This window comes from Shewanella indica (genome assembly GCF_002836975.1).
GTDB classification, from domain to species: domain Bacteria; phylum Pseudomonadota; class Gammaproteobacteria; order Enterobacterales; family Shewanellaceae; genus Shewanella; species Shewanella indica.
On record NZ_NIJK01000006.1, the window covers coordinates 1 to 57,671 of the forward strand.

Here is a 57,671-nt window from a genome sequence, read left to right on the forward strand (position 1 = left end):
TCCATCCATTTTGAAGGACGACTGGATGCTCACATCGATCTGTGATTTTTAACGTGACACAGAATTTTGAACACCCTCTATTCTTCCGAGGAGTCAAGCTTCTGACTGTGGCCATATTGCTGGTGCAGATCAAAAATCTGCGACCATTGCCTTCCTTAACTAGTAATACCGCAACAATATTGTGTGAACTATATAATCTATTCACTTGAGTTATCTTTTTTTCGTTTATTTCCAATAGTTCAATATGAGTCGCTGCCGTTAGCCAAGGTTTAGGTATACAATTGCCGGCTTTCTTGCCTCAAAGGGCGTGTTGTAGGAAATGCTTATATATGTCGGTTGTATTGCCTAAAAAGTTTCGTTATGACATTAACGGACTAAGAGCTTGGGCTGTTGTTGCAGTTATTTTATTTCATTTTAAGGTACTAGGATTTGCTGGAGGGTTTGTAGGAGTCGATATTTTTTTTGTTATTTCGGGTCTGTTAATGACAAAAATAATAGTGACAGGCTTAGAAAGTAACCGTTTCTCCTATAGCCGTTTTATGTTTGCAAGAGCCAAACGAATTTTTCCCGTATTGGCCGTATTATGTTTAGCATTATTGGTTTTCGGTTGGTTTTGGTTGTCAACGATCGATTATCAAAAATTAGGTACTCATATTGTTGGTGCGGCTTTATTCATTTCTAATCATAAGCTTTACAGTGAGGCCGGTTATTTCGATGCGGCATCTTATGAAAAATGGTTGCTTCACTCTTGGTCGCTGTCAGTTGAGTGGCAGTTTTATTTATTGTTGCCACTGGTGTTGATGTTGGCTTGGCGCTGGCGCGGTAAACAAGCTGTATTACTCTCTTTGTTAGCTATTGCGCTGGTTTCCTTTATGTTGTCTGTGTATGCCGTGGAGACTAACCCTAGTGCGGCATTCTATCTTTTACCTTTTAGGGCATGGGAGATGGTAACAGGTGGACTTATTTGGTGGGTGATGAGACATAAGCAACTGGGACAGATGGCCAGTAAAGTCATAGAGTTGCTCGGGTTTACGTTAATTCTAATGGCTATCTTCGGTTTTAATGATGCAACGCCATGGCCTGGAGGATATGCTTTAGTGCCGGTGCTTGGGGCCGTGTTGGTGTTAGCTGCCAACCGTCAAGAGTCTCCTTTGACTGCTAATCCACTTATCGCACGTGTGGGATTGATTTCTTATTCACTTTATTTATGGCACTGGCCTATTGTCGTGTTTCTTGCTTATGCGGGGGAGCAAAATAATCCTACTTGGATTGTTGCTGGTATCTTGCTTACGTTTGCATTAGGAGAACTATCGTATCGATTTATTGAAACTCGCTCTAGTTATTACCTAGGTCAACTTAGTTTTAAAAAGGCTGCATGGGTATTATTTTGCGTTTTATTATTGGTTGAGTTATTAGCAGTAGCCGCACGACATTTAGAGGTTGAAGGACGGTTACCTAAAAAAGTTGAAAAAGCAAGTCAAGGGTCATTTGACCGTAACCCTAGATTAAATGAATGTCTTCTTGGACCTGGACGAGATATTCCCGAATCTAGCTGTATACATGGCACAGGAAAAGTACAAGCTGTGGTTGTTGGCGATAGCCATGCCAATGCAGTGATATCGAGTGTGGTATTAGCTGCTGAAGAAAAAGGAAGTGTTGTGGAGATGACCTATAATGGCTGCTCAACCCTAATTGGAGCCAAGAGTCATATACCTAAATCACAATGTGATCTGTTTAATCAACATGTGCTTGATACCTTATCTACCACCAGTGATATACCTGTAATTTTAATTTCTCGATTAACCGGTAGTGTTTTTGGTTATAACGAACGGCACAAATTCCAAAATAGACCAGTGATCTACTTTGGTGATAATCCTGAACAGACTAGTGACGAGGTATATAAAGACTTTATGATGAAACAGATCGAAACTGTGTGTCAATTAAGTCAATATCGCCCGGTATACCTGGTTCGTCCGTTGCCTGAAATGGATGTTGATGTACCAACTACTGTTTATCGTAATTTAATGTTTAACAATGGGTTACAGGATGTTTTTATTACTGAGCAAGATTATATGCAACGTCATACCCTTATTTGGCAAGCACAGGATAAAGCTGCGGCCGCTTGTGGTGCTAAAGTGCTTAATCCATTGCCTTACCTTTGCGTTAATGGGCGTTGTATGGGAAGTAAGGATGGGCGTTCTCTGTATTATGATACTAACCATTTGAGTGAATATGGGAATAAGTTTTTAACACCCATGTTTAAACCTTTGTTTCAATAGTAAGACTAATTTTCGCATTGTTCGTAGTATACAGGTAGCGCTCATATGAGCTTGGGGGATTACATCAAATAGATGTAATCCCCTTTTTGATATAATAAGGGAACTGTTCGGCATTAGAGGCTTGCAGTATTTTTTAAACTAATCAGTTAGTGAACTATCGAACTATCCAGATCAACTATCGCTTCATACTGACTAATATAAACTTTGCCTTTGAAGTGTTCAAAGAAATCCGACTTTTTAATATTGTCCATGACCGGGCCTTTAACTTCTGATAAGTGTAGTTGAATATCGGAATCTTTCAGGCGGTCGTGAATTAACGTTAAGCTTTCCAGCGCACTGGCATCGACTGTGTTTACCCCGGATAACATCAATACCAGATGTTGGGTTTTAGGATACTGTTGCAAATATTCCATTATCTGATCTTCCAGATAACGAGCATTGGCAAAATATAAGCTTTCGTCAATCCGCAGGCTGAGTACCGTTTTACTTTGGATTACATTAAAACGAAGAATATTGCGAAAATGTTGGCTTCCCTCGATTAAACCAACCACTGCAATATGTGGCCGACTGGTGCGCCATAGAAATAGCGCTAGAGATGTAGCCAATCCTGCTAATACGCCAATCTCAACATTAAATGCCAGTACACCGATAATGGTGAGAAACATGGCGATGGCATCACTCTTTGCACTTTTCCAGGTATGGATAATGGCTCTCACATCAATCAGTGCCGATACAGCAACGATAATGGTTGCCGCTAACACCGCATGTGGCAAATAGGTAAACAGCGGGGTGAAATAAAGCACGGTAATGCCGATTCCAATTGCGGTAAATGTTCCCGCCATTGGCGTTTCAGCGCCAGCATCATAATTGACTACTGAGCGCGACAGACCACCTGTAACCGGGAATCCCCCATTAATAGCTGATGCGATGTTGGCACCACTTAAGGCAATCAGCTCCTGATTTGGCTCAATTCTCTGGCGACGTTTCGCCGCTAATGTTTGCCCAACTGAAGCTGACTCGACGAAACCGATAATACTCAGCAGAATCGAAGCCGGAAGCAGGTCTTCGATTAGTGCGAGATCGAGCGATGGCAGTGAAAAACTAGGCAAACCGCTTGGGATCTGGCCGACTACGCTGACGCCTTTTTTGTCCAGATCAAACAGGGCCACTAACACAATACTCAATATCATCACTATCACAGGAGCCAGTTTGATTGCATGACTTGCCAGTTCTGATGAAAGTCCTAGTTTGATCAAATTGGGTTTGAGGCTTTTGCGTGCATAGATAAGGGCAATCAAACTGAACGCCCCAATCATCAGGGTATAGAGATTAGTTTGGGGTAACGCAAGAATAAGATTGGTCAAGCGCTGCAGCACATTTTCCCCATGCAGTGACACGCCAAAAATATGTTTAAGCTGACCAATAGAGATAAGAATACCAGAAGCAGTCATAAAGCCAGAAAGCACCGGATGGCTTAAAAATGTGGTCAGAAATCCCAGTCTTAGTACCGACATTAGCAATAGCACTATACCGGAAAGAAATGCCAAGGTTGCAGCGGCGGTGATATAACCCTGGCTACCAGTTTCAAACAGCGGAGCAATGGCTTCTGCGGTCATTAGCGAGATCACCGCTACCGGGCCCACGGCCAGTGTTTTACTGGTGCCAAGCATTGTATAAATGATCAGCGGCAGGATACTGGCGTACAGACCAACAATGGGGGGCAGACCAGCAACCATCGCGTATGCAAGGCTTTGTGGGATAAGCATCAAAGTCACGATAATAGCAGCTAAGCTATCTTTTGTGGCGTCATGACGCGAATAATCAGGCAACCAAGATGATATCGGCAACCATTTCAACCAGGAATTTTTCATGCTTTGGCTATCCTAAGCAATGTGTGAATTCGGTTAATCGGGTTGCTTAACCCAACTAAGATCAAAACCCATTTCGGTAGCTTGGGCAATACGCCGATCAAATGAACCCAGTTCCGTGCAGCTCATCGACCAGAGTGCGCTGCAACGTGTTCCTGTGCGACAGAAAGCAAAAATAGGTTTAGGGGCGTGTACAAAGAACTGACTAAACTGCTTCCCCTGATCCTGAGTAATATTTCCGGAAATAACCGGTAAGTGAAAATAGGTCATACCATGTTCTTTAGCCAGTCGTTCAATTTCTCTATTCAAGGGCTGATTATTTTCTTCTCCGTCTGGACGGTTATTGATGATCGACTTAAACCCCATTGATGCCAGACGTGGTATGTCGCTGGGTAAAATTTGTGGTGAAACGGTAATTGATTCCGTTAAATAGATTGGTATTAGCATAATCGCAACTCAGTTTCAGACTTTATTCAATGGTATTTTCAGATAGCGCACACCATTATCTTCTTCCGGTGGTAACTCTCCGGCACGCATATTGACCTGAACCGAAGGAAAAATCAGGGTTGGCATATTCAGTGTGGCATCACGTCCTCTGCGCATCTCAACAAATTGCTGCTCAGAAATATTCTGTTTGACGTGAATATTGTATAGGCGTTCATCACCAATCGTAGTTTCAAACAGGTACTCTTCGCGATTTGGTGCTTTGTAGTCATGACACATAAAGACGCGTGTTTCATCAGGCAGAGCGAACAATTTCTGAATTGAGCGATAGAGGGTTGCTGCATCTCCTCCGGGGAAATCGCAACGGGCGGTGCCGTAATCGGGCATAAATAAAGTGTCGCCAACAAATACGCAGTTACCAATCACATAAGCCATACAGGCAGGAGTGTGGCCTGGAGTATGAATTGCGTGCGCTTCAATATTACCAAGAGTAAAAGTCTCTTGATCGGCAAACAAATGATCAAACTGACTGCCGTCCATCGCGAAATCACTACCGGCATTAAATAGCTTGCCGAACGTATCTTGTATCACAGTGATTTTTTCACCAATACCCAGTTCGCCACCAAGTTTCTGCTTGATATAGGGGGCCGCACTTAGATGATCAGCATGAACATGAGTTTCAAGAATCCACTCGACCTTTAAGCCACTTTTCGTTACAAACTCAATCAGTTTATCTGCTGTTTCGTAAGAAGTCCTGCCTGAAGCGGGGTCGTAGTCTAGTACCGAATCGATAACGGCACATTGCTGGCTGTTTGGATCTACGACTATATAGCTGTAGGTGAAGGTTTTTGGATCGAAAAATTCGTAAACGCTGGGGGTCATATTTCCTCCTTGATTCCATAAAAGATGATTAACGTCACGTGGGCCGGATAGCATCCGTTTACATAGCTACTCGCATGGTTTGCGGATTACAGCTTTTTTTACTGAAGTACCAGTCAACCTAGTTATAACCTTGAACTTTAAGTACTTCGGCTTCTTGAGCGTTTGCCGGTGGTGGAACAATCACTTCATTGCCTGGGATCCAGCTTTCTGGAGTTGCACATACGTTTGCATCGTTAGTTTGTAGTGTTTCAGCTAGACCTAAAATTTCTGCCACAGAACGGCCATTGCTCATTGGGTAGTAAAGCATTGCGCGGAGTACGGCTTCAGGGGCGATAACAAAAGTGGCACGAACCGCAGAAGTATTACTCGCACCTGGCTGAACCATGCCGTAAGCACCAGCAATTTTTATATTTAGGTCAGCAATAATCGGGAAGTTAATTTCAACACCCAAGTTATCTTTAATGCTACGAGCCCATGCGATGTGTGCATGAATACTTTCGATAGACAGCCCCATCGGTTCACAATTAAGAGCTGTAAAATCTGCACTTGCCTGAGTAAACGCCATAAATTCAGTGGTACATACCGGGGTAAAGTCTGCCGGATCAGAGAAAAGAACCAACCATTTACCTTTGTAGTCTTCCAGGCTAAGCGTACCCTGGGTGGTTTTTGCGGTGAAAGGCGGAGCTGCTTCATTTAGACCTGGCATCGCAACTACAGTTGTCTGTTCAGTCATATAGCGTTTTCTCACTTGCATCAGGATTTTATCAATAAGATTTTTCTAATGGATATACTATAATAGCATTCGCTACTAAGTACAAATAGAAATTCTCAATTAGTCTGAGAGGGTATAGCGATTAGGGAAGCGGGAATTCAGATAATAAGTACCGGAGCAAAGTTGCGTTAAACAGCGCGGCTTCAAACCAAGAAACTACGGCTCCGGAGTTACCATAGGGAAGCATATGAAGGATAATTTGCAGCCTCAAGCTGACTTGGCTAAAATAACTGTAATTTTATCCAGTAATACTGTTCAGTGACAGTCAAAGGACGCAGTGGATGATCCTCTATATCGCCGAAAAGCCCAGCCTTGGGCGCGCCATCGCCGAGGTGCTCCCTAAACCCCATCGCAAACATGAGGGCTATATCGAGCTTGGCAACGGTGATTGTGTTTCCTGGTGTATAGGTCATCTGCTGGAGCAAGCTGAGCCGGATGCCTACGATCCCGCCTACAAGTCCTGGCAGTTGGAGCATCTGCCTATTGTCCCGTCCGATTGGCAGGTTAAACCCAAAGCCAGCAGTCGCGGGCAACTCAGTGTCTTGCGTAAATTGGTCAAGCAGGCCAGTGAGTTGGTCAATGCCGGCGATCCGGATCGGGAAGGACAGTTGTTGGTAGATGAAGTGATTGCTCACCTTGGGGTTAAGGGCGATAAGCTGGCGGCGGTCAAACGCTTGTTGATAAGCGACCTCAACCCGCAGGCGGTAAAACGCGCCCTGGGACAGATGCGCAGTAATCGCGAGTTTGTGCCATTGTCGACTTCGGCACTGGCACGCAGCCGAGCAGATTGGCTCTACGGCATGAATATGACCCGTGCCTATACCCTGCAGGGGCGCAAGGTGGGCTATCAGGGCGTGCTTTCGGTCGGTCGGGTGCAAACTCCTGTGCTTGGTTTGGTTGTCCGGCGCGATCAGGAAATCGCCGCCTTTGTGCCCAAACCTTTTTATGAAGTGCTGGCCCATTTAAGCACCCAAGAGGGCAGCTGTTTCAGCGCCCGCTGGCAGCCCAGTGAGGCCTGTCAACCTTGGATGGATGAGGAGGGGCGGGTGCTCTCCCGCGGTTTGGCAATGAATGTAGTCGGCAGGATCACCGGCCAACCCGGCCGGGTAGATGAGCTGGAGCGCAAGCAAAGACACCAGGCGCCGCCTTTGCTCTATAGTCTATCGGCGCTGCAGATTGATTGTGCCAAACGCTTCGGCATGAGCGCCAAAGAGGTGCTGGATACGGCGCAGTCTCTGTATGAACGGCATAAATTGATAACCTATCCGCGATCCGATAGCCGCCATTTGCCCAAGGCGCAGTTACAGCTGGCCCCGGTAGTCTTGAATGCTATTACCCAAGGGGCAGCAGAGCTACTGCAAGGCTGTGAAGCCCCCAATCCCGCCCTTAAGTCCAAGGCCTGGAACGATGCCAAGGTAGACGCCCATCACGCGATAGTGCCTACGGAAAAGACGGCTAACCTTGGTGTTTTATCACAGCGTGAGCGTCAGGTGTATTTGCAGATCGCCCGTCAGTATTTGGCGCAGTTTTACCCTAATTATGAGTACCTTGAAACCCGCGTTGTGATCGACATTGCCGGAGGTTGCTTCGTGGCCAAGGCCAAACAACCATTAAAACAGGGGTGGAAACAGTTGTTTGGCAAACAAAAAGCCGACGATGAAGCGGAAGATATTCAAACCAGCTTACCTGAGTTGACTCAGGGGCAGGTGCTGGATTGCCTCAAGGGTGAACTAGTGGAAAAGATGACCCAGGCGCCCAAGCATTTTACCGACGCCACACTGCTGGCGGCGATGACAGGAATAAGCCGCTATGTGAAAGACACTGAGATCCGCAAAATTCTCAAGGAAACCGATGGTCTGGGGACAGAAGCGACCCGCGCCGGGATCATTGAACTCTTGTTTAAACGTGGCTTTTTGAAACGTCAGGGCAAGAGTATTCTGGCAACTGAGGCCGGCAGCGGGCTTATTCAAAGCCTGCCTGAAGTGGCCACCACGCCTGATATGACGGCGCTGTGGGAAAGTAGCCTGGATGCGATTTGTCGCCGTGAACTTAAATATCAGGCTTTTATGCAGCCCTTGACGGCTAAATTGGGCGAGCTTATTGAGCAGGCCAAGGCACAACTGCCCACGGCCTTGAGCGGCGTGAAAAGTACAGGCTTTAAAGGACGTAAACGTCGCAGTGGCGCTTATGCCGCTAAGGCTGGTGCCTCCAAGGGCACAAGCACCAAGAAGGGCACTGGCGTTAAGACCGGCACCGCCAAGCGCAACTATCGCTCAGCGACCAAGAGCAAAACCAAAGCCCAGTCCGCAACTTCCTGAGGACTGGCGATTATGTCAAGCGTCGGTATTGGTTGGACAGGGGATGGTACTCGTATCCCAGCGCACTGAGTTTATGCTCGAGCAGGGTAGGTGACAGGTCAAGCTCGTAATAAAGTGCATCTTTGTCCGGACAACTTAGCCTCAGTTTCTCATTGACTATGCCCAACAGTATTTCGGCGGGCAGATGTTGCAGGCTTTCCATATTCCCTCCAAGTGTCAGCTATTGACTGCCCCATAATGCAATAGAGTTGGCTTGGGTTGCAAATCTCGCCTGGGTGCATTTAAAGTTTTAAAAAAATCAACATCTTAATAAAGTAATTTTATTTTCTGTTCAAGGCGGTTTTATCAATCTTTTTACCGGTTCCTGCTAGATCAAATATTCGCAAACACTTTAACTAAATTCAATATAATTGTTTAAAAATCAATCTGTTAATATTTGTTGTCAAGGTATTTGATTCTGCCCTTGTCGATACGCATGCATTCCTTTTGCTGCAGAAAAAGTTCGCTTGTTACAACGATATTTAATTCTTCTCACGGCATTTAACGCTTTCCAATCACGATATTTCACGATTTGTCGATCCAGCGCAGGAAACCAGGGGCTGGAATTGGCTTTTTTACAGCTGGCACGCAAACTGCAGCCCTCGAGTAACACATATAAATATGTCTAATAAATCAGCGTATTAAACGCGTTTTACTTATAAAAGGGTAATGAATATGAACAAGAAGATCCTGGCACTTGTGATCCCGGCTATGCTGGCAAGTGGCGCTTCCCAGGCTGTGGAGCTGTATAAAGATCAGACCAACAGTGTAAACATGATCGGCTGGCTGGGTTTTGCTGCCTTCAATGATGGTCATGAAACCTCTGTTATCGATAATTTCTCTCGCGTAGGTTTCCGTTTTGATCGTCAGGAACGCAATGGCTGGCGCGCCTTTGCCCATACTGAGTGGGGCATCAACATGGTGACCAGTGATGACGGCCTGATCTACACCCAAGGCCAGGGCGGTGGTCAGATGCGCGCCGAGAAGAACAGTGACTTCTTGTTTAACCGCTTGGGTTATGTGGGTATGGCTCACGACAAGTGGGGGACTCTGACTTTCGGTAAGCAGTGGGGGGCATATTATGATGTGGCTTATACCACAGATATCCTGGATGCCTTCACTGGTTGGTCTGTAGGTGCCTACACCTTTGGTGACGGCGGCCTGACTGGTGCCGGTCGCGCCGATGCTGCCTTCCAGTATCGCAACACCTTCTTCGGTAAATTGCATATCGCCCTGCAGTACGCTTCCAAGCAAAATGACGATGTTGCCCTGTTTGACGAAAACGGCGTGGCGCTCAACGATGGCTCTGAGCTGAGCTTTGACTCCAGCTATGGTGCCAGCGTGACTTACAATGTGACCGATAAGTTCAAGGTGCTGGCCGGTTTCAACCGTGGTGACTTTGAAGGCAACCTGGCCGGTGTCGCCGTTGATGATACTAACCAGATCGTCGGTATCGGTGCCCAGTACGGCAGCTTCTACCAATATGCTCCAGGCCGTGAAGCAGATGGTCTGTACGTTGGCTTCAACGCTCACAAGAGCAAGCAAAACGAACTGGTTGGTGGCAACCTGTACGATTCTACCGGTGGTGAGTTCATCGTCGCTTACCAGTATGACAACGGCTTTGTTCCTTCATTCCTGTTGAGCTATCAGGATCTGGATACTGATGCCAACACCGCCATCCAAGGCGACTGGACCCGCCAATTTGCAGTTCTGGGTCTGCACTACCGTTACAGCCGTGACACTGTGATGTATGCCGAAGCCAAGATTGACTTCAGCAGCATGGATGACAAGTCCTGGGAAGATCTGCAGGACAACAACTATGCGGTAGGTATCCGTTACTTCTTCTAAGGGGCTCCCAGTATTTCCCTGCACAGGCCACCTTAGGGTGGCCTTTTTTTTATTCACGAGCTTATCCATTGCATAGGACAAGGGAAACTAGATGCCATCAAGGACATGAGTCCAGGGTGCTGAAGGAGACTCTGATTGAACAAGGAAAAGATGAAACTCAATAGTAAAATAATCGGGTTGGCCGTTACCTTGCTTGGCGGTTTTGGTACGACTGATGCCGGCGCATCGACTCAAATAGAAGCCGGATATCTGGGCTTTACGAGTGCTACCCGTGACGATAATCCCGGAGCTTTCAACCAAAGCTTTGTGGCGCTCAGTCATTTCAGTCGTGACGAGCGCAACACTTTTTATCAGATGCTCAAGGTGGAAAACCCCGGTAAATGGGTGGCGGATAAACGGGTCGCCTTCAAGTCATTGACGGTTTGGCATTATCGGCTCAACGAAGAGCGTACCGCACTGTGGCTGCAAAACTTTCTCGGCACCCATAAACATTTGACCGAGGACAATTTTTATCTCGGCTTGAAGCAGCATTTTGACTGCGGCGCGCTGCGTTTCAACCTGGGATTGGCGGGGCATTATACTGTGAGTCAGTCCAATCTGACCGATAAAGATTACTCAGGATTATCCGGCGTGGTGCTCAATGGCAACAGTTATTACGATTTGCCAGTGCTCCCCAAGGGCTGGAAACTGAACCTGGATTATACTGCGGCTTTTGGCCGTGACCGCGAGCATGCGGCTGTCTTTGGTTATGACGACGATTATGGTCATCAATTGTTTGCCGCTGTTTCCGGCCCATTGGCACAAGACTTGAGTCTCAAGCTGCAACTGACGCACTACAAGAGTTGGGGCACTGCTCCCAACGATGGCCTGGAGTACAGCTTCTCGCTTCGCTACGCTTTTTAACGCCACTGCTATATGCGCTTTCAAGCCCGTCGATGCGACAAGATGCAACAGCAACAAGGTGCAATAAAAAGGCCGAAAGTGATGACTTTCGGCCTTTTATGTTATTTTCCCCGCCGGAATGAGCTTGCTCCTTTCCAGAGTCGTTTGCCATGTCCCGTTTCTAAACGATCCCCAGCTTTTTCATCTTGCTGCGCAGAGTATTGGGGTTAATATCCAACAGCTCGGCCGCACCGCCGGGGCCGTAGAGCTTGCCGCCGGTCACTTTAAGGGCATGTTCAATATACTTGCGGGTCATGGTTTCCAGCGGTACCAGTTGATTGCCCGCATGGCTGGGGTCGACCACTATGGTCTGGCCGCTGGCGGTGGCCACTGCTTCGGTTTGCGGCGCCAGGAAACTGAAGTCCAGTGGTCCGGCTGGGTTTTGAATGATGGCCCGCTCCAGCACATTGATCAGCTCCCTGACATTGCCGGGCCAATTGTACTGACTGAGAATGGCCAACTGCTCGGGGCGGATACAGGGCAGTTTGAGCAACTGGAATCGGGCGCTCAGCTGTTCAATAAAATGCTGCACCAACAGCGGGATATCTGTGCGCCGCTGGCGTAAAGAGGGGATGTCTATCGGGAATACCGCCAGCCGATACCAGAGATCCTCACGAAAATCCCCCTGATGCACCATGGCTTGCAGGTGTCTGTGAGTCGCGGCAATCACCCTGATATCCAAATGCACCTGTTCATGGCCGCCGACCCGGGTGATGGTGCTGTTTTGCAGCACCCTGAGCAATCTAACCTGAGCCGAAAGCGGCAACTCGCCGATTTCATCGAGGAAGATGGTACCGCCATTGGCTTGTTCGAAGTAACCGGCCTTGCGTGACTCGGCGCCGGTAAAGGCACCTTTCTCATAGCCGAACAACTCTGAGTCGATCAGGGTTTCAGGAATGGCGCCGCAGTTGACTTTAATGAAAGGTTTACCACTTCTAGCCGAGAGTTCATGAATGGCGTTGGCGATCACCTCTTTACCGCAACCGGTTTCCCCCAGCATCAATACTGTGGTGTTGAGGTGGGCGATGGATTGCACCTGTTGCATCACCTGCTTTAGCCCTGAATTGGCACCGACCACACCGTTTTGCACATCCAGAGTGCGTTTCAGGCTAACGTTTTGTTTTGCCAACGCCTGATTTTCCAGCAGCAGATTACGACCTCTGAGATTGAGAGCGGTGATCAGGGCAAAGGTACTCATCTGCGGCGCAAGCATATCTGCGTGGCGGGGACGGAAAGTGCCGGCACTTTTGGAGTAAAAACCCACTATGCCCAAATGGGTATCTTCCATCGACATACGTAAAATGATCAATGAGCGGATCCCGGGGATCACTTTAGGGGCAGCCTGGGATGTCACCGGATCATGATCAATATCGTTAACAATCCTCACCCTGGGCCTATCGGGATCTTCCAGTGTTTTGGCCAGTCCCCCAGGGAGGGATACCTGGATATCGAGCGTGCTTGCCTGTGTTTCGCTTGCCTGGGCGATAAACTGTATATCGTTGAATTCTTTTCTATAAATATTAATGAACAGGCCATCGAGTGGCACTGAGTCACGTACATAGTCGAAGTAGTGCTTAAGCGAGGTTTCCAATTGAAGGCTACTGCAGAGTCGCCTGGTACACTCGTAATAAAAGTGTTTTTCCATTGATATTTCAAATAAACCGCGAAGTTTCGTGATTGTAGATCTTTATATTTCGTGATTCTGTGGCCGTAATCATAAATCTCCCCCTGAGCACCTCTTTTTGGTTAGTTGGCATGGCCGGTGCAACTGGTTGACTGAGTTCTTTCCCTGCATGAAAGGAAAATAAGTACATGACAGAAAAACAGAAAATAGACAGCAGTCGTCGTCAGTTGCTCAAAGGCGGCGCCGCTCTGGCAGTGACCGGGGTGGGGATGGCTGTCAGCAATGGTGCCATGGCACAGTGCCGCGAACAGGCGCCGGAATCCTTTGATGAACTGGTAGACGTATTGGTAGTCGGCAGTGGCTTTGCCGGTATGGCTGCGGCCCTGCAGGCCCGTGAAGCCGGTGTCAGCGTAATGGTTATCGACAAGATGCCAGTCTTTGGCGGCAACTCAACCATTAATGGTGGTGCCATGGCGGTTGCCGGTTCTCCGTTGCAAAAGCAGGCCGGTATTGAAGATTCAGTTGATGCCATGGTCGCCGACATGTTGCGCGCAGGTCGAGGCATGAATGATGTGGAGATGCTCAAGCTGGTATGTAACGGCACGGCGGAATCTTGTCAATGGCTGATTGACTATGGCGTCAAGTGGAAGCCTTTCGTACAGCACTTTGGCGGTCACAGTGTGCAGCGGGTACTGCAAACTGTTGAAAGCTCCGGCGCAGGTATCATACGTCCGCTGGTCAAGGCTGCCCGCGCCAAAGGCGTGATCATGAAAAATCAAACCAAGCTCGAATCTTTTATCCGAGATGATGAAGGCCGCGTGATCGGGGTCGAGGTTCGTGAAGGTTATTATTTCCCACGGGAGCGGACAGGTAAGATACGCACCATAGGTGCCCGCAAAGGGGTGATCATGGCGACCGGCGGCTTTGGCCGGGATATCGAATATCGCATGATGCAGCTGCCTGAACTGAACAATGATCTGGACTCAACCAACCATCCGGGTGCCACCTCTGAAGCACTGAAGCAGATGATGCTTCTGGGTGCTAACCCTATCCATCTGGATCAAATCCAATTGGGCCCGTGGGCATCACCCGATGAGAAAGGTTTTGGAACTGCATCCCAGTTCAACACCATTGCCACTTATCCTCACGGCATAGTAGTGGATGTGCGCACTGGTGAGCGTTTCTTCAATGAGCTGGCCGACCGTAAGGCGCGTGCCGATGCCATCATGACCCGCAGAGATGAGCACAACAACCCTGTGTATCCCATTGGCTTTACCAATGCCGAAGGCGCCAAGAATGCCCAAACTTTGGATTGGGGCATCAAGTACAAGGTGATCACCAAGGCCGATACCCTGGATGAGCTGGCCAAGGCTTATGGCATGCCTGCCGACAAGCTCAAGGCGCAGGTGGCCCGTTGGAACGAAGCGGTCAAGAGCGGTGATGACAAAGAGTTTGGTCGTCCAATGCAGGAAGCCATAGTGCTGGACAAGGGCCCATGGTACGCAGTGCGTATGTGGCCGAAAGTTCACTACTGCATGGGTGGTGTCAAGGTTAATACCAATTCTGAAGTCCTGCATCTGGTCAGTAACCAGCCGATTGCAGGCTTGTATGCGGCCGGCGAATCCACCGGCGGTATTCACGGTGCCAGCCGCCTAGGTGCTTGCGCCGTGGCTGAAGGTATTGTCACCGGTCGTAACGCCGGCCGTAATTGTGCTGCTGCCAAGCCGGTTGCACTGAAACAAGCGTAACAAATTCAATAATAAGGAGTAAGATGATGAACAAATCTCTAATGCTGGCGTCGCTGACGCTGGGCCTGATGTCAGGCAGTGCTCTGGCAATGGAACAAGTGGTTCTGGATGGCAAGCATATGACTCAGGATCAAGCCTGGGCCATTGCCGATGGCGCCAAAGTCAAAGTAGCCTCTCAGGCCCGTACCAAACTGGTTAAGGCGCACGAGCTGTTGATGGAAGCTGCGCGTCTGGGTAAGCCGGTTTATGGTCTGACTGTAGGTGTGGGCTTGAACAAAGACCACAAGCTGTTTGATGCCAATGGTAAACTGAGTGCCGCTGTTATGGATGCTTCCCGCAGCTTCAACTACAGCACATTGCGCGCTCACAGTGCCGGTGTTGGCGAGCCAATGCCTGTACGTCTGACCCGTGTGGCTCTGGCCGTGCGTCTGAACACCATTTTGGCCGGTCAAACCGGGGTTCAGCCTGTGGTTGCTGACCTTTATGAAGCTTACCTGAACAAGGGTATTACTCCAGTGATCCCTTCACAGGGTACTGTGGGTGAAGCCGACATCCTGCTGGCCTCTCACGTCGGTCTGGCGATGATTGGTGAGTGGGAAGTGTTCTACAAGGGCAAGCGTGTCAGCAGCCGTGAAGCCATGGCCGATGCCGGAGTTCCTTTGCTGGAGCCTATGGGTAAAGATGCTCTGTCCATCCTGTCCAACAACGCAGTGGCTGTAGCCTATGCGATGAAGGGCTATCAGGATGCCAAGCACCTGCTGGAAGTGTCTCCAACCGTATTCGGTCTGAGCCTTGAAGGTTTGAATGGTAACGTGGCACCTTTCCTGCCACAAACCAATGATATCCGTCCTTTCCCTTATATTCAGGCAACCACCAAGGATATTCTGGCGCAGCTGGATGGCAGCTATCTGTGGCAACTGAATGATGAGCGTCCGCTGCAGGATCCTCTGAGCTATCGCACCACAGCCTACACTCTGGCCAGTGCCAAGAAAGCCCTGGTGGATCTGGGCGAAGTGATCGACATTCAGATCAACCACTCAGATGATAACCCAGCCGTAGTACTGGGCGCATCCAAGGACTACAGCCAGTTCCCTCAGGTAGCCAAATACATGGTTGAAGGCAAGGGTGGTGTGTTCCCAACCACCAACTTCGAGCCTCTGCCTGTTGCCCTGGCGGTACAGAACCTGAGCACTGCCCTGACTCACGTGTCTCACAACAGTGTAATGCGCACTATCCACCTGTCTGATGCCCACTTTACCCGTCTGAGCCGCTTCCTGGCCGGTCCGGAAAACAATGGTCATGCTTTCGGTGCTATCCAGAAAGCCTTCGTTGACATGCAGGTGCGTAACAAGCAATTGGCTAGCCCGGTTTCATTCGATGGTATCCAAATTGCCGGTAACATCGAAGACACTTTCACCAACCTGAAACTGGCTTCTGACAACCTGATCCAGATTGTTGACAACACCAACACCATCTATGGTCTGGAGCTGTTGCACTCTACTCAAGCTATCGATCTGCGCAAGATGCACGACAAGAGCCTGAAGCAGGGTAAAGCCACAGGTGCCATGTATGAAGGTTATCGTCAGAAAGTGCCTTTCGTAAGCAAAGATCGTCCTTTCACTCCTGACATTCAGGCGTCACACGACTTTATTGCCAACTACTGATAGAAGAGCGGGGCAGGCAACTGCCCCGCAACAGGAAGCCCAAGATGTTGAAGATGATATCCACTGTTCTTGTAGCCTGCGCCTTGTTGCTGCCTGGAGCGGCCAACGCCATGAAGATCAAGGACTACCACAAAGAAGTCATGACGGCTGAAAATGGTCGTGTCGATTGCGCCGCCTGCCATGGTGATGCCAAGCGCAAGACCATTCCCGATGCGACAGCCTGTGAAGCCTGCCACGGCACTCCTGAAGATGTTGCCAAGCAGACAGCACGTCCGGCCAACGCCGGTCATGATGTTGAACCCAACCCCCATGACAGCCTGCACTATGGCACGGACTTGCCATGTACTTACTGCCATCAGGAGCACAAAGAGAGCAAGGTTTATTGCAATCAGTGCCATGAGTTCACTTATCCAGCAATGAAGCGCTAAGTCGGCGGTTCGAGTCTCCCTGTATTCTTTGGATTGGACCCAGTCCGTTATTTCCACCGCAGCCTTGGCTGCGGTTTTTTTTGGATAAAAAAAGGTCTGCCAAAAGGGCAGACCGGGACGACACCGAAACAAGCGTTTAAGCAAAGCGTCAATGGATGTGGAACCAAGTTCAGTGTGCGCTTTTAAAATTAACCCAAACTGAATTCACCTGAGCGCCTGGCCGCGATTGAGCGCAATCAGCTTATCGAGGATCCGCTCACCATCCATGCGTATGCCATTGTGCTCATATTCAGAGGTCAACCAATACTTGAGGTTGCCGACTCTGGCGGCGGTTTCCAGGCTGTAGGCCTGCTCGACATACATGTCTTCGCTGTAGATGGCAGCGGCGACAGGTACCCGGTTATTGGCGAGAATGTTCGGGTCATAGAGTGAAGGCCAATCGGCTTTGGCGGCCAGCAATTCGGCGCAGGCTTTCAGCGGCTTGAGGTTGGCAAACTGTTCGAACATCCAGGGGTAAATCATCTCACCGCTGAAAAGCAGCTCTTCGGCGTCCGGGGCAAAAGCCGGATATTCGCCCCGCACCCTGTGGGCGGCCCAGTTTGCGGCTTGCTGCTGGCAGTAGATGGACTCATGCATGATGGCAAACAGTGGGTTAGTATTGTAATCCAGCATTTGACAGAACTGCGCCTCAAACAAGGGGTTGAGCGCCTTGCCACTTGGGGTATCTATCAAGGCTTGCTCCAGCAGATAGTAGACCGCCTCCGGCCCCTGCTCCATACCTAAGTTAACCCCCAAAAGTTGCAGCATTTCCTGGGTCAGCCGCTCTCCTGTGGCCAGGCGCGCCTCATGGCTATTGATAAAGCCTCTGAGCTCGGCCAATAGGGCTTTGGCATCTTTGAAGCGGGCAAAGAAATCCTGGTTTTTGGCCAGCAGGCGTTGATAAGTTGCCCGGTAAACCTCGGTAGCGGGGCGCTCAAGGGAAGGGATACCGCCGGTAATAAAGGCTTCCTTGAGCCCTTGCGGCGCGGCGCTCAGGTATCTGAGTACGCAAAAGCCACCGAAACTCTGACCGAGAATGCTCCAGGGAGTATCAGGGCTCAGTTGCACCCGAATCGCCTCGGCATCGCGGATGATGTTGTCGGCGCGGAAATGGCTCAGGTGCTCAGCCTGCTCGTCAGGCGTCATGCCGTCCAGCGTCTTGAAGCTGACCGGACTTGAAAGACCAGTACCACGCTGATCCAGCAAGAGTACCCTATACTCCTTGAGCGCTCTTTTAATCCAGCCGCCATTGGCAAGGGGGCGGGCGGCACCAAAGCCCGGGCCACCCTGAAAGAACACCAGGAGTGGCAGGGTCGCGGCGTTATCCTGGGTGCCGATAAGCTCCCTGGCAAAAATTTGCAGTTGTTCCCCGGTGGGATGCTGATAATCCAGAGGCAGAGAGAAGAAGTGTTTGCGGCTCAGGATGCCAGCAAGACGGCTGTCTGTTATCATGTAGGGCCTTGGGCTTGACAGTGGATGGCTCAAAATTGTATACAAAAATCCCTGCGCTGCAAACCGGCGCCAGAAAAGCTGCCTATCTGGCGCTTTCCTGCCCGGGATCAATTTTTCTGTTGCAGGGTTGATGGATCATGCACCGAGACGATCTATCGATCATGGAACGATAACAGCCTGCGAGTGTGTGTAATGAAATACCAGATCATCCCAGTGACCCCTTTCCAGCAGAATTGCAGCCTCATCTGGTGTGAGAAGAGTGGCAAAGCCGCTGTGATAGATCCAGGTGGTAACCATGAGCGCATCATGGATGCCCTGGCGCAGCACGGCCTGCAGTTGCAATATATTCTTTTGACTCACGGCCACATAGATCATGTTGGTGCCGCCAAGGCTTTGGCCACCGAATGTGACGTGCAGATTATTGGCCCGCATATCGACGATAAATTTTGGCTGGAGAACCTGCCACGCCAAAGCCAGAACTTTGGTTTCCCGGCCTGCGCCGCCTTCGAGGCAGACCGTTATCTGGAAGATGGTGAAGAGGTTATCTTGGGCGAGCAGGCATTGCAGGTGTTTCACTGTCCGGGGCATACACCCGGGCATGTGATCTTCTTTGACCGCGAAGAGAACCTGGCCTGGGTGGGAGATGTCCTTTTCCGTGGCTCTATAGGCCGTACTGACTTTCCCGGCTCCAACTATCAGCAGCTGATTGACTCCATTCGTTACAAACTCTGGCCTTTGGGCGAGCAGGTCAATTTCATTCCCGGCCACGGCCCTATGTCGAGCTTTGGTGAAGAAAGGCGTAATAACCCCTTTGTTGCCGATCAGCTACTGGCCGATTGAGGCATTCCAGTCGCAACAGACCCGGGCATGCCCGGGTTTTTATTTGGCTAAAATTCACTCCATTATTGTTTTTTTACTACCAAACGTTTGCAAAGTGAGCCGGATATCGGCATTAATAAGCCCTTTTTTGGTGTGGATCCGGTTTTTGTTATCAAAATCGGGGTAATTTAACCAATGTTTACATATTGTGGAGATACTCCTATGCAACAGCGTTGGCATGCAGCAATATCTGCCGGTCTCTTGGCCACTGTCTGGTGTGGGGTTGCCGACACCTTTGGGCTGATCACCTGGATAGGGTTTCTAGGATGCAGTACTTTCTTTGCTCAAGGACGCAGTGGTTTTGCCGGTCTGCTTCAGGCCTGGTGCACCAATACATCGGGAGTATTCTGGGCTTGGCTTATCATCAGTGGTAGTAGCTTCTTTGTCTCGCCGCTATTTGGCTGGATCTTCACAGGTATAGCCACCAGTGCCATGTGCCTGCAGGCCTGTTTCGGTAAACTTAACTTTATTCCCGGTGCCTTTATTGGTTGTTGCATCACCTTTGCCATGTCGGCGGATATTACAGCTATTATGCCGCCGCTGCTGATTGGCGCCGTATTCGGTTATGCCATGAGTCGCTTGACCGACCTCATGGGCTATTGCCAAACCAGTCGCAGTCGTCAAACTCAAACAAAACCTCTGCCGGTCGAAAGGGCGGTGGAGTAATAGATTATATTGCCAGGATCCTGTCCCGGCTTTTAGCTTCGCGCTGAGGAGCACTGATGAAGCAGATCCAGTTTAGAAAAGTTGATGCCATGCTGATTAAGTTCAGTCTCAACGGTAAATTCTGGCTTGTGTGTTCGCTGGTTAGCGCCATAACCGTCGCTATCGCACTGGCTAACTGGTGGCAGTTGGATGCCAGTGTAACCCAGGGCGCTGAGGCGCGTTTACAAGCCAAAGCCGAGACCCTGCTCCAGTTGGCGCCCAAGCAGGGGCGCGATCTTTGGCTACAGCAGCAAGGTCTTAGCCGTAATGAACCGCGCGCTGAGATCAAAGTTATGCTCAGTAGCCATGATGGTAACTACTGGCTCGGTGACAGCTTAACACTGCAAGAGCAAGAGATGCTCAGCAGGGCGAACTGGTTGCTGCTGTGGGCCTTTGTCGGGCTGTTGCCGCTGTTTCAACTCAGCTATTGGATCTCCACCTCTCTCGGCGGCGGACTCTGGGATATGTATATGGCGATCAAACGCCTGGCTGACGGCGATTTGAGCTTTAGGCTCAATTTCTTCGGTACAGATGATTTTAGCCTGATAGCCCGCGAGATTGACCGCTGCGCCGATAACATGAGCGAAATGGTCACCGCCATCAGCAGTAATGCTGAAACCTTGTCGATGGCGGCTTCCGAATTTGCCGAGCAAGCCGCTGCCGGTGATGAGATGGGCAAAATTCAGTGGCAGTTTCTCGATACTGTGGCCACGGCGATGGAGCAGATGAGCAATGCCATTACCGAAGTGTCCCACAACGCCGCCGAAACATCTTCCCAGACCCGGGACAATGCCTCTCAGATGGGCCTGGGTGCCAGACATATAGCAGAAACGGTTGCCAGCATAGGTGAGTTGTCGAGCCGGATTGCCGAGGCGTTCTCTTCGGTATCGCAACTGTCGCGGGAGGCTACCGAGATTGGCGCTGTGGTGACCACTATTGATGGCATTTCCGAGCAGACCAATCTGCTGGCGCTCAATGCCGCTATTGAGGCGGCCAGAGCCGGTGAACAGGGGCGTGGCTTTGCCGTGGTTGCCGACGAGGTGCGGACCCTGGCGGGACGAACCCAGGAAGCGACAGTGGAAATTCAACGTATGATAGAGGGTTTACAGGCGGGCAGCCGCAATTTGTCTCAACTGACTGAGGCGATAGTGTCGCAGGCCGATGAAAGCCGCCAGGCGATCATTCAGGTGGGTACGGATGTTGAGGGGATGCGTGGCTCAGTGGATGCGGTATTTGATCGCAGCAGCCAAATCGCAGCCTCGGCCGAAGAGCAAAGCGTGTCGGCCCGGGAGATCAGCTCGCAGCTTGGCGATATCCGCAGCCACTCGGATCAGATGCGCCAGGCCAGCGAAAGGGCGATAGAGCTGAGTCAAAAACTGGCCCAGGCTTCAGCCTCTCTGACCCGGCTGTTGGCACAATATAAAACCAGTTAAACGGGTAGACAGTAGCGCCATAAAAAAACGCCGGCACCATCAGATGTCGGCGTTTTGCGTTATAGCGTTTCCTGAGCTTTGTTTTTTGCCTCAAGCGCGCCGCTCGCTGTGGTCAGCATCAGCATCAGCATCAGTATCAGTATCAGCAGCGCCATCAGCGCTCACAACCAGGTCAGCGAAAACAGCTCCAGATAGGCGCGTGATCCGAGGGCTTGTCGATGCCGCGAAGCGCGTAATCTACATCGGCCTCACTCAAGCGGCTTGCCAGCGACTCGGTTGCCAGGATCACATCGATACGCAGGCCGCGGTTATCATCAAAGCCACGGCTGCGATAATCAAACCAGGAGTAGCGTTCGCTGCGCTGCGGGTGCAACTGGCGGAAGGTATCCACCAAACCCCAGTCCAGCAGGGTTTGCAACCATTCACGCTCTTCCGGCTGGAAGCTGCATTTACCCGTCTTCAGCCAACGTTTGGCATTGGCGTCGCCGATGCCGATATCCAGATCCAGCGGCGAGATATTGATATCTCCTATGATGGCAATATCCTGATCCGGGCTGAATGAGTTTTGCAGATACTGCATCAGATCGGCATAAAACTTACGCTTGGCCGGGTACTTGGTTTCGTGATTGATATTCTCCCCCTGGGGGAAGTAGCCGTTGATCACTGTCAGTACACGGCCGTTGTCCTGGATGAACTTGCCGGCGATAAGCCGGCGCTGGGCATCTTCATCGTCGGTGGGAAAGCCTTTTTGAACCTCAATGGGGGCCTGTTTGGATAACAGAGCCACACCATAGTGGGCCTTGCCACCGTGGAAATGTACCTGATAACCCATGGCTTCCACTTCGGCCAGAGGGAAGGCCTCGTCGTGCACCTTGGTTTCCTGCAGCCCTATGATGTCCGGTTGGTGGCTGTCTATCAACTGTTGCAGCTGATGCAGACGGGCTCTCAATCCGTTGATGTTGAAGGAAACGATTTTCATCAGGGCAGCACTCGTTTGAAGGGTTTAACGATAACACTCAGATAAACGCCGGCGGCAACATAAGGATCGGCATTGGCCCAGGCCTGGGCGGCTTCCAGCGATTCAAACTCGGCCACCACCAAAGAGCCGCTGAATCCTGCGTCCCCCGGGTTTTCACTGTCCACGGCGGGATGTGGGCCGGCCAGCATCAATCGTCCTTCATCGGCCAGCAGTTGCAGGCGTTGCAGATGGGCCGGACGAGCGGCAAGACGTTTTTCCAGGCTGTTTTCAACATCTTGGGATGAGATCATATACCACATTATTTGAGTTCCTTGCGTTGCTCTTCGGGGATGTGTTTAAAGAGATAAACCACGGTTGCTATGGTGTTCAGCAGCGTCACTGCGGTCAGGCCAAAGACCTTGAAGTTGACCCAGGTTTCCTGACTCAGACTGAAGGCGACATAGATATTGATAATGCCGCAGACAATAAAGAAACTGACCCAGTACCAGGTGACTTGGGCCCATATCTTGTCGGCGACCTTGAGTTCTTGCCCCAGCATGCCCTTGAGTACAGGCTTATTCAGCAATTGGCTGACACCCAGACCCAAGGCGAACAGGGCATAGACTATGGTGACTTTCCATTTGATAAAGGTATCGTCGTGAAACACCAGAGTCAGGGTGCCGAATACGGCCACCATGGCAAAGGTGATGAGATGCATTTTCTCAAGTTTGCGGTACAAGAGATAGGTCACCACGAGTTGCAGCGCCGTTGCGGCTATCAGGGCGCCACTGGCGACATAGATATCGTAAAACTTATAAACGGCGAAGAAGATGACCAGCGGCAGGAAATCCAGCAGTTGTTTCATAGTAATCAGACTGAGTGAAAATTGCCTGTGAGTTTAGCACGGCGGGCTTTGAGGGATAAACCTCTTCGGCCCTTGCGTGGGTCAGTGCACAATTATTACAGGGAACCTGAGTTGATCTTGCCGGTCTCCGGGATAATTTCCACTATCACCCAGGCCCGGCCCCGTTTATGCAGGCGAATGGTTCTGTCATCGACCCAGGGACGACCACCTTTACGACCGGTAAATTTGACCACGACAGTCACGTCATCGGTGAATTTGCGAAAGAAGTCGATATCTATCTCCTCAATCTCCAGGGTGACATCTGTCATCTGTAGATTGAGCATATGGCGCTGCACAGAGGCGGCGATATAGTAACTTTTCAGCACCTCCTTCATAGGGTCGTCGACATACAGGCTCGCCTTCTCGACATCCTTATCTACGTAGATGGCCTGAAAGAATCCCAGGGCGACTTGCTCTGGGGTATCTATGGTGGCTTGACTCGGGTCATCATTGCAGCCAAATAGGCCGAGCAGACAAAGAAAAAGCAGATATTTCATAGTGTTGACCCTGGTGATTGGTGCCAAACAGTATCGTTTTTTTTAGCATTTATCGCAAGCCGCTGCCTCGGGCTTGACGGGATCGGCGATCCTGTGGCATATAGAAAGGGTAGTATAAAGATTCTTATCCACAGAATCTGTGGACAAGTGTGTTGAAGACTCGATAGATACTTCCTAAGCGATTGATATCGTCGTTAAATTGTCGCTGGTCAATTTTTGACGCTTGGCGTTTTCCCCTATCAATTTCTTCCCTGATTACTTATTTCTGACTTAATCATCCCTGGCGTAAATGATCCTTTGCGTCGAATTTGTACAGCATTTGCTGATAAAAGCCGCAGTCAGTCCATAATACCGTTTAAATAACAAAATCAAACTGCTGAAGCGGATAGGGTGTGGTTACCGGATATCAAATACTTCTTTCTGACTGTCAGAGTGGCATTCCCCGGAGAGCCGCGATGAACCAAAAAAAGCGCCTGCAGTAGCAGACGCTTTTGAATTGGCTATAGGCCGTTAATCGTTCTGGGTGGCCTGAATGGCGGTCAGGGCGATGGTGTAAACAATATCATCCACCAGGGCGCCGCGGGACAGATCGTTCACCGGCTTACGCATACCTTGCAGCATAGGACCTATGCTGATCAGATCGGCGCTTCGTTGAACGGCCTTATAAGTGGTGTTACCCGTGTTGAGATCCGGGAACACAAACACAGTCGCCTTACCGGCAACCGGGCTGTCCGGCGCCTTGGAGCGAGCCACGTTGGGCATTACCGCAGCGTCGTATTGCAGTGGGCCGTCAATCACCAGATCCGGACGCTTCTCTTTGGCAATCCGGGTGGCTTCACGCACCTTATCCACATCCGAGCCTGTACCTGAGTCACCGGTAGAATAGCTGATCATCGCCACTCTGGGCTCAATGCCGAAGGCTTTGGCCGACTCGGCCGATTGGATGGCGATATCGGCCAACTGCTCGGCATTGGGATCCGGGTTGATGGCGCAGTCACCATATACCAGCACTTGATCCGGCATCAGCATGAAGAAGATGGAAGAGACCAGACTGGAGCCTGGCGCTGTCTTAATCAGCTGTAGTGGCGGACGAATGGTGTTGGCTGTGGTGTTGACCGCACCGGAAACGATACCATCCACTTCATTCTGGGCCAGCATCATGGTGCCCAGCACCATGTTGTCTTCCAACTGTTCACGGGCAACTACTTCGGTCAGGCCCTTGTGACGGCGAAGATCCAGCATAGGTTCGACATAGCGATCACGCACTTCATCGGGATCGATAATCTCGACACCTTCTCCCAGAATAACGTCCTGCTGGGCTGCGATACGCAGAATTTCATCGCGTTTGCCAAGCAGTACGCAGCGGGCAATGCCACGCTCGGCGCAGATGGCGGCGGCTTTGATGGTGCGCGGCTCATCGCCTTCAGGCAGTACCACTGTCTTGTGCGCTGCGCGGGCCAGCTCGGTAAGCTTGTAGCGGAAAGCCGGTGGCGACAGGCGGTGCTCGCGAGGCGAGTTTTCGGTGACGCTTTCTATCCAGCTCTGATCGATATGACCGGCAACGTATTCCTGTACCAGTTCAATACGCACTGCATCGTCCACAGGGACTTCGTGGTCAAAGCGTTGAATATTGAGTGAGGTCTGCCAGGTATTGGTGTCGATAAGGAACACAGGCAGGCCGGTTTCAAAAGCTTGTTCACACAAAGCCATGATCTCGGGCTCAGGTTCATAACCGCCGCTCAGCAGCAAGGCACCAATTTTGACGCCGTTCATCGCCGCCAGACAGGCTGAAACGATAACGTCGGAGCGATCGCCAGAGGTGACCAGCAGCGAGTCTGTCTTGATGTGCTGCACCATGTTGGGAATCGAGCGGGCACAGAAGGTTACCTTGCGCAGACGGCGAGTGTTCATCTCACCGGCATTGATGATGCGGGCGCGCAGGTGCTTGGCTAAATCAGAAGCCCTGGGGGACACCAGATCCAGGTTATAAGGCACGCTGCCGAGGATCCTCAGTGGACTCTTGCCCGGCAACTGGAACATACCGGCAGTATCGCTGCGCTGAACACCCTGATGGTCGAATACTTCAGACAGATCCGGACGGGCACGGCCTTCGTCGTCCACCGGCGCACCAATCTTGTTGATGATGGCACCGATAAGACGTTTGTTCTTGTTGCCACCCCAGGAATTAAAGGCGATTTCGAGGCGGTTCATCAGTCCGGTCGGGCTGTCGTTGCCTGGGGTTGCCACAAAGATCACATCGGCGTCGAGCGCCTTGGCAATGGCATAATTGACATCATCGGCAAACGGATGGCTACGGGTGTGCACCAGGCCTTCGATGATCAGGGTTTCAGTGTTGTCGGCAATTTCACTGGCGCGGGCGATGATTTGCTCCATCAGCACATCTGTCTGGTCGGCACGGATCAGCGCTTCGGCGTGGATCATCTCAAACGGTTCAAGCGGGTTGACCGTAGGGGATTTGCTGAGGATGGTGGTTGAACGCTCAGGGCCGTGGTCCTGCGGGCGCAACTGGGAAATGGGTTTAAAGAATTGCACTTTAACGCCGTGGCGTTCCAATGCGCGAACCATCCCCAGGCTGATAGACGTCAGGCCGACGCCTGTGCCTATGGGGATCAACATAATGTTACGGGACATAAAAACCTCTTCGGAGTCGATGGTTTTCCGGTGAATCTTGTAAAGTCAAAAACATGAAAGCCGCCAGGTTAACCAGGCGGCTGATTGGTCATATTATTCTTCTATCAAACTAATAGCGTCTTCGGCGATGACCCACTCTTCATTGGTGGGAATGACCATGGCCAGAGTGCCTTCATCTTTAGTGATAATTCCGCCATTGCCGAAGCGGGCGGCCAGGTTGCGTTCATCATCGACCTGGAAGTTGAAGATGGACAGTAGTTCCAGCACTTTCTTGCGGATAATGTCGGAGTTTTCACCTATGCCGCCGGTAAAGACCACGGCATCCAGACGGCCCAATGGCACAGTGTAGGAGGCGATGTATTTTGCCAGACGATAGCAGAAGATTTCCAGTGCCAGTGTCGCACCTTTGTGACCTTCGGCATATCCTTCTTCGATACCACGGCAATCATTGGTCAGTTCGCTGATCCCCAAAAGGCCACTTTGCTTGTTCAGCAGGTTGTTGACCTCTTCCAGGGTGTAGCCCAACTGGTGTACCAGATGATAGATGATGGAGGGGTCGATATCGCCGCAGCGGGTTCCCATCACCAAGCCTTCCAGTGGTGTCAGCCCCATGGAGGTATCCATGCTCTTGCCACCTTTAACTGCCGTAACCGAAGCGCCGTTGCCCAGGTGAGCACAGATCACATTGGTATCAGCCAGCTCTTTACCCAGCACCTTGGCCGCTTCGCGGCTGACAAACAGATGGCTGGTGCCGTGCATACCGTAACGACGAATGCCGTGTTCACGATAAAGCTTATAGGGCAAGGCGTAGACAAAGGCGTGCTCAGGCATACTCTGGTGGAAGGCGGTGTCAAACACGGCAACCTGAGGCAGGCTTGGGAACGAGGCCATGGCAGCACGAATACCTATCAGGTGCGCCGGGTTGTGCAGCGGTGCCAGTGAGGCACAGTCTTCGATACCTTTAATCACCTGATCGTCAATGATAACCGAGCGGGTGAATTTTTCGCCGCCGTGCACGATACGGTGACCCACCGCCAGGATCTGTGACGCCAGTTCAGGCAGGGGAGCCAAAATCTGGTTTACAATAAACTCCACGGCTTCACGGTGCGCGGTAAATGCGCCCAGTGCGGCTTCATGCTTTTCGCCATTGTGTTTCCATTTGATGCGGGAGTTTTCCAGACCAAAGCACTCGGCCAGACCTGAGATCTGATCATCGCCCGTGAGTGCATCCATGACTGCAAATTTCAAAGAAGAGCTGCCGCAATTTAGAACCAATACCAGTTTTTTAGACATGTTAAAAACCTTTCGCCGTTTTTAATTAATGAGTTACGGGTGAACTGGACTCGCCTGTAACCTGTTTCACTGTGTTCCTGCCGTCAAGCCGTTGTTGGGGCCGAATAGGGAACTGTGCTAAGGTAAAAGCAATATTATGCTTGTTTCAGGTGCCTTGATTGAGCCTTAACTTTCTCAAAACCGTGAGGGAAGGTCATCGTTATATGAAGACCTGGCCCATGGTCAGACAACTGGGTTTCTTTTTTCCTGAGTTTCGCGTTATTCGTGCCACTCAGTTGGCGTTGCAGTTGATGCCTGTGTTGGCCATGCTATCGGCTGCCGCGCCACTCTATTTCTATGGTTGGGACTATCTTCCCCAGGCCATAGCTATCTTTCTGTTCTTTCTCAGCCTGCCTTTGCAGGGCTATCTGTGGCTGGGTTGGCGTGCTCGCCATCCCTTGCCGCTGTCCTTGCTCGATTGGGGAAATCAACTCAATGCCAAGCTTTCCGGGCTTGGGGTGAGCAGTCGCCCTTTAGGGGCCAAGGCCTGCTATATGGATATGGCGCAGATCCTTAAATTGGCCTTTGAACGTCTCGATGCCGGATTTTGGGAAGAGCTCTGAATCAGTAACCGGCATTGATCCCTTTCTGGATAAATATAGCCTTTATTCGCTCCATGGTTTCGCGATCCGGCGGCGACACGCCGTCGAGTTCATAGTGTTCACCCATGGCTTCCCACTTGTGTTTGCCCAGTTCGTGGTAGGGCAGTAACTCCACTTTTTCCACATTGGTCATTGGCTTGATAAATTCAGCCAGTTTTTCGGCCGAGGCTTCATCGTCTGTATAGCCGCCGACAACCACGTAACGGATCCAGGTTTTCTGGCCTCGTTTTGCCAGATATTCGGCAAACTGCAATGTTCGCTGGTTGCTGACCTTGGTGAGATCTATGTGCTTGGCATCATCCATCTGTTTGATGTCCAGCAGTACCAGATCAGTGTTGTCCAGCAACTGGTCGATCACCTCTGTGTATTTACGGACAAAGCCGTTGGTGTCCAAACAGGTGTGAATGCCTTCGGCCTTGCAGGCCTTGAATAGCTCGGCAACGAATTCAGCCTGTAACACAGCTTCACCACCGCTGGCGGTCACGCCACCACAGCTGGCTTCCAAAAAAGGTCGGTAGCTGACTATCTGTTCCATCAGCTCCGCGACCGTAACTTCCTTGCCGCCATCCAGATCCCAGGTGTCGCGGTTGTGACAGTATTTACAGCGCATCAGGCAACCCTGCATAAAGGCGATAAAGCGAATGCCGGGACCATCTACTGTGCCAAAGGATTCCACCGAGTGGATCCGTCCTTTTACTGTCATGTGCTCTCCTTGGAATGGCTGCAGCGGCGGCCGCTGCAGCCCGGTTTCAAACGCGGATTACAGTGCTTTGGTGAAAGTACGGGTAATCACGTCTTGCTGTTGCTCAGGGGTCAGTGAGTTGAAGCGCACTGCATAGCCTGAAACACGTATGGTCAGCTGTGGATACTTGTCAGGGTTGACGACAGCATCTTCCAGCATTTCACGGTTCATCACGTTGACGTTCAGGTGCTGACCACCTTCATGGCCTGGCTTGTGGGAGAAGTATCCATCCATCAGCGCGGCCAGGTTGGTGCGGCGGGCATCTTCATCTTTACCCAGTGCATTGGGCACAATGGAGAAGGTGTAAGAGATACCGTCCTGAGCGTGAGCGAAGGGCAGCTTGGCCACTGAGGTCAGTGAAGCGATAGCGCCTTTCTCGTCACGGCCGTGCATTGGGTTGGCACCCGGGGCAAATGGTGCACCGGCGCGGCGACCATCCGGAGTGTTACCTGTCTTCTTACCATACACCACGTTGGAAGTAATGGTCAGGATTGACTGGGTTGGGATGGCGTTGCGGTACATCTTCTTGTCACGAATTTTGGCCATAAAGCCTTCAACCAGCATACAGGCGATGTCGTCAACACGGGCGTCGTTGTTACCGAACTTGGGATAATCACCCTCGATTTCGAAGTCTACGGCAATACCGTTTTCATCGCGAACCGGTTTCACCTTGGCATACTTGATGGCAGACAGTGAGTCGGCAGCAATAGACAGACCGGCGATACCACAGGCCATGGTGCGACGTACGTCTCTGTCGTGCAGCGCCATCAGCGCGGCTTCGTAAGAGTACTTGTCGTGCATGTAGTGGATGGTGTTCAACGCAGTGACATACTGAGTTGCCAACCAGTCCATCAGGCCATCGAGACGGCTCATGACGTCATCATAGTTGAGCACTTCGTCTGTGATAGGATCTGCCTTGGGAGCAACCTGAATTTTCAGCTTTTCATCCACACCACCGTTGATGGCGTACAGCATGGTCTTGGCCAGGTTGGCACGGGCACCAAAGAACTGCATGTGCTTGCCCACAACCATGGGGCTCACGCAGCAGGCGATGGCGTAGTCATCGGACTCGAAGTCAGGGCGCATCAGGTCATCGTTTTCATACTGGATGGAGCTGGTGTCGATAGACACTTTGGCGCAGTATTTTTTGAATGGCTGAGGCAGCTGCTCGGACCAAAGCACAGTGATGTTTGGCTCTGGGCTTGGACCCATGTTGTATAGGGTGTGCAGGAAGCGGAAGCTGGTCTTGCTCACCAGTGGACGACCGTCCAGACCCATACCACCGATAGATTCGGTAGCCCAGATTGGGTCGCCGGAGAACAGCTCATCGTATTCAGGGGTACGCAGGAAGCGCACCATACGCAGTTTCATCACGAAATGGTCGATCATTTCCTGAGCCTGCTCTTCGGTGAGCACGCCATTTTTCAGATCGCGTTCGATATAAACGTCGATGAAGGTTGAAGTACGGCCCAGAGACATGGCAGCGCCGTTTTGGCTCTTCACCGCGGCCAGATAGCCGAAGTAGGTCCACTGGATGGCTTCTTTGGCATTCTTGGCAGGGCCGGAGATGTCATAACCGTATTTGGCTGCCATCTTCTTCATCTTGCCCAGCGCTCTGTGCTGCTCGGCAATCTCTTCACGCAACTGGATAACGTTGCTCAGATCTTCACCGGCTTCCATCTGAGCCTGCAGTGAAGTGAACTGGGCAACCTTGTCCTTCATCAGGTAGTCGATACCGTAGAGGGCTACGCGACGGTAGTCACCAATGATACGGCCACGACCGTAGGCATCGGGCAAACCTGTCAGTACACCTGACTTGCGGCAAGCGAGAATTTCCGGAGTGTAAACATCGAACACACCCTGGTTATGGGTCTTACGCAGTTCGGAGTAGACATATTTGATTTCAGGATCCAGCTCGCGATCATAGGCGGCGCAGGAGCCTTCAACCATGCGGATACCACCGTTGGGCAGCATGGCGCGTTTGAGTGGCGCATCAGTCTGCAAACCAACAATGGTTTCCAGTTCCTGATTGATGTAGCCGGCATCATGGGAATCTATGGTAGAGACTTTGTCTGTATCAAAGTCGACCGGAGCGTGGGTGCGGTTTTCCTGCTTGATGCCTTCCATGACTTTGTCCCACAGGGCTGTGGTCGCAGTGGTGGGGCCAGCCAGGAAAGACTCATCACCTTCATAGGGGGTGTAGTTCTTCTGGATAAAGTCACGTACATTGACTTCGGTCTTCCAATCGCCGGGAACAAAGCCTTCCCATGCGCTTGCAAACAGCTCAGTTTTCTCGGTCATAGTACTCATACCTTCTAGTTGAGATAAAGTTACTTGCTGGCCTCGCTGCCTTGCTTGGCCAGCAAGGGACGGCGATACACAAACCAGTAAGTCAACCCTACAAATAAAGCTCCCCCCACGATATTACCCAGAGTGACGGGAACCAGATTATGGAACACGAATTGGCTCCATGTGAGATCGGCAAACTGCTCGGGGCTGACCCCGGCGCTTGTCCAGAATTCAGTGCCGGCCATATTTTTGCTGATAATGGCCATGGGAATAAGGAACATGTTGGCGATACAGTGCTCAAAACCTGCGGCGACAAACATGGCAACCGGCAACACCACGGCCAGCAGTTTGTCAGTGACCGAGCGACCGGCATAGGCCATCCATACCGCCAGACACACCATGATGTTACACATGATCCCGAGGGCGATGGCCTGGAAAAAGTCATGGTGCAGTTTGGCCTGAGCGGTCTTCATGTAACCAAGGCCTATCAAACCGTGGCCGGCATCATAGTGTTTGGCGGTGATCATCAGGCCTACCAGTAGCATGGCGCCGATAAAGTTGCCCAGATAGACCAGCCCCCAGTTGCGCAGTAAGGCCTTGGTGGTGACCCGTTTGCTGGCTCTGGCAGTAATGGTTAATACAGTAGAGGTGAAGAGTTCGCCGCCCAGTACCACCACCAACATCAGGCCCAGGCTGAAGCACAGGCCGCCGATGAGTTTGTTGAGACCGTAGGGAAGGGCGCTGCCGCCGGCAGTGGCGACGACATAGAAGATAAACGCGAGGCCAATAAACACCCCCGCAGTCATGGCCAGCAACAAGGTCGATTGGGTATCACGGCCGATTTTTACGACGGCCGCATCCTCGACCTTCTGCGCAGTATTGGCAGGGGTTGATGCATCAAATGGGCTAGGACTGTTGTTCATAGTTGCCTTCTTTCGCTCATTTGGTGGCTGGCCACCGGTTTAGGTTATAAAGTTCATTTATCGCTTATTCTATAGTGATGGCTTGCGAGCCATCGAGTTCATCAACTATAAGCAAGCTGTAATTAAATTACGTGATTTAGATCAATTTAACCGCTGATTAATCTAAATTATGAAATTAAACTACGTTTTGCTACTCTTTTTTGTCTAAATTTTCCTTGAAATAATTCACCGAAATTCGAGTTGTCTTCCAGTGTCATCTACCAAGGTTTGTGCTTTTAATTGGTTTTTGGTCCAAGTATAAGCTTGTAACACGTTATAAAAGTCCAGTCTGTGCTCTTGCTCGCGGTGAATGGCTGCAAACAGAAATGTTGGCCTTTCCCGTGTAGTCGCAATCCTCGCCTTCTTTGACTTACAGAGCCTTGATGAGGTTTTAGTGACCTCTGGGGAACTGTGTAAAGAATCGCCTCACATGTATTGAACCTTAAAATTGGTCTTACCAATTTACCATAAAAATATTAACACAGAGCCGTGCTGTCGGCATCTGATATCGGCCTTTACCCATAGGGAAAAGCTAAATTTTGCGAGCAGGTTAACAATTGTATGTCATTGCGTCGACGCGGGGGGGAGCTGGCGCCAGTTTATTTCAGCAAAGGCTTATGCCTGTGGCCTCACAAACCCATATCAAAACTTGATTCGGGTCTTGATTTTTGGGCTGTTGTGACCCGCCTGGGAGCAGGCTCAGGGCTGTGAGTCCTGTCATGGTTCATTAGGCATGCAGTCAAAAAGTTAACGGAATATCATCAGGTAACCGGGTGGTAACTTTATCCAACAACCAAAGCGTAACTTGCGTCATGCCTTGGCACTCGAGGGAAGAGTTGATTAGAATCAAGGCTTTCTTTTGCTGTCACGCTCCATTTCAAGGAGCTATCCAAGGAGGCCGTTATGCCATCCATGGCACGTCTGGCCATCATACTTACCCTGATTTATGCCCTGTTTTGGGCTCTTGGGCCCTTGTTGACCGATATAGGGATCTGGGGAGCACAAGCTGATTATTACGGCCTGCCTTTGTGGTTTTGGCTGTCCTGTATTCTGACTCCATTATGTTTCATTCTGGGGCTCTTCTACCTGTTTGGCCGGGGAGGGCATAAAGAGTGACCACCCTTATCCCCGTATTGGTTTATCTGTTGCTCAGCCTGGTGTTGACCCGCTTTATTGCCGCCAGACAAGACAAGGCCAGCCTCTATCAGGATAAGGCGGCGCGCTTTTTTATCGGTGGCCGTTTTCTCAATGGCCCCATGTTGGCCTTGACGCTGGTGGCCACCTATACCAGCGCCAGCTCTTTTATCGGTGGTCCGGGCGCCGCTTACAAGATAGGTTTGGGCTGGGTATGGCTTGCCTTGATCCAGGTGCCGGTTGCCATGCTGACCCTGGGAGTGTTGGGGCCGAAAATTCTCGCGGCCAAGGCGCCTTACGCCACTTTGATTGAGTGGTTGGATGCTCGCTTTGAGCATAAAGGAGTCAGCATGTTGGCGCTGGGCTCCTTGGTGCTTGGATTTGTCGCCATGATTACGGTGCAGTTTATCGGTGGCGCCAGGTTGTTTGCCGGCGTCAGCGGTATCGACTACAGCTTGGGGCTGGCTCTGTTTGTGGTGACTGTGCTGGCTTACACCCTGAGCGGAGGTTTTCGGGCGGTGACCATCACTGATGCCTTTCAGGGGATAGTGATGCTGCTGGGGCTATTGCTGCTGTTTTTCACCCTGCTTGGCCATGGGGGGATGACAGAGTTGATGTCCAAGGTGGCCAGTGAAGACCCGGCATTGTTGCAACCCCACGGCAATGAAGGACAACTGGGCTGGCCCATGATGCTGTCGTTTTGGGTGCTTATCTGTTTTGGCACGCTTGGGTTGCCACATACTGTGGTGCGTTTGCTGGCGGTTAAAAATACCCAGGCGCTTAAGAAAGGTATTATTTGGGGCACCCTTATCAGTGTCTTGATGACACTGTTACCGCATCTCATTGGATTGATGGGGCGGGCGCTTTATCCCGATTTGCAGGTACCGGATGAGATCATGCCAACTTTGATCTCCGGACTGTTTTCGCCACTTTTGGCCGGGGTGCTGCTGGCGGCGCCCATTGCCGCCGTGATGTCGTCGGTGGACTCTATGTTGCTGCAGGCGGCGGTCAGTCTGGTGCGGGATGCCTGGGTTAAAGTCAGGCCACAAACCTCGGCGCAAAGCCAGCTGCGTTTGAGTCGCATTGCCATGTTGATGATTGCTGCGCTCGCCTGCTACTGGGCGCTGGAGCCTCCGGCCATGATAGTCTGGCTCAATCTGGCGGCTTTCGGTGCGCTGCAGGCGGTGTTTCTCTGGCCAATTTTAGCGGCGGTATTCTGGCCTTCATTGACTGGCAACGCCGTATTTGCCGCGATGATTTCCGGATTGCTGAGCTATGGAATGCTGCAATGGCAGGCCTTGCCTTTACCATTTCATATTCACCCTGTGGTCCCGGCCTTGCTGGTTTCACTCTTGGCCATGTTGGGCTGCCATGCATGCTTGTCTGCGCGAGCGGTTTTGGCGGTAGCGCCGAATAAGGCAGAGTAAAGAGCTATGCTTGATTGTTGAGTAAGGGATGAAACAAAAAAAGCGCAGTCATTGACTGCGCTTTTGGCTATTAAAGCGCTTATCAGAAACGGATCTGATAACCCGCGTAGACTACGCGGCCGATAATGTTGTGGGTATCGGCGTCATAACCTGGGTAGGACAGCTCATAGTTAACCGTAGGCATGGCATCGAACAGGTTACGGGCACCGACCGTGACTTTACCGAACTGGTCAAAGTCATAGTTCATGGCCAGATCCCAAGTGGTGAAGGAACCAAAGTCCTGCTTGTCGATGTTGGCAGCTTGCTGCTGTGGTGTTTCACCGGCATAGGAGTCGATGTACTTGGCGATCAGCGAGGCGCTGAAGGCATCGTACTCATAGCTAAAGGTGGAGTTGAAACGCAGTTCAGGATATCCCTTGGTACCCAGCACGTCGTAACGTGGATCGACCGGACTGGCTTGCTCTGTGTACTCCAGTGCATAGGTGCCGTCTAGGGCAAATTTCAGACTGCCGTAGTTACCCAGCTCGAAGCGCGAGCTGAAAGAGACGTCCAGACCCGAGGTTTGCACCCCGTCCATGTTGATGTAACCGGCGCCAATCTCTTCAATCTTGCCGTCGGTATCACGCTTCACATAGACATATTTAGGATCGTAGGCACCGAGACCTGTAGTGGCTTCCAGATCCAGGATAGTCTGGGCACCGACATAGCTGACCTGGTTGCTGATCTCAATGTTGTAGTAGTCCACAACCAGAGAGATATCATCTGTGATGTTCCACACAGCACCGAAGGCATACTGATCAGACTCTTCAGGTTTCAGCTCCGGATTACCTGAGCTCTTGCGCAGATACTGAGTTGACTCACACACATCGGCGCCTTCGCGTTGGTCAGGCGGTAGCATCTGACAACCTTTGGTGTCGATCACTCGGTCATAACTGGTAGCAGCTTCGCCCAGCAGATCATCCAGTGACGGAGCACGGAAGCCCTGGCCGTAAGAGGCGCGCAGGACCAGGTTATCCAACAACTGGTAACGCAGGTTGATAGAGCTGGACAGCTGGCCTTCATCCGGCAGGCTGTATTGGTCATAACGGCTGGCCAGTTTAACGTTCAGATCGTCGGTGACCGGCAGTTCCAACTCAACGAAGGCAGCCTTGTAGTTACGCTCACCGGCGGAGTCGCCACCGTAAGTACCCAGTACTTTGCCGGCAGCTTGCTGCGCATCGCGGCGATCGCTGAATTCCATCTTCTGGTACTCGGCGCCCACAGCGTAACCTATGTCACCGCCTGGCAGGGCGATAGGTGCCAGGGCTGCCCAGGAAATGGCTGTTGCTGTGGTCTTGGAATCCGCCTGACGGGTGGCTGTGTGCAGGAAGCTGTCCAGGGTTGCCTGAGTGGCATTACCGCCCAGAACAAATGGGTTATAAAGCCCGGCATCGACGGCTTGCTGCAGGTTGTCTTCAAACACATAAGAGTCTGTGCTTATATCCACCTGTTGATCAGAGTACTGTACGTACCAGTTCAGTGAACCGGCATCCAGCTCCAGGTTCAGCCCTGTCACCACGTCAACAACATCGGATTTGAACGTCGTGCTGCGATCGGCCACGCCTGTCAGACGGTGGTAAGCCTGTACTTCAGTTGCACCGGCTGTGCCATAAGTTGGGTTCAGTGGGTTGTCGGCTGCGATAAATAGGTTAGGGGTCCACAGTGCGGTTGAAGAAGTGGTGGACTTGTCACGCATCACAATCGCCTGACCGAACCACTCCAGATTATCGGTGATCTTGTAAGTCAGGTTGCTGAACAAGGAGTCTTTGGTCTGATCCGGCAGGTAATCGGTACCATCAAACATGCTGTAGCCACAACGTGGACCATCTTTACTCTGAACGATTTGATCGGCGGGGCAGTCTTTACCTGGAATATAGTCACCAGTGTAGCTTGGCGTCTCAAAGGTTCCATCTTCTTTTTTGCCTGGGCGAGCAGCTACTGGGCGCCAGGTGCCTTCCGGTGCATACAGAGAACTGCGACCATAAGCTTTATCCCAGTTGGCAGTGAGATGTTCACGCTGGCCACCCTTGAGAGGATCAAACTTCTTATGCTCTATGATAACCAGACTGCTGCTCTTGTCGCTGGTGTTACCAAAGGTCATCGACGCCGACATTTCATCACGGCCACCCTGAGTCGGGTTGGCGAATTTCAGATCAAATCCGAGGCCATCATAATTCTTCTTCAGAATGATGTTGATTACACCGCCAATGGCATCGGAACCATAGATGGCTGATGCACCGTCACGAAGAATTTCAATACGCTCGATGGCGTCCATGGGGATTAGGTTAAGGTTGGTTGCATCGGCACCGAAGGTGGCTGATGGTGCAATCCGGCGGCCATTGATCAGGGTCAGGGTACGGTTTGAACCCAAGCCTCGCATGCCTGAGCTGGCGTGGTTACTGGCAGAGCTACCAGCGTCGCTGATAAAGCTGCCCGCCGTATTGTATGGCATTTGTGCCAGTACCGCAGAAACATCTGTCAGACCGGTTTTGGCTATGTCTTCAGAACTCATTACCGTCACCGGCAGTGCCGATTCCATGTCGGTACGCTTAATGCGCGAGCCGGTAACTTCGATGCGCTCCAGTTGTTGTTCGTTTTCGTTGGCTTGAACAGCGGGTAAGCTAAGAGAGGCTGCTGCAGCGCCGCCAAACAAGGCGAAGCGCACAGCTTTGCTGACACTGAGATTCATCATTTATATCCTTTTATGATATTTGTTTTATCTTTTTGTATTTATCAGGGCCGATAAAGAACAATTCGGCGACAAAATGTAACCATTAAGATACAAATAATACAAGTGGTTAAATGCTTATTGACTATCTTTTTGTTGTAATAAAGATGTAACCAAGTATTTTTAAATATTATTGATACAAAGGTTATTAAAATAAAACACACAAAGAAAACAATATTGCAACAATTGGTGGGGAATTAAGATGAGCAAATAATAAGCGGCGCGAATGCGCCGCTTATTTACAGGATTAAGTTCTGTTTAATCCAGTTTAGAAGGAATAGTTCAAACTAGTGTAGTAGAAGCGGCCGATGTTATCGTATGCAGCAGATCCTGCACTGGTTCCGGTTGAACCATAAGGCAAGTCCTTATCGAATAAGTTATCGATACCAAACTTGAGGGTTATGCCGGAATCAAATTGATAACCCAAAGCAACATCACTGATGAAGTAATCGTCGTACTGCATGTTGGAACTTGGGTTGGCATTAAGGGCCAGATCCTTATCTGTGTACAAGCTGACATCATTGACGAAACGGGTACGCCAGTAGCTGAGCCAGTTTTCATACTTGTAATTCAGAGTCAAGTTAGCCTGCCAATCGGCATATCCCAAAGTACCCGCCAACTCTTCATAATCACTGGGATCATCTTGGAAGGAGAAGTTACGACGTTTTATCAGGTGGGTCGCGATCAGGTTAGCACTGAAATCACCGCCGAGAATATCAGCCTTATAGGCCAGATCCAGATCCACCCCGGCTGCTTCCAGTGATGCCACGTTCAGCGCATGGCTTTGGATCAAGGTTATTTGGTGGGTTGAAGGATCGCGGGTGATCAAGTCACAGTACTGATTATTTATACCACTGGCCGAATCCAGGCATCGGTCAACTATGGTCTGTGCTCCGATGGAGCTGATGGCATCGTCGATCTTGATGTTCCAGTAATCGAGTGTCAAAGATAGACCTTCGATAAACTCAGGCTGGTAGATAAGCCCAACAGTGTAGCTGGTGGACTCTTCTGGCTTCAGTTCCCGGTTACCACTGCTCTTACCTTCTATCCTTTTGGCATCGTACTCATCATTGAAATCGGCAGGTACACCCATTGCAGCACAGTTCTTACGGCGGGTGGCTGAATCAGCCAATGTATTGAGGTTATCGATACGGCAGCTGTCTTTAACACTAAAGTATGTTTGACTCGGTGCACCAAACAGTTCGCTGATATTTGGAGCTCTGATGGCTTCGGCATAGGTACTGCGCATTCTCAGCTCATCGTTGATTTCCCAGCTTAGACCGGCTTTCCAGGTGGTCGCATTGCCTATGGTGCTGTAATCGGCGAACCGGACTGCCAGATCCATATCCAGCTGGCGGATCAGCGGTAAGTCGGCCAACAGCGGGATTGATACTTCCGCAAATACTTCCTTAACATCGAAATCACCTTTGTCTTCGCCCAAGGCATTAAAGAATGTACCTCCGGCATTCTCAGGCTCTTTAGTCTCACTTTCTTCTTTGCGGTACTCAACCCCGGTAGACAAGCCTACATAGCCCGCCGGTAATTCAAATAGCCCGGAATTGGTGATGGTGCCACCCAAAACAGTTTGCTTAATTACTGCATTGCCAACAGAAGTGGTATTGATATAGTCAATGGCTTCCTGGCTTGGATTACCGGCACCAAAAATGTTGACCGGTACACAACCTTCAGCGCGGGCGGTTTCGCTGCGACAGACTATGTTACCGTCGAGCATAACGGCATCGAGGGCATTTTGGTAGTTGGCATAGATCAGGTTGTTTTTGTTTACCCGCTCCAGATCTGTCTGACCATAGATGGCGTACAGATCATAGTCCCAATCGTCGGCCAAGACGCCTTCAAGGCCCAATACATAGCGCTGGGTTTCACGGGTGTCATCTTCTATACGTTGGCCCAGGTCAGCCATGAAACGGTTGATGACGATTGAATCCAGTGGTTGAGGAGTACCGTCCGCATTCTTGTTGTTCTTCATCAGAGCAACCAGGTTGGGATCCAGATAAGGGTTGTCAATCTTCACTGAGTTAAGCTTATTGCCAAAGAAGAAGGCCGGTTGGCTATAATTACTGGCCTGGCTGTTGACATATTTTGCCTCAAAGTAGAGGTTCATATCGTCATTCAACTGATAATTGCTTTTCAAGTTGAGGTTATAGCGTTTGAACTCGGGCTGCAGATCTTCAAACTGTCTCAAGTTGGTAAAGTCGCAGTCGACACAGTAGTTACCGTCGACTTTTGGGCCTATGTAAACATCACCTATGGTTCCGTCTGGATTGAAGGTTTTCCAACCATCCAAAAAGAAGGTACCGGCGTTGCTGATCCTGTAATGTCCACCGTTTGGCAGGAAATACTTGTCCGGGTCAGACGGATTGTTGGAGTCAATGTAATTACCGTTAGCATCCTTGGGTCTATCGGTATTTTTCAGACTGGTAAATGAGGTTCTGGTTTGATCACGATCGAAAGCTCTGAGTCTATCCTGAGCGCTGTATTCCGCAGCGAAGGCGATATTACCGCGACCATCATTAATATCTTTGCCGTAAGAAAGCGAAATTCTGTCTTTACCAAAGTTACTGTCATCAGCCCGACCTTTAATAGCCGAGATATCCAAGCCGACAATATCTTTTTTCAGAATAAAGTTAACCACACCAGTGACCGCATCGGCACCATAAATGGCAGATGCTCCGCCGGTAATGACTTCTACTTTTTCGACCCAGGCACTTGGAATCGTGTTGACGTCAACCGAAGAGCTTCCCGCTGAGCTGGCAACATGACGTTTGCCGTTTACCAGCACCAAGGTTCTGTCGGTACCCATGGTACGCAGATCCAACAGGTTGGCACCGGCAGTACCAATGTAACGCCCGGAGTTGGCAAGGGAATAAGTGTTACCCAGCGCAGGCAACTGGTTGAGGGCTTCACCTATGTTGGTCACACCGGTAGACAGGAGTTCTTCACCTGAGATTACAGTCACTGGCGTTGGCGCCACGGCACCTTCACGAATGATACGTGAGCCTGTGATAGAGATTCGCTCAACGGCTGAATTTGCCGTTTGTTGTTCTTGTTCTGCCGACAATGCTGGTGCGGAATAGGCTGCAGTTGCAACACCACCAATTAACGCAAAGCGCACCGCTTTGGCTAATTTAGAATTAACTTGCATTATATCTCCCTGATACTTATGTATGATTTTTTATTTTTACACCCGAATTAATTAATAGATGTTTACGGATGTATCAAGAATATAACCTTGCAGAAATAAAAAGTGCAACATAGATGAAACAGATATAAATTGTTTGAATTAATAACAAATAAAGCTCTTTTGGTAACAAAGATATAACGTACGGTGTTTATTTTTTTAATTGCTTGATAATGTCGTGTTGTGTTTTATTTTTGTTTTTCCAGGGTGTGTTGTTTGTGGTGGTTTTGTTTTTGTGGTGTGGTGTTTTTGTTTTTTTACTTTTTTATTTAAGAGATGTTTTTATTTGTCTAGATACTTGAGTGAATATTTGTTGGCCATTGAAGATCTATTAATTTGCCAAAAGCGTGATAAGCGTCACGCTTTTGGCGTTGTTGTAACTCGGTTTCATTATACAGATGACCAGGGGCGGTAGTGTCTGAGGTAACTGATAGCAACGAAGCCGACGATAGCACTGGCTATCACAAGCTCAATATTTCCAAGTAGCGCCAGTGGCCGGTGCAGTGATTGCAGCATGGGTTGGCTGTTGCACCAGGCGGCTGTTTTCAGTAGAGCTGTGGCGCCTATCACCATGGGGAAGGTGTAAGCAGCAAACCCAGGGCTGAAAGGGAGGCGCAGCAAGTGCAGGAAGGCCAGATAGATGACCAGGGTCATCAGCAGGGCCAGACTCAGCAGCAGGGCGACCAACCAAAGCTCAGGCTCAGGAGTCAGGGTCAGATAGCCGGCCAAAGACAAGCTGGCCGGTGCTGCCAGAATCGCTATGGTAGGTTTGGCTGCATCCGCGACCGGATTACAGAAAATCAAGCGATAGAGCATCACAGGCAGCATCACCAAGTAACTCACCAGGCCGAACATCAGAATGATGTGAGCGATTTGAGCGCCTACCTCGCCGGCTTCGGCGCCGGGAAAGGTCACAGCTGCCACCACCATGCCGATAGGGGGCACAAACCAACTTGGCACCATATGCTCCAGGTTGAAGTCCATTGCTCTATGCAGCACAAAGGCAACCAGTAAACAGCAGTGAATGGCGATAGCCGCCAGCCAGATCAGGAAACCACACAAAGGAAGATGGATCCCTACGGCTTTGGAGATCACCATCAGTGCCATGGCAAAGGTGGGCAGCACACTGCCGACCACAGGGTGGCGCAGTTCTTCATTCAGTAATTCAGGATGCAGAATGAATTTGACTGTCAGCAGAGACAGTAATATGCCGGCAACCACCGCGCCCAATGCCAGACCGGGAAATTCTGCTGACACGTTTTCCCAGGCCCAGCCCAGGCTAGCGATAGCCAGCGCCAATCCGGCCAATGGGCTTGGCAGTCGCTTGAAAGCGGCTTTACTAAACTTGGACTCGCGAGTGCTGAGTTCTTCAGTGGTAGTGGCAACGAGTTTCATACTGTGACCTCTAGATTCCAATTTGATGGTCCTAGTCTAAAATCGGTCTTTGGTTAATAAAATTGAAATTAAATTATTCATTGATTCAAATTTATTTAAGCTTGCAGTGCAGCAGAGTATGTCCAAGTCCTATGTCATCGATATCTTCATCGACATAAAAACCCGCTTGTTGCAGTAGTTTCAGCAGTACCTTGGAGTGATACATACGACTGTTGCCGTTGGCCATGGCGGTGAAGTAGAGCGAGGTGGCATTGACACAATAGGCGGAGGCGGCATTGGGTTGTCTGTCCCAGAAGGTTTCCAGAATGCAGAGCTCGGCTGTCGCCGGCATGGCTTTGGCACAAGCCTGCAGGATGGCCAGGATTTGTGCCTCGCTGAAACAGTCGAGGAATTGGCTCATCCAATAGAGATCGCCGTCGCTAACAAAGGGGCCGTCAGGAGCAAGCAGATCGCACGCCAGACCGGATATCCGCTCGCTTAAACCTGCAGTTTTTGCGGCCTCTGCGGCCAGTTCAAGCTGGGGAGCGAGATCCATTATGGTTACCCGGCACTGTGTGTTGTATTCGGCACACTTCAAGGCCCACTTGCCGGTATTGCCGCCGATATCCACCAAATGAGTCGGCCCATTGGCAAATATGCGCGGCATCAGGCTGTCAAAGGCATGATCTGAATAATAGTGGTCAAAGGCGAACCAGCTGTGTTTGGCTTCTGTCGGTAACTGGCTCAGAGCCGGGTAAATAGTGGGCCAATCGCCGAAAACTTTCAGTCCCTCGGGAGCGCCTTGTTCCAGCGCCTGTTGCAGATGAAACAGGCCTTGGTAGCAAATGTCGTGGATAAAATTGAGATTGGTGGCGGCCATATCGTCATGCAGCAGAAACCAGCCTGTCTTGTCGAGAATGTAATTGTCTCCCTTGTGCCAAACTAGTCCCATGGAGAGCGCCATATCGAGTAAAACGCCCAGAGCATATTCTGTCAGCCCGGTTTTTTCTTTGAGTATCTCAAGGCTGGTACCTTCATCGCCTGCGGCATCTATATGCTTGAGGATGTCGAACTGCAGCAGGCAGCGGGTCACCTGAAAACTGACCGGAGCGAAGGCGATTTTTTGTGCTTCAAATTTGGCCTCGAAGGCACTGAGTTTGGCGGGTTCACTAAAAAAGGGCATTGTCTTAGCCGTGGAAAAGGTTCAAAAAGAGTCTTTATGGCGCAAAGCATAAGGCAAGTACAGGCCAGCTGAATGAAACTTTGATCAAGAGGGCAAATATGTGGTTAATGCCGCTTTTGATTTCGGGATCAAACGGGATATTTTGAGCGATAGAGTTCAGGACGAGAGGCTGGCATAAAAAAGCCCCATCATTAGACAGGGCTTTCAAGTTGCGATTTTACTTACTGCACGTTTTCCTGATCGCCGAATTGGCCGACAAACAGGGCTGAGGACAGATAACGCTCGGCAGCCGATGGCAGGATCACCACTATGTTTTTGTCTGCAAATTCCGGTAGGGCGGCGATGCGGTTGGCGGCAACGACGGCAGCACCGGAGGAGATACCCACTAAAATGCCTTCCTCTTTCATCAGCCTGTGAGCCATCTCTATCGCTTCGTCATTGGTGACCAGTTCTACCTTGTCAATCAGTTCCAGATCCAGGTTACCCGGAATAAAGCCAGCGCCTATGCCCTGGATCTTGTGCGGACCCGGCTGCACGGGTTGGCCCGCCAGAGTTTGGCTGATCACCGGCGAGTCGGTTGGTTCAACGGCCACAGCTGTGATTGCCTTGCCTTGGGTGTTTTTGATATAGCGGCTCACACCTGTGATGGTGCCGCCGGTACCGACACCGGCAACAAATACATCGATTTGACCATCGGTATCGTTCCAGATCTCTGGACCTGTGGTTTTTTCGTGGATTTCAGGGTTGGCCGGGTTGTCAAACTGCTGCAGCAGCAGATATTTATCCGGCGCCGATTGGCGGATTTCCTCGGCCTTTTCGATGGCCCCTTTCATGCCCTTGGCACCATCAGTCAGTACCAGGTTGGCGCCCAGAGCCTTGAGCAGCTTACGGCGCTCGAGACTCATGGTGTTGGGCATGGTTAAAGTCAATTTGTAACCTCTGGCCGCGGCAACATAGGCCAGCGCAATACCCGTATTTCCTGAGGTGGGTTCAATCAGCTCTATGTCTTTGGTCAACAGGCCTTTTTTCTCGGCGTCCCAAATCATATTGGCACCAATACGGCATTTGACACTGAAGCTTGGGTTACGGGCTTCTACCTTGGCCAGCACCTTGCCGTTGCTGACGCGGTTAAGACGAACCAGTGGGGTGTTACCAATGGTATAGGAATTGTCTTCGAAAATTTTGCTCATGGCTTGCTGGCCTCCTTTGATTGCATCCCTAAAGCATAATCCTCATGAGATCAAAGAGAAGTGAATCTTTGTTCTTCTTTATTCTTTTTAGTTATTACATGAATCTCTGTTATTCGTAACTTCGGAGTAAGCCAGTTTCGCTTTATGTTAATCTCAACGCCGAATTGATGTTAACCAAAAAACAACATTCTATTTCAAATAGGAGAATAGCCTTGGATTACAAGGGTAATGCCCAGGAGGCAAATCCGAATCGCACCGGGGAACAGGGCGGTCGTAAACGGTATCCGGGTAAAGATCCCCGCAGCATAGTGACGCCGGCCGCATTCAGCGTGGCGCCGGAGCTGCTCTACACCCCCTTGGCAAAACCTTGGAAACGGGCGCTGGCTATCATGATAGATGGTTTATTGGTGGCTATACTGGCAGAACAGGCCGGCCCCTTGTTTGTGCTTTTGGTGTGCCTGCTGGCTTACTATATACACAATCATGCCAACAGGATCTCCACTTGGGCCAAGGGGCTTTTGTATCTGTTTATGGCGGCGGTTTTGCTTTGGTCTGCGGTGCCACAGATGATTAAGGTCAACGGCCTGCAACAGAGTCGCGATAATGAGATTCAGGGGCAGACACTGCTGACCTTGACGCCGCAACTACTGCGTTTGAGTCTGTGTGAGAACAAGGCCTGCGCTCAACATGAAGCGGGTTTGCTGGTTCATGCTGCGGCTGAGACTGAGATGTCACGCACCCAGCTCGAGACCATGCTGCAAGGTGCATTGGATGAGTTGCCGCTTGCATCAGCTGATATTGCGGCGATAAATGCAGACTTGATGCCGCAGTTGGCTTCAATAAAAACTGAGTCTGTAGCGACACTCAATGCACAAACCAACTTACCAGCCAATGCAAAGAACGATGCACAAGCCAAGCCAGCACCTACCGAGGATGATTCAAGACCGGAAGCAGAAGAGGACGAACAGCAGGAAGAGGCACAATACAGCTTGCTCGCTTGGGCCAAGGGGATGCTCAATGACCTCGGGCTTGGATTTGGCTGGGCGGCATTCTATTTTACCTTGTTCACTGCCTGGTTCGATGGTCAGACTTTGGGCAAAAAAATCATGCGGGTGCGGGTGATCGCCCTCGGAGGTGGTAAGCTTTCCCTATGGGACGCCTTTGGCCGTTACGGGGGATACGGCGCAGGCTTTGCCACTGGACTGCTGGGTTTCTTGCAGATTTTTTGGGATGCCAACAGGCAAGCCATCCAGGATAAGATCTCAGCAACAGTTGTCATTGATCTGAGTAAGCCACGCGTGAGTCCAACAGAGACGATGCTGCAGGCAGAACAGGTCACAAAACAATAAGAAGGTAGTTTATGAAGGATGCGATTGTCATTTCCGGTACCGGGCTGTTTACCCCACCGGAAGGAATAACCAATCAAGAATTGGTGGACAGCTTCAATCAGTATGTTGATCTATTCAATACCGAGAACCGCGCCCAGATAGATCTTGGCCATGTGGCGGCGCTGAATTACTCATCGAGTGAGTTTATCGAGAAGGCTTCAGGCATCAAACACAGATTTGTGATGGTCAAAGAGGGGATCTTGGATCCTGAAGTCATGATGCCGTTGATCCCTGAGCGTGCCAGCGACAGCCTGTCACTGCAGGCTGAAATGGGCTTGCATGCGGCCAAGCAAGCGCTTGATAACGCCGGCCTCAAGGCGGATGACATTGACTTGGTGATAGTTGCCTGTGCCTACACCCAGCGGGCCTATCCGGCGATGGCGATTGAAATTCAGCAGGCTCTTGGTACCCGGGGTTATGGCTTTGATATGCAGGTCGCCTGTTCCTCGGCGACTTTTGCCCTGGTGACAGCGGCTAATGCCATTCGCAGTGGTAGCGCCAGGCGTGTGTTGGTCATCAATCCTGAGATATGTTCGGCTCAGGTCAATTATCGTGACCGCGACAGCCACTTTATTTTCGGTGATGTGGCTACGGCTTTGGTATTGGAGCCGGCTGCGACTTGCCGCGCCCAGCAAGCCTTTGAAATTCTGTCGAGCCGCTGTTTTACCCATTACTCAAACAATATCCGCAGCAACTTTGGTTTCCTTAACCGTTGTGATCCGGCCACGTCCGGCGAGGCCGATAAGCTGTTTCATCAACAGGGACGCAAGGTCTTTAAAGAGCTGCTGCCCATGATATACAAGCATTTGGATGTACAGCTCGAAGAAGCTGGTATCACGCCGGAACAGTTTAAGCGTCTATGGCTGCATCAGGCCAATATCAATATGAATCAGTTTGTGGTGAAAAAGCTCCTGGGTGAAACGCCTGAGCCTTTGAAGGCGCCTGTGGTGCTGGATCAATACGCCAATACGGCATCGGCCGGTTCTGTAATCGCTTTCCATAAATATCACCAGGACTTCAAACCGGGGGACTTGGGCCTGTTGAGCTCCTTCGGCGCAGGTTACTCCATCGGCAGTTTAATTCTGCGAGCTTGTTAAGACCTGGCTTTCCTCTACCATGAAGCATAAAAAATGCCTGCAACAGCAGGCATTTTTGTGTCTCAATCGACCTACGGCGCTTAATCTGGCGCTATGGCCGGGTTGCGATAAGCTTCGCGATACTTGTCGACCCACATGGAAGTGGCACCGCAAATGGCAACCGGCATCACGATAAAGTTGACTATAGGGATCATGGAAAACAGGGTGACGGCGGCGCCGAAGCTCATACTGCTGCCCTTGGTATTTTTCAGGGCAAACTTCATCTCTTTGAACGCCACCTTGTGGTTATCGAAAGGATAGTCACAGTATTGGATACTCATCATCCAGGCACTGAAAATAAACCAGACCACAGGGAAAACGGTTTGGCCAATCACAGGGATAAAAAACAGCAGTAAGATCAATATGGCCCGCGGCAGGTAATACACCAGCTTTTGCCATTCGCGGCCGAGGATCCGCGGCAGATCCTTGATTAAATCCAAGGTGCCGCCGGTATTGAGCGGCTTGCCGGTCAGCAGTTGCTCTACCTTTTCGGCCAACAGGCCGTTAAATGGCGCTGCCAGCCAGTTCATCACGGAACTGAAGATAAACGACAGCAGCACCAGCAAGGTGATAATCGCCAGTGGCCAGAGGATCACATTAAGCCAACTGAGATAGTCCGGCAGTTGGCCTTCGAGCCAGGCAAACACATTTCCCAGTTGGCCTATGGCAAAATAGATGACGCCGGCAAACAACAGCAGGTTGATCATCAGCGGAATAAACACAAAGCTGCGCAAGCCCGGTTGCTTGATCAGGCTAAAGCCTTGGAGAAAATAGTTGACGCCGCTCTTGGCGGGTCTTGAAGATGCGGACATGTACCACTTACTCTCAATAAAAGAATACTTAGGCCGATTTTGAGCAACCAAGGCCACGAAAACAAGGGAAAAACGCAGCCAAGGGAATAAAAAGCGTTACAAAATGCGGCCCGCTTTGCTAAAGTGACAGCGCTTATACAGCTTCTTGGGCCAGGACGGCGGCGTTTCAATCAGGCTATTGAATTTCCTTCAGGATTGGCCCGCAAAACAAAAACAATCGGCACTGACATCCAACGGCAAATATGAGACTCAAACAGATAAAACTCGCTGGCTTCAAGTCATTTGTCGATGCTACCAAAATCCCTTTTCTCAATCCGCTGACGGCCATTATCGGCCCCAATGGCTGCGGTAAATCCAATGTGATTGATGCCGTGCGCTGGGTGCTGGGTGAAAGCTCGGCCAAACATCTGCGCGGTGACTCCATGGCCGATGTTATCTTTAACGGCTCCAGTGCCCGTAAGCCTGTTTCTGTCGCCGGCGTTGAGCTGGTATTCGACAACGCCCTTGGGCGTATCGGCGGCCAGTATGCCAACTACGGTGAAATTTCCGTCAAGCGCCAGGTCTCCCGCGATGGCGAAGCCCTTTATTTTCTCAACGGTCAAAAATGCCGCCGCAAGGATATTACGGATATCTTTATGGGCACCGGCCTTGGGCCGCGCAGCTATGCCATCATAGGTCAAGGCACCATCTCCCGCTTGATAGAATGCAAACCCCAGGAACTCAGGGTCTTTATCGAAGAGGCCGCAGGTATCTCCCGTTATAAAGAGCGACGCAAGGACACGGAAAACCGGATTCGCCATACCCGTGAAAACCTTGAGCGCCTGGGGGATATTCGCTCCGAGCTGGGTAAGCAACTGGATAAGTTGACGATTCAGGCTCAGGCCGCCAAACGCTATCGGGAATACAAGCAAAGTGAGCGGCGCTTGCATGCCGAACTCTTGGTGATGCGTTTCCTGGAGCTCAATGAGCAGGCCGAGGCGCAAAACAGCGAGATAGAAAGGCTGGAGACTGAGCTGGCCCAGCAGCAGGCGCTGAAACAAGAGTTGGAGTTGAGTTTGACTCAGCAAAAGCTGGCTCTGGATGAACTCAGTGAAAAGGAGCAGCGCCAGGTTGCCGATTTTTATCATAACAACACTGAAATCGCCCGTATCGAGCAGCAACTCAAGTATCTCAAAGAGCGGGATAAACAGCAGGCATCTGAATTGGGTGCGCTGCAACAGCAAATCGCCACATTGAATGAACAGCTGGCTCAGGCCAAGCAGCAGGAGCAAACCCTGGATGACAGTTTGCAGCAACATTTGCCGCGCCAGCAGGTGCTGGAAGAGCAGCAGTTTGAACTGAGCCAACAGTATGAAGCGGCGCTCTGGCAAAGTGAAAGTCTTGCCGGTGAGTTGCAACAAGCGGTGACTGCGGTCAGAGATATCAAGCATCAGCAGGAACTCGCCGCCACCCGGGAGCAGCATCTTAAGCAGCAACATGCACAGCGCAGCGAGCAGCTTGAGAAGCTCAGTGCAAGATTGCAGCAACCTGAGACCGATAACGGGGCAAACCCGGCTGAGCTTCAGCAGCAGGTCAGCTTATGTAAGTCACAATTGGCGGCAGCTAAAGCCGATGTCGAACGGCATGGCGCAGAGTTGATTAAGGCCCAGGAGGCGTTGGAGCTGGCAAGACAAGTGGAGCAACAGTTGGTGCAGCGCCGCTCGGGGCTAACTGGGCGCCTGGAGCTGATAAGTCAGTGGCTCGAAGGTGCCGCTCAAGCAACGCAAGAGACACAAACTGCCTTGATTCCGCTTTGGCAGGACATTCAGGTTGAGGCCGGTTGGGAAAAGGTGGTTGAGGCCTGGCTTGGCCCTTTGATGCGCGCCGCTGTCTATCCTGACTGCAAACCATTTGATGGCAAAGGTTTTGCTCAGACTCGTCGCCAAAGTTGGGGGCCGGTCAGCGCCGGCGTCAACTTAAGCCCTTGGCTTAACAGGGTGCGCTGGGCCGAGTCGGCGCAGCAGGCATCCAGCTTGCTCGAGCAGGGGCTGGCAGAGGGGGAGCTGATCCTCTGCCGTGATGGCGACCTTTTTGCGCAAGATGTAAAGCTGACGCTTGCCGAGGATGGCCAGTCACTGGTGAAGCTGACCGCCGAGCAGGGCGCCCTTCAATCTGAGCTCGATAAGCTTGCGAGCGAGAGCCGGCAGGCGCAGCAGCAAACTACAGCGGCCCAGGATAGGTTCAACGAATTAAGGCTGGCTCAGCAACTCAAGTCCGAGGCGCTACAGCAACAGCAACTGGCATTGACCCGCGCAGTGATGGCTTGTGAGGCGGCCACCGAGCAGGCGGCACGCGAACTTAGACAAAAGCAACAGATAGAAGCGGAAATTACCGAGCTGAAAGAGCGCCTCGAGCAGGAGCAGTTTGAGCTGGAGACGCTGATTGAGAGCCATTTTGCTGCCGATGATACTCTTTATGAGCGTCAGCGGCAGGAGCGATTGCTGAGTGAGCGTCACAACGAGGCCAATCAGCAAAAAAACAGCCTTAAAGTCAGCCTGAGTGAACTTGAGCGCCAGTTAAAAACCTTGAACGGAACTCTGGCGGAGCAGAAAACCGCCTTGGCGTTGGCAGCGCAGCGGCGCAAACAGTTGACCGAGCAATTGCAGCAGGCCGAGCACAAACGCAGTGAGTTGCTGAATAAACCGCAGCAGGGTGCAGATAGTGCCGAGCTGCAACCGCTTGAGCAACGCCTGGAAGGATTGCTTACGCAGCAACACAGGATGCAGACGGAGCTTGAGCATACCCGGGCCAAACTTGCCAAGCAGCAACAGCAGTTGGATAGTACAGCTTTAAAGCAAAAACAACAGCTTGGACAACTGGAGCACTTGACTCAGACAATCAGCACGTTAAAGTTACGTCGCGAGGGATTGAAAGGTCAGGCCGACAGCCAATTGGCGCAGCTCAGTGAGCAACAGATCAAGTTGCATGAAGTGGCGGCAAACCTGCCGGATGAAGCAAAAATCGCGCCCTGGCAGGACCAACTGGAATCGGTTCGGCGCAAGATAAGTCGCCTCGGCGCCATTAACCTGGCGGCCATTGAAGAGTATGAGCAGCAAAAAGAGCGTAAGGCTTATCTCGATGCCCAGGATGAAGACCTCAACAAGGCGCTGGCCAGTCTCGAAGAGGCGATCCGCAAGATAGATAGGGAGACCCGCAGTCGTTTCAAGGCGACTTTTGAGCAGGTCAATGCCGGACTGGGAGAGTTGTTTCCCAAGGTATTTGGTGGCGGCAGTGCCTATTTGGCGCTGACAGATGATGATTTACTCGATACCGGAGTGACCATCATGGCCCGGCCACCGGGCAAGAAGAACAGCACGATTCATCTACTTTCGGGTGGAGAAAAGGCGCTGACGGCTTTATCATTGGTGTTTGCGATTTTCAGACTCAACCCGGCGCCTTTTTGTATGCTGGATGAGGTCGATGCACCTTTGGATGACGCCAACGTCGACAGATTCTGCCGTCTTTTGCAGGAGATGTCGGACAGCGTACAGTTTATCTATATCAGCCACAATAAACTCACTATGGAGATGGCTGATCAACTGATAGGTGTCACTATGCATGAGCCGGGTGTCTCTCGCATAGTCGCAGTCGATATTGAAGAAGCGGTGGCTATGGCCGACGCCGGATAACCATAGGAAAACAGGTAACCAATGGAAGATTTGCAACTGGTATTGTCTGTGTTGGGCGCGATTGCCATTATTGCCGTGCTGGTTCACGGTTTCTGGTCTATCCGCAAACAACAGCCCAAGTCGCTGAAAGAAAATCCGCTGACAGGTTTCTACAAGGACCAGGCCCGGCGTGACAGTGAAGGTTTCGATGCCGATGGAATTGGAGAGGTGAGGGTGCGTAAAGTCTCACCGGATGAAAAGCCACCCAAGCTCAAGAGCAGCAAGTTGCGTAAACCTGGCTTTCAGTCGCCTCAAGCAGATGAGAGCGAAAGTGAACAGGCGTTTTCCCTCTCAGGGGCCAAACCCGAGCCCAGAGTGAACAGCAAGCCACAACGGCAGGAGCCTGTGTTGCATCTCGATGATGACCAAGATACCGCCGAAATGCAGATGGAGTTGGGGCTCGGTGCCGATGCACAGACAGACAATGCCCATTCCACAGTTGAAGCCGAATATCAGGAAAACAGCCAGCCAGAGCCACAACTGGCTACTGAACAACAGACCCGCGAGCAGGCCAAGGAAGAGTCGCGCCACGATGAGTTGCCCGATCCCAAGGATGTTTTGGTACTGCATGTGGTTGCCAAAGAAGGCGAGAGCCTCAGCGGTGCTGAGCTGCTGCCTTGCCTGTTGGCACTGAACTTCAAGTTCGGTGATATGAATATTTTCCATCGCCATGAAGACAACGCCGGTACGGGGCGGGTGCTGTTTTCCCTGGCCAACATGGTTAAGCCCGGGGTGTTTGACCCGGACAATATGGAGCAGTTCAGCACTCAGGGGGTAGTCCTGTTTATGACCTTGCCTTGTCATGGCGATCCGCTGATGAACTTTTCCATCATGCTCAACTCCGCCCATCAATTGGCGGATGACCTCGGTGCCGAACTGCTGGACGGCCAGCGTCAGCCATGGCATCAGGATACCAAACAAGCCTACCTGGGCCGTATTCGGGCTCAGGGCTGATATTCATCAGGGAGCCAGTGTGAGTCTCTCTATTCAAGGCCGCCTCTGCGGCCTTTGTTTTGTGCGGAATTTTTATGCAAGCCATTGAAAACGAAATTGATCAGCTGATAAGCGCCATTAATGAGCACAACATTCGCTACTATGTGGATGACAACCCCAGCATTCCCGATGCCGAATATGACCGCCTGATGCAGCGGCTCAAGGCGCTGGAGACCGAGCACCCTGAGTTGCAACGTAGCGACTCGCCAAGCCTCAGAGTCGGTGGGCTGGCGTTGGCCAAGTTTGAACAGGTAACTCACCTCAAACCTATGCTTAGTCTGGACAACGCCTTCAGTGAAGAAGATTTTGCCGCCTTCCATAAGCGGGTGACTGACAGAGTAGGCGAGTTCAGCTATTGCTGCGAGCCCAAGCTCGATGGGCTGGCTGTCAGTATCCTCTATCGCGATGGCGTGCTGGAGCGTGCCGCCACCCGTGGTGATGGTGCGGTCGGTGAAGATATTACCGAAAACGTTCGTACCATTCGGGCGGTGCCGCTGAAACTCAGGGGCGATGACTATCCGCCGCTGTTGGAAGTGCGTGGTGAAGTATTCATGCCCAAGGCGGCCTTCGAGGCACTCAACGAGCGCAACCGGGTCAAGGGAGACAAGCTGTTTGTCAATCCGCGTAATGCCGCCGCCGGCAGTTTGCGGCAGCTGGATTCCAGGATAACCGCCTCTCGGGCACTGGCGTTTTACGCTTATGCATTGGGCGTGGTTGAGCCGGAATCCTTCCCGCTGGCGGACACCCATCTTGGGCAACTGCAGCAGCTTAAAACCTGGGGATTGCCGATCAGCAGTGAAATCCGCCTTGCCAAAGACCTCAGCGAAGTGGATGACTACTACCGGGATATTATGGCGCGCCGCAGTGCTTTGGCCTATGAAATCGATGGTGTGGTATTCAAGGTCAACAGCATAGAAGCGCAGCAGACACTGGGATTTGTCTCCCGTGCACCGCGCTGGGCCATCGCTTATAAGTTTCCGGCCCAGGAAGAGATGACTCTGCTCGAAGGAGTCGACTTTCAGGTAGGCCGCACCGGCGCCGTGACACCGGTCGCCAGGCTCAAGCCTGTGTTTGTTGGCGGGGTGACAGTTTCCAACGCCACTTTGCACAACGCCGACGAAATCGCCCGCCTTGGGGTGAAAGTTGGCGATACCGTGATCATTCGCCGCGCCGGTGATGTAATTCCGCAAGTGGTTGCCGTGGTGCCGGAAAAAAGACCTGAGGATGCCACAGAGATCCGTTTCCCGGAGCAATGCCCGGTTTGTGGCTCTCAGGTGGAACGTCTTGAGGGGGAAGCCGTGGCCCGCTGCACCGGTGGCTTGTTCTGCGAAGCGCAGCGTAAGGAAGCCATCAAACACTTTGCTTCCCGCAAGGCGTTGGATATAGATGGCATGGGCGACAAGATAGTCGAGCAGCTGATCGATAAGGAGCTGGTGGAGAGCCCGGCGGATCTGTTCTCACTCACGGCTTCGGCCCTGACCATGCTGGAGCGGATGGGGCTTAAGTCGGCCACCAATCTGGTGCAGGCCATAGAGGCGGCCAAGCAAACAACCCTGGCCAAGTTTCTCTACGCCTTGGGGATCCGTGAGGTGGGTGAATCCACCGCCGCCAACCTGGCACGGCACTTCAAAGAGCTGGATGCCCTCAAGCAGGCGAGTGTCGAGCAGCTTATCGAAGTGGAAGATGTCGGTGCCATAGTGGCTCAGCATGTGGCGCACTTCTTTGCTCAGCCCCACAACCTTGAAGTTATCGATAAATTGCTGGCTGCCGGGGTGACTTGGCCGGCCATCGAAGCGCCGTCTGAAGACAAGCAACCGCTCAAGGGCCAGACCTGGGTATTGACCGGCACTTTGAGCCAGATGAGCCGCACTGACGCCAAGGCGCAGCTTGAGGCGCTTGGCGCCAAAGTGTCCGGCAGTGTCTCCAAGAAGACAGACTGCGTGGTGGCCGGCGAGGCCGCTGGTTCTAAATTGACCAAGGCCAATGAGCTTGGGGTCAAGGTGTTGGATGAAGCCGGCCTGCTGGCGTTGCTGCAATCCTGAGCTTAATCTATCTGCTTGAGCCCCGGCAGGCAGCGGGGCTTTTTTCTCTTCACTCAGTGGCAACCAATCCGGGGGATATGGGACTCTTGAGATTGTAGAGTCAAAATAGCCAAACAGCTTGTACCTGGCTTCTATTTATTGCGCCACATAACTTGAATTGTGTTGCCACAGGACCCACCTCATTATTTCGTAAGATGGCTGGCCGAGACTCGCTCTCAGATCGCCTCATTGAGGCTGCTTATGGAAGAGGCGTATCCCGCTGCTTAAAAAAAGAGTCAGTCATACGGGTGAACGCGGTCGGTTATTTTTATCATGGCTATGCCAGGCCTTGCCGGGTGGAGTCACAATGATGGGATTATGTCCTTGCTTAAATTTGAACATGTGCGCTGGCTTGACAATGACGGCCATATTAAGCCGCCATTACTGCTTTACATCATAGTGCTGTTTCTGGCCCGCGGCTGGTGTGTGTTTGTTGCATCCCTGACCCAAGCCAGCGACAGGGCCGCTCTGGTGCGGCTGTTTTATCCGGAAAAGAGTGACTTTCTATCATCTCTGGCCGCCGGCGCCGGCGCCTTGTTGATCTATGGTTTGATCCTGGCCGAGCGTAAACGGGTATTTGAGGCATTGATCCCACTGTTTCGGCAAATTCGCGGGTGGTTGGTGCTGTTGCTGGGGATAGACGGCGTGCTGCTTATTCAGCGTCTTGGTCACAACGATTGGTTGTTTAGCTGGAATCTGGCGTTGGATGCTTTATTGCTGTTCTGGTCCTTGCTCTACCTCGTCAAGTCGGTTCATTTGCGCCATTATCTCAACGACTGGCAAAAACAGGAGAAATTGGAGTGAGATAAGGAGCGATCCAATAAGGCAAGGTCGACAAATTTTTACTATATAAAACAGAGAGTGGCTGGCAGATTTCGGCTTGAAAAGTTATCACTAGCGACTTTTGGGATGAAATCTGAACAGAAAATTGTATGTATGGTGGATTAACGACTAAAACACTGTCAAACAAGCGATTTTTGTCATAAATTTGTCATTTCATTCTTACGTTTGGTTTCCAATGGTCTATAGTTAAGATTCTTGGATTTCATTTTTTAAAACCTTGTTTTATCAAGTTGTTTTCTGGAGAAACTTTGAGTGGCCAAAGCTGAAAGGATCCATCTCCCTCTGTCACGCCTGCAAACCGGCATCACAGTCAAACTGCCGCTGTCCTGGACAGATCATCCTTTTTTGTTCAATCGCATTGAAATCAAAGATGCCGGTCAGATAGAAATGATCCGTAATCTTGGGGTGCCCTATGTCATTTTAATCTCTGACGAAGACCTACTTAATGATGTGATTGAAGAGGAAAACGAGGCGCAGCAAGCAACAGAGCGAACAAAGGACAACCAACCGGATCCCAAAGCCTCTGCCCGCAAGGCGATACGCAAGAGTCAGGGACGCTTTTTGAATGCCATTAATGACTGTCGTACCGTAGTCAGTAAGTTAGTGTCTGATCCTGAAGGCGCCATTCGTGAAGCCTCTGCTTTAGTTGAGCAAATGCTGGACCATCTATTGGAGTCTGGTAATCCCAAGTTGGCCTTGGTGTCCAGTGGTGAAGGGGCTCCCAGCGTGACACAGCACGGGATATCAGTTGCGGTACTGGCCTTGATGATCGGCCATTCACTTGAGTTGTCCAAGGACAAGCTGAGGGATATAGCATTGGGTGCGTTGCTGCATGATATCGGCAAACTCAAGGTGCCAGATGCCATCAGGCGTAAGCGCAATCCCTTGAGTCAGCATGAAAGCAACTTTCTCTCCATGCATCCCAATTTTGGTTATGACATGCTCAAACGCAGTGGCTTGTTTGGTAATGAGGTGTTGCATATTGTGAAGCATCACCATGAGTTTATCGATGGCTCAGGTTATCCCGATAGGCTTAAGCTGGCCAAGCTGCCATTGACCACTCAGATAGTCGCGCTGGCCAATGATTATGACAGTCAATTGGCTCGTCAAGAGATAGTCTCGCCGCAAATTGCTTTGGGATATCTGTTTAAGAATCGGGTTGGCAAGCATCAGGAGCAGCTGATTTCGGCGCTGGTGAAGGTCTTGGGGATTTACCCGCCAGGCACCTTGGTGAGCTTGTCTGATAATAATGTTGGTAAGGTGATGATGACCACATCGGAGGTGCGCCAACCTCAGGTATGGGCTTGTAAAAACGATGGTAGCGAGCCTAAGTTGCGTTTTTTGATGGACGAAGAGGTTAGCGTGGAAGCCGTACTCAAGTCTGAAGAGCTGACTGAAGGTGCTTCAAGAACCCTGCAGGCCGGTGCTGGCATCAGTTTCTATTTCAGCGCGTTGGAGTAGCTTGCAACCCACGCTCTCTTGCCGTGAGCGGCCAAACTTTGGCCACTCATATAACCACCTCTGGTTTTTATTCTCATTTGTCTTATGCTTGAGCTCGGTATACAGCGGAGTAGGTCGATGAAACATGTTGCGGTTTGGGGCTGCGGTTGGTTCGGTTTGCCATTGGCAAGGGAACTGGTCACCAGAGGGGTTAAGGTATGCGGCAGTAAGCGTACCGAGGAGGGGGCGGAGCTGTTAAGAAAAGAAGGGGTGGATGCCGTGACCCTCAACCTTGCTGAGCCCGCACCTTTACCTTCGTTGCCGGATGACTGTGATGCTCTGGTACTCAATATTCCCCCCGGTCTCAGGCGCGGCGACAATGATTATCTAGCTTCTCTCGAGCGTTTATTGCCAGTAGTTGCAGTAAGCGGTATCAAACGTCTGTTGTTTATCAGTAGTTCAGGGGTTTACCCTCAATCCCAAGGTGTAGTCACTGAGGCGACTCCTGTTGATGCATCGCCGGACAGTTATTCCGGCACCTTGGCGATGGCTGAGCGGAAGATACTGGCGCTTGCCAGTGAAGGTCTCAAAGTCACTGTCATTCGCTTTGCCGGTTTAGTCGGCCCAGGGCGCCACCCCGGGCGCTTCCTCGCAGGGAAGACCGGGTTGCCCGGCGCAAACGCCGTGGTGAATCT

The 57,671-nt window shown here is 51.1% G+C and carries 43 protein-coding genes (1 of these 43 running past the window's edge); 21 read left to right on the top strand and 22 right to left on the bottom strand.

Going from position 1 to position 57,671, the window contains the following annotated elements; all coding sequences use genetic code 11:
* The first annotated feature begins 329 nt into the window (after positions 1-329).
* On the top strand, positions 330-2,279 hold the full coding sequence (locus CX650_RS01045; protein ID WP_101094781.1) for an acyltransferase family protein: 1,950 nt from the start codon (positions 330-332) through the stop codon (positions 2,277-2,279).
* A 146-nt stretch (positions 2,280-2,425) separates the two neighbouring features.
* On the opposite strand, the gene CX650_RS01050 is transcribed toward CX650_RS01045, so the two are convergent.
* The 4 genes from CX650_RS01050 to CX650_RS01065 form a co-directional block, all read right to left on the bottom strand.
* Positions 2,426-4,150 carry a SulP family inorganic anion transporter gene (locus tag CX650_RS01050; RefSeq protein ID WP_101094782.1) on the bottom strand — a complete coding sequence of 575 codons (1,725 nt, stop codon included), beginning with the start codon at positions 4,148-4,150 and terminating at the stop codon, positions 2,426-2,428.
* Between the two features lie 33 nt (positions 4,151-4,183).
* Positions 4,184-4,594, bottom strand: a complete 411-nt coding sequence (locus CX650_RS01055) for a protein tyrosine phosphatase family protein (protein ID WP_101094783.1) — start codon at positions 4,592-4,594, stop codon at positions 4,184-4,186.
* A 15-nt stretch (positions 4,595-4,609) separates the two neighbouring features.
* Positions 4,610-5,473: an MBL fold metallo-hydrolase gene (locus tag CX650_RS01060; protein WP_101094784.1), complete on the bottom strand. Its 864-nt coding sequence runs from the start codon at positions 5,471-5,473 to the stop codon at positions 4,610-4,612.
* A 118-nt stretch (positions 5,474-5,591) separates the two neighbouring features.
* Positions 5,592-6,206, bottom strand: a complete 615-nt coding sequence (locus tag CX650_RS01065) for a peroxiredoxin (protein ID WP_101094785.1) — start codon at positions 6,204-6,206, stop codon at positions 5,592-5,594.
* A 320-nt stretch (positions 6,207-6,526) separates the two neighbouring features.
* Here CX650_RS01065 and CX650_RS01070 point away from each other — a divergent pair, with 320 nt between their 5' ends.
* On the top strand, positions 6,527-8,563 hold the full coding sequence (locus CX650_RS01070) for a DNA topoisomerase III (protein WP_101094786.1): 2,037 nt from the start codon (positions 6,527-6,529) through the stop codon (positions 8,561-8,563).
* A 10-nt stretch (positions 8,564-8,573) separates the two neighbouring features.
* Here the strand turns inward: CX650_RS01070 and CX650_RS01075 are convergent, their stop codons facing one another.
* Complete coding sequence (locus CX650_RS01075; protein ID WP_071475951.1) at positions 8,574-8,765, bottom strand: DUF4250 domain-containing protein; 192 nt, start codon at positions 8,763-8,765, stop codon at positions 8,574-8,576.
* A 512-nt stretch (positions 8,766-9,277) separates the two neighbouring features.
* On the opposite strand from CX650_RS01075, the gene CX650_RS01080 reads away from it, so the two are divergent.
* Both CX650_RS01080 and CX650_RS01085 read left to right on the top strand, forming a co-directional pair.
* Positions 9,278-10,450 (top strand): porin, encoded by a 1,173-nt coding sequence (locus tag CX650_RS01080; RefSeq protein ID WP_101094787.1) that lies wholly within the window; start codon positions 9,278-9,280, stop codon positions 10,448-10,450.
* A 135-nt stretch (positions 10,451-10,585) separates the two neighbouring features.
* On the top strand, positions 10,586-11,353 hold the full coding sequence (locus CX650_RS01085; protein WP_101094788.1) for an outer membrane protein OmpK: 768 nt from the start codon (positions 10,586-10,588) through the stop codon (positions 11,351-11,353).
* Between the two features lie 160 nt (positions 11,354-11,513).
* On the opposite strand, the gene CX650_RS01090 is transcribed toward CX650_RS01085, so the two are convergent.
* Entirely contained in the window at positions 11,514-13,037 is a 1,524-nt protein-coding gene (locus CX650_RS01090; protein ID WP_101094789.1) for a sigma-54-dependent Fis family transcriptional regulator, read from the bottom strand.
* Positions 13,038-13,204: 167 nt separating this feature from the next.
* On the opposite strand from CX650_RS01090, the gene CX650_RS01095 reads away from it, so the two are divergent.
* From CX650_RS01095 to CX650_RS01105, 3 genes are read left to right on the top strand one after another with little or no spacing between them, the layout of a single operon-like run.
* On the top strand, positions 13,205-14,764 hold the full coding sequence (locus CX650_RS01095; RefSeq protein ID WP_039032793.1) for a flavocytochrome c: 1,560 nt from the start codon (positions 13,205-13,207) through the stop codon (positions 14,762-14,764).
* 26 nt (positions 14,765-14,790) lie between these two features.
* The gene (locus CX650_RS01100; protein WP_101094790.1) at positions 14,791-16,428 is read left to right on the top strand and encodes an HAL/PAL/TAL family ammonia-lyase; all 1,638 of its coding nucleotides are present in this window, start codon (positions 14,791-14,793) and stop codon (positions 16,426-16,428) included.
* 44 nt (positions 16,429-16,472) lie between these two features.
* On the top strand, positions 16,473-16,856 hold the full coding sequence (locus tag CX650_RS01105) for a cytochrome c3 family protein (protein ID WP_025010509.1): 384 nt from the start codon (positions 16,473-16,475) through the stop codon (positions 16,854-16,856).
* 204 nt (positions 16,857-17,060) lie between these two features.
* On the opposite strand, the gene CX650_RS01110 is transcribed toward CX650_RS01105, so the two are convergent.
* On the bottom strand, positions 17,061-18,347 hold the full coding sequence (locus CX650_RS01110) for an alpha/beta fold hydrolase (protein WP_101094791.1): 1,287 nt from the start codon (positions 18,345-18,347) through the stop codon (positions 17,061-17,063).
* Positions 18,348-18,539: 192 nt separating this feature from the next.
* Between CX650_RS01110 and CX650_RS01115 the strand changes: the two genes are divergently transcribed.
* The 3 genes from CX650_RS01115 to CX650_RS01125 all read left to right on the top strand — a co-directional run bounded on the left by CX650_RS01115 (position 18,540) and on the right by CX650_RS01125 (position 21,364).
* Positions 18,540-19,187, top strand: a complete 648-nt coding sequence (locus tag CX650_RS01115; RefSeq protein WP_028781082.1) for an MBL fold metallo-hydrolase — start codon at positions 18,540-18,542, stop codon at positions 19,185-19,187.
* Positions 19,188-19,388: 201 nt separating this feature from the next.
* A complete protein-coding gene (locus CX650_RS01120) occupies positions 19,389-19,892 on the top strand; it encodes a DUF1097 domain-containing protein (protein ID WP_101094792.1) in 504 nt (167 codons plus the stop codon).
* A 56-nt stretch (positions 19,893-19,948) separates the two neighbouring features.
* Entirely contained in the window at positions 19,949-21,364 is a 1,416-nt protein-coding gene (locus CX650_RS01125) for a methyl-accepting chemotaxis protein (protein ID WP_101094793.1), read from the top strand.
* Positions 21,365-21,536: 172 nt separating this feature from the next.
* On the opposite strand, the gene xthA is transcribed toward CX650_RS01125, so the two are convergent.
* The 6 genes from xthA to ackA all read right to left on the bottom strand — a co-directional run bounded on the left by xthA (position 21,537) and on the right by ackA (position 27,668).
* Positions 21,537-22,343 (bottom strand): exodeoxyribonuclease III, encoded by an 807-nt coding sequence (gene xthA, locus CX650_RS01130; RefSeq protein WP_025011773.1) that lies wholly within the window; start codon positions 22,341-22,343, stop codon positions 21,537-21,539.
* Positions 22,343-22,642, bottom strand: coding sequence for a YciI family protein (locus CX650_RS01135; protein ID WP_025011774.1), 300 nt, complete (start codon positions 22,640-22,642; stop codon positions 22,343-22,345). The genes xthA and CX650_RS01135 overlap by 1 nt, the downstream gene beginning before the upstream one ends.
* Complete coding sequence (locus CX650_RS01140) at positions 22,642-23,187, bottom strand: septation protein A (RefSeq protein WP_039032799.1); 546 nt, start codon at positions 23,185-23,187, stop codon at positions 22,642-22,644. The genes CX650_RS01135 and CX650_RS01140 overlap by 1 nt, the downstream gene beginning before the upstream one ends.
* Positions 23,188-23,282: 95 nt before the next feature.
* Positions 23,283-23,723: a hypothetical protein gene (locus CX650_RS01145; protein ID WP_101094794.1), complete on the bottom strand. Its 441-nt coding sequence runs from the start codon at positions 23,721-23,723 to the stop codon at positions 23,283-23,285.
* Between the two features lie 510 nt (positions 23,724-24,233).
* Entirely contained in the window at positions 24,234-26,375 is a 2,142-nt protein-coding gene (pta, locus tag CX650_RS01150; RefSeq protein WP_039032801.1) for a phosphate acetyltransferase, read from the bottom strand.
* A gap of 93 nt (positions 26,376-26,468) precedes the next feature.
* Positions 26,469-27,668: an acetate kinase gene (ackA, locus tag CX650_RS01155; RefSeq protein ID WP_025011777.1), complete on the bottom strand. Its 1,200-nt coding sequence runs from the start codon at positions 27,666-27,668 to the stop codon at positions 26,469-26,471.
* 158 nt (positions 27,669-27,826) lie between these two features.
* Here ackA and yfbV point away from each other — a divergent pair, with 158 nt between their 5' ends.
* Complete coding sequence (gene yfbV / locus CX650_RS01160) at positions 27,827-28,270, top strand: terminus macrodomain insulation protein YfbV (RefSeq protein ID WP_028779375.1); 444 nt, start codon at positions 27,827-27,829, stop codon at positions 28,268-28,270.
* A gap of 1 nt (position 28,271) precedes the next feature.
* Here yfbV and pflA read toward each other — a convergent pair whose 3' ends face one another.
* The 3 genes from pflA to focA are packed head-to-tail and all read right to left on the bottom strand — an operon-like array spanning position 28,272 to position 32,263.
* Complete coding sequence (gene pflA / locus CX650_RS01165) at positions 28,272-29,012, bottom strand: pyruvate formate lyase 1-activating protein (protein ID WP_025011778.1); 741 nt, start codon at positions 29,010-29,012, stop codon at positions 28,272-28,274.
* Between the two features lie 57 nt (positions 29,013-29,069).
* Entirely contained in the window at positions 29,070-31,352 is a 2,283-nt protein-coding gene (pflB, locus tag CX650_RS01170) for a formate C-acetyltransferase (RefSeq protein WP_028779374.1), read from the bottom strand.
* A gap of 29 nt (positions 31,353-31,381) precedes the next feature.
* Entirely contained in the window at positions 31,382-32,263 is an 882-nt protein-coding gene (focA, locus tag CX650_RS01175) for a formate transporter FocA (protein WP_025889524.1), read from the bottom strand.
* A gap of 942 nt (positions 32,264-33,205) precedes the next feature.
* Here focA and CX650_RS01180 point away from each other — a divergent pair.
* A complete protein-coding gene (locus CX650_RS01180) occupies positions 33,206-33,418 on the top strand; it encodes a YhdT family protein (RefSeq protein ID WP_039032805.1) in 213 nt (70 codons plus the stop codon).
* Positions 33,415-34,863 (top strand): sodium/pantothenate symporter, encoded by a 1,449-nt coding sequence (gene panF, locus CX650_RS01185; RefSeq protein ID WP_101094795.1) that lies wholly within the window; start codon positions 33,415-33,417, stop codon positions 34,861-34,863. The genes CX650_RS01180 and panF overlap by 4 nt, the downstream gene beginning before the upstream one ends.
* Positions 34,864-34,945: 82 nt before the next feature.
* Here panF and CX650_RS01190 read toward each other — a convergent pair whose 3' ends face one another.
* The 5 genes from CX650_RS01190 to cysK form a co-directional block, all read right to left on the bottom strand.
* Positions 34,946-37,594, bottom strand: coding sequence for a TonB-dependent receptor plug domain-containing protein (locus CX650_RS01190; protein ID WP_101094796.1), 2,649 nt, complete (start codon positions 37,592-37,594; stop codon positions 34,946-34,948).
* Between the two features lie 304 nt (positions 37,595-37,898).
* On the bottom strand, positions 37,899-40,793 hold the full coding sequence (locus CX650_RS01195) for a TonB-dependent receptor domain-containing protein (RefSeq protein ID WP_039032808.1): 2,895 nt from the start codon (positions 40,791-40,793) through the stop codon (positions 37,899-37,901).
* Between the two features lie 426 nt (positions 40,794-41,219).
* Positions 41,220-42,224 (bottom strand): TDT family transporter, encoded by a 1,005-nt coding sequence (locus tag CX650_RS01200; RefSeq protein WP_101094797.1) that lies wholly within the window; start codon positions 42,222-42,224, stop codon positions 41,220-41,222.
* Between the two features lie 91 nt (positions 42,225-42,315).
* A complete protein-coding gene (locus CX650_RS01205) occupies positions 42,316-43,386 on the bottom strand; it encodes a methyltransferase (RefSeq protein ID WP_101094798.1) in 1,071 nt (356 codons plus the stop codon).
* 221 nt (positions 43,387-43,607) lie between these two features.
* Entirely contained in the window at positions 43,608-44,576 is a 969-nt protein-coding gene (gene cysK / locus CX650_RS01210) for a cysteine synthase A (protein WP_039032811.1), read from the bottom strand.
* A gap of 212 nt (positions 44,577-44,788) precedes the next feature.
* Between cysK and CX650_RS01215 the strand changes: the two genes are divergently transcribed.
* Positions 44,789-45,925 (top strand): RDD family protein, encoded by a 1,137-nt coding sequence (locus tag CX650_RS01215; RefSeq protein WP_229800045.1) that lies wholly within the window; start codon positions 44,789-44,791, stop codon positions 45,923-45,925.
* 11 nt (positions 45,926-45,936) lie between these two features.
* Positions 45,937-47,061, top strand: a complete 1,125-nt coding sequence (locus CX650_RS01220; RefSeq protein WP_071475942.1) for a beta-ketoacyl-ACP synthase III — start codon at positions 45,937-45,939, stop codon at positions 47,059-47,061.
* Between the two features lie 80 nt (positions 47,062-47,141).
* Here CX650_RS01220 and cysZ read toward each other — a convergent pair whose 3' ends face one another.
* The gene (gene cysZ / locus CX650_RS01225) at positions 47,142-47,912 is read right to left on the bottom strand and encodes a sulfate transporter CysZ (protein ID WP_071475941.1); all 771 of its coding nucleotides are present in this window, start codon (positions 47,910-47,912) and stop codon (positions 47,142-47,144) included.
* Between the two features lie 242 nt (positions 47,913-48,154).
* Between cysZ and CX650_RS01230 the strand changes: the two genes are divergently transcribed.
* The 6 genes from CX650_RS01230 to CX650_RS01255 form a co-directional block, all read left to right on the top strand.
* Positions 48,155-51,580 (top strand): chromosome segregation protein SMC, encoded by a 3,426-nt coding sequence (locus tag CX650_RS01230; RefSeq protein ID WP_101094800.1) that lies wholly within the window; start codon positions 48,155-48,157, stop codon positions 51,578-51,580.
* A 21-nt stretch (positions 51,581-51,601) separates the two neighbouring features.
* Positions 51,602-52,573: a cell division protein ZipA gene (gene zipA / locus CX650_RS01235; protein ID WP_039032815.1), complete on the top strand. Its 972-nt coding sequence runs from the start codon at positions 51,602-51,604 to the stop codon at positions 52,571-52,573.
* 74 nt (positions 52,574-52,647) lie between these two features.
* Positions 52,648-54,654 (top strand): NAD-dependent DNA ligase LigA, encoded by a 2,007-nt coding sequence (gene ligA / locus CX650_RS01240; protein WP_101094801.1) that lies wholly within the window; start codon positions 52,648-52,650, stop codon positions 54,652-54,654.
* Between the two features lie 357 nt (positions 54,655-55,011).
* Positions 55,012-55,497, top strand: coding sequence for a DUF2919 domain-containing protein (locus CX650_RS01245; RefSeq protein ID WP_101094802.1), 486 nt, complete (start codon positions 55,012-55,014; stop codon positions 55,495-55,497).
* Positions 55,498-55,788: 291 nt separating this feature from the next.
* The gene (locus tag CX650_RS01250) at positions 55,789-56,997 is read left to right on the top strand and encodes a cyclic di-GMP phosphodiesterase (RefSeq protein ID WP_071475937.1); all 1,209 of its coding nucleotides are present in this window, start codon (positions 55,789-55,791) and stop codon (positions 56,995-56,997) included.
* Between the two features lie 117 nt (positions 56,998-57,114).
* Positions 57,115-57,671: the 5' portion of an SDR family oxidoreductase gene (locus CX650_RS01255; protein WP_157822977.1), read on the top strand. It continues 265 nt past the right edge of the window; 557 of the gene's 822 nt are visible here — the first part of the coding sequence; its start codon is at positions 57,115-57,117; its stop codon lies off the right edge, out of view.

Coding starts and splice junctions, on each gene's coding strand:
- ackA (WP_025011777.1), bottom strand. CDS start 27,668: ATGTCTAAAAAACTGGTATTGGTTCTAAATTGCGGCAGCTCTTCTTTG.
- CX650_RS01090 (WP_101094789.1), bottom strand. CDS start 13,037: ATGGAAAAACACTTTTATTACGAGTGTACCAGGCGACTCTGCAGTAGC.
- CX650_RS01140 (WP_039032799.1), bottom strand. CDS start 23,187: ATGAAACAACTGCTGGATTTCCTGCCGCTGGTCATCTTCTTCGCCGTT.
- pflB (WP_028779374.1), bottom strand. CDS start 31,352: ATGACCGAGAAAACTGAGCTGTTTGCAAGCGCATGGGAAGGCTTTGTT.
- CX650_RS01120 (WP_101094792.1), top strand. CDS start 19,389: ATGCAACAGCGTTGGCATGCAGCAATATCTGCCGGTCTCTTGGCCACT.
- CX650_RS01145 (WP_101094794.1), bottom strand. CDS start 23,723: ATGAAATATCTGCTTTTTCTTTGTCTGCTCGGCCTATTTGGCTGCAAT.
- xthA (WP_025011773.1), bottom strand. CDS start 22,343: ATGAAAATCGTTTCCTTCAACATCAACGGATTGAGAGCCCGTCTGCAT.
- pflA (WP_025011778.1), bottom strand. CDS start 29,012: ATGACAGTAAAAGGACGGATCCACTCGGTGGAATCCTTTGGCACAGTA.
- zipA (WP_039032815.1), top strand. CDS start 51,602: ATGGAAGATTTGCAACTGGTATTGTCTGTGTTGGGCGCGATTGCCATT.
- CX650_RS01195 (WP_039032808.1), bottom strand. CDS start 40,793: ATGCAAGTTAATTCTAAATTAGCCAAAGCGGTGCGCTTTGCGTTAATT.
- CX650_RS01200 (WP_101094797.1), bottom strand. CDS start 42,224: ATGAAACTCGTTGCCACTACCACTGAAGAACTCAGCACTCGCGAGTCC.
- pta (WP_039032801.1), bottom strand. CDS start 26,375: ATGTCCCGTAACATTATGTTGATCCCCATAGGCACAGGCGTCGGCCTG.
- CX650_RS01050 (WP_101094782.1), bottom strand. CDS start 4,150: ATGAAAAATTCCTGGTTGAAATGGTTGCCGATATCATCTTGGTTGCCT.
- CX650_RS01055 (WP_101094783.1), bottom strand. CDS start 4,594: ATGCTAATACCAATCTATTTAACGGAATCAATTACCGTTTCACCACAA.
- ligA (WP_101094801.1), top strand. CDS start 52,648: ATGCAAGCCATTGAAAACGAAATTGATCAGCTGATAAGCGCCATTAAT.
- CX650_RS01180 (WP_039032805.1), top strand. CDS start 33,206: ATGCCATCCATGGCACGTCTGGCCATCATACTTACCCTGATTTATGCC.
- CX650_RS01070 (WP_101094786.1), top strand. CDS start 6,527: ATGATCCTCTATATCGCCGAAAAGCCCAGCCTTGGGCGCGCCATCGCC.
- CX650_RS01230 (WP_101094800.1), top strand. CDS start 48,155: ATGAGACTCAAACAGATAAAACTCGCTGGCTTCAAGTCATTTGTCGAT.
- CX650_RS01135 (WP_025011774.1), bottom strand. CDS start 22,642: ATGTGGTATATGATCTCATCCCAAGATGTTGAAAACAGCCTGGAAAAA.
- CX650_RS01205 (WP_101094798.1), bottom strand. CDS start 43,386: ATGCCCTTTTTTAGTGAACCCGCCAAACTCAGTGCCTTCGAGGCCAAA.
- CX650_RS01080 (WP_101094787.1), top strand. CDS start 9,278: ATGAACAAGAAGATCCTGGCACTTGTGATCCCGGCTATGCTGGCAAGT.
- CX650_RS01060 (WP_101094784.1), bottom strand. CDS start 5,473: ATGACCCCCAGCGTTTACGAATTTTTCGATCCAAAAACCTTCACCTAC.
- cysK (WP_039032811.1), bottom strand. CDS start 44,576: ATGAGCAAAATTTTCGAAGACAATTCCTATACCATTGGTAACACCCCA.
- CX650_RS01125 (WP_101094793.1), top strand. CDS start 19,949: ATGAAGCAGATCCAGTTTAGAAAAGTTGATGCCATGCTGATTAAGTTC.
- CX650_RS01245 (WP_101094802.1), top strand. CDS start 55,012: ATGTCCTTGCTTAAATTTGAACATGTGCGCTGGCTTGACAATGACGGC.
- CX650_RS01095 (WP_039032793.1), top strand. CDS start 13,205: ATGACAGAAAAACAGAAAATAGACAGCAGTCGTCGTCAGTTGCTCAAA.
- CX650_RS01065 (WP_101094785.1), bottom strand. CDS start 6,206: ATGACTGAACAGACAACTGTAGTTGCGATGCCAGGTCTAAATGAAGCA.
- CX650_RS01110 (WP_101094791.1), bottom strand. CDS start 18,347: ATGATAACAGACAGCCGTCTTGCTGGCATCCTGAGCCGCAAACACTTC.
- cysZ (WP_071475941.1), bottom strand. CDS start 47,912: ATGTCCGCATCTTCAAGACCCGCCAAGAGCGGCGTCAACTATTTTCTC.
- CX650_RS01100 (WP_101094790.1), top strand. CDS start 14,791: ATGAACAAATCTCTAATGCTGGCGTCGCTGACGCTGGGCCTGATGTCA.
- CX650_RS01045 (WP_101094781.1), top strand. CDS start 330: ATGTCGGTTGTATTGCCTAAAAAGTTTCGTTATGACATTAACGGACTA.
- CX650_RS01075 (WP_071475951.1), bottom strand. CDS start 8,765: ATGGAAAGCCTGCAACATCTGCCCGCCGAAATACTGTTGGGCATAGTC.
- CX650_RS01105 (WP_025010509.1), top strand. CDS start 16,473: ATGTTGAAGATGATATCCACTGTTCTTGTAGCCTGCGCCTTGTTGCTG.
- CX650_RS01220 (WP_071475942.1), top strand. CDS start 45,937: ATGAAGGATGCGATTGTCATTTCCGGTACCGGGCTGTTTACCCCACCG.
- CX650_RS01115 (WP_028781082.1), top strand. CDS start 18,540: ATGAAATACCAGATCATCCCAGTGACCCCTTTCCAGCAGAATTGCAGC.
- CX650_RS01190 (WP_101094796.1), bottom strand. CDS start 37,594: ATGATGAATCTCAGTGTCAGCAAAGCTGTGCGCTTCGCCTTGTTTGGC.
- focA (WP_025889524.1), bottom strand. CDS start 32,263: ATGAACAACAGTCCTAGCCCATTTGATGCATCAACCCCTGCCAATACT.